The sequence below is a fragment of the Pseudomonas sp. NPDC088429 genome (assembly GCF_044753305.1).
GTDB lineage: Bacteria > Pseudomonadota > Gammaproteobacteria > Pseudomonadales > Pseudomonadaceae > Aquipseudomonas > Aquipseudomonas rustica.
Genome location: NZ_JBIVMX010000004.1, coordinates 1 through 57357, shown reverse-complemented (window position 1 = coordinate 57357; position 57357 = coordinate 1). Strand labels below are relative to the sequence as shown.

Below are 57357 nucleotides of genomic sequence, written 5' to 3'. Positions count from 1 at the left end.
GTTTGCGCAATACGCTTGATCATGTCGGCAGGTCTCAGTGGCACGGGAACGCGGCGCTGTGGCGGGTATCGTGGGCGGCGTTGTGTACCGCTTCGATGTGCGAGAAACCGGCGAAGTAGACCAGGCCGGCGCCGAGGATCGACGCGAAGATCGCGGCGGTCAGGCGTTGGCTCAGTGTGGCGGTGCTGGCGATTTTGTCCGTGTTGCTGCCGGTGCTGCTGATGATCGACATGGCGCTTCCCTCTGGAGTGTCAGTGGGTGATTTGAGCGCATGAAAACCCCTGCGGGTCGGGCTCGCAGAGGTTCGAACAGCGCCCGCCCACCGCGGGTTTGTTATGTTCAGCTGCGCACGAGGTGCGCGCTGTGTGTTAAGGGCCGGTCTCCGGGCTCACGAGGGGTTGGCGTCAGGCCGACCTGCAAGCGTCTCCTTCCCATGCTTTTGGGCACAGTGGTTTTGACGCTTCGCTCGCTTACCGTTGCGGGGGCAGCACCGGACTGACATGGCTTGAGTAAAGCACATGATTCACCGGTTTCCCGTTTCACCCTGTGAAGGGCACCCGTAACAAGTTGTGTAGGAGAGCATGAGGGGGGATTTGAGTCAATTGGATGGGGGGCATATCCGTTGCTGCGGTAACGGCGGCTTAGGGTTTCGCCCTTACGGCGAGTCACCTTTTCCAAACGCCGAAAAGGTAACCGAAAAGGCTTTGCCCTGACGTTCGGCCCTCGCTAGGGCTCGGGTTCCTTCGCTGCGGGATTGATCCGGGGGGCAGCGCCTACGGTTTGCTTCGCTGCACCTCCTCTCGCTGTGTTTGGCTGCGCCAAACGGTCGCTGCGCTCCCACCCCCGGATCAATCCCTCCACTCAGCCTGCCGACGGGCTCTAAGATCAAGAGCAGGCGAGCTGACACTCGGCCTATTGAGTGGTGAGGAGCGGGGCGTGCACGGCTTTTGATTTGTGTTGTTGCTGCCCCTCACCCCAGCCCTCTCCCGAGGGAGAGGGAGCCGATTGGTGGGCTTTTCAAAATGTGTGTTCGACTTGGTATTCCACGTCGGCGTACCTCTCCCAATCCACGCAATCAGTCCCCTCTCCCTCCGGGAGAGGGCTAGGGTGAGGGGCCTTTGATCTTGATCTGGCTGTTGATTTTGATCTGGCTTTTGATTTTCAGCCCCTTCGGCAGGCCGAGCGTAGGTGTCCATCCGGGGATCAGGCGCGTAGCGCCGTGCGGCGCAGCCGCACACATCGAGAGGAGGTGCAGCGAAGCAAACCGTAGGCGATGTCCCCGGATGGACACCGTAGCGAGGGAACACTGAGCCTCAGCGAAGTGCCGTACGCCGGGGCCAAGCCTTTTGCTTACTTTTCGGCGTCTGGAAAAGTGAGTCGCTGTAAGAGCGAAACCGCCAGCAGCCATCACCGAAGCAATGGATAGGCTCACATAACCAAAACCCAACCCCATTGACCGGTCACCACCCGATGCGTAGCCTTGCGCATTCGAGGTTCTTCGGCCCACGCCGAAGCTAAGAAGGGAACGCGGTCAATGCCGCGGCTGCCCCCGCAACTGTGAACGGCGCTGTTCGCTGCCACGCCACTGCCAGCTCAACCCATGAGCCAGCGGGAAGGCGCAGCCAACGCCAGGCCCCGCGCCTGAACGCCGTCAGCCAGGAGACCTGCCTCGTCACAGATTCTCAATTTCAACCGGGCGGGGTGATCCGGTGGCGAACTCTCCGGGCACGCACGCGCGTTGCCGGTTCTCGTCCCGTATGCCCGCCGCTTGCCAAAGGGCATACCGATGAAAACACTGGCCAAACTCCCCGTCACCATCGTCACCGGCTTCCTCGGCTCGGGCAAAACCACGCTGCTGCGGCACATGCTCGACAACGCGCAGGGCCGTCGCATCGCGGTGATCGTCAACGAGTTTGGCGAGTTGGGCATCGACGGTGAAATCCTCAAACAATGCACCATCGGCTGCAGCGAAGAAGAAGCGGTTGGCCGCGTTTACGAACTGGCCAACGGCTGCCTGTGCTGCACCGTTCAGGAAGAGTTCTTCCCGGTGATGCGCGAACTGGTTGCCCGTCGCGGCGACCTCGACCATATCCTCATCGAAACCTCGGGCCTGGCCCTGCCGAAACCACTGGTGCAAGCCTTCCAGTGGCCGGAAATCCGCAGCGCCTGCACCGTTGATGCGGTGATCACCGTGGTCGACAGCCCGGCTGTGGCCGCTGGCACCTTCGCCGCGTTCCCGGATCAGGTCGATGCGCAGCGCAAACTCGACCCGAACCTCGACCACGAGTCGCCGCTGCACGAATTGTTCGCCGACCAACTGGCCAGCGCCGACCTGGTGATCCTCAACAAGGCCGACCAGACCAGCCCGGAAGACCTCGCTCGCGTTCGCGCTGAAGTCGCCGAAGAATTGCCGCCCGCCGTCAAAATCATCGAAGCCAGTAACGGCCGTGTGCCGCTCGACGTGTTGATCGGCCTCGGCGCCAGTTCCGAAGAACACATCGACAGCCGCCACAGCCATCACGACCACCATCACGGTGAAGGCGATGACGACCACGATGACCACGATCACGACGCTTTCGATTCGATCTCCATCGAACTGCCGCAAGCCGACGAAAGCCTGCTGCTCGACGCCCTGACGCAACTGGTGGTGAAGCACGGCATCCTCCGTGTCAAAGGTTTCGCCGCCATTCCGAACAAGCCAATGCGTCTGTTAATTCAGGGCGTGGGCACGCGTTTCGACAAGCATTTCGACCGTCAGTGGGGCGCCGATGAAGCGCGCGTCACGCGTCTGGTGTTGATCGGTCAGGAACTCGACGCCACCCAACTCGAAGCGCAACTGCGCGCCGCGCTCAGCGTTTAAACCATGCACCTGCTCAGGACTCAGCCCGGCGGTTTCGTCTCGGATGACAACATTGCCGACCTTGGCCAAACCCCCGCCGAGCTGGTGATCCTGTGCAGCGGCGACTCCAGTCTGGCGCTGCTCGCCGAAGCGGCGCAGCAGTTGCCTGAGGATTATCCGAGCCTGCGGCTGGCCAATCCGATGCAGGTGCAGAATCACGCGTCGGTCGATTTGTACGTCGATGAAGTGTTGCGCCACGCCAAGGTGATCCTGATTTCGCTGCACGGCGGCATCGCCTATTGGCGGTATGGCGTCGAGCGTCTGGTTGAGTTGGCCGAACGCGGCGTGCAGGTGATTCTGGTGCCGGGCGATGACCGGCCCGATCCAGAACTCAGCGACTTGAGCACCGTCAACGCCGAGGATCGCGACCGCCTCTGGCAATTCCTGCGTCAGGGCGGCATGGGCAATGCACTGGATTTCTTTCGTTGCATGGCCAACCGTTGGCTGGCCCGCGATTACGCATGGGATGAGCCGCAAACCCTGCCGCGCACGGCGATTTACCACCCGACTAAAAACACCGCTGCACTGAGTGACTGGCAAGCCGAATGGCTGCCTGAGGAACCGGTCGCGACAGTGCTGTTTTACCGCTCGCATTTGCAAGCGGCGAACACCGCGTTCATCGATGTGTTCTGCCAGCGCTTGCAGGCAGCGGGGCTTAATCCGCTGCCGATTGCGGTGGCCAGTTTGAAAGAGCCCGGCTGCCTCGCGGTGGTCGAGGATTGGCTGGATGAAGTCGAGGCCGGGGTGATTTTGAACACCACCGGTTTCGCCCAGTCCAGCCCCGAAGCGCCGCATTTACGGCCGTTTCGCCGCAACATTCCGGTGATTCAGGCGATCTGCGCGCAGGACAACGAGCCCGGTTGGCGCGACAGCGAGCAAGGCCTCGGCCCGCGTGATCTGGCGATGCACATTGCCTTGCCGGAACTCGACGGGCGCATCATCAGCCGGCCGATCAGCTTCAAGGATCTGGCGTGGCGCAGCGAGCGCAGTCAGTCCGATGTGGTCTGCTATCGCGCGCAACCTGAGCGCATGGATTTTGTCGCTGAACTGGCGCGGCGCTGGATCGATCTGGCGCGGGTGCCGAACGCTGAAAAACGCATCGCGTTGATTCTCGCCAACTACCCGACGCGCGATGGCCGCATCGGCAATGGCGTCGGCCTCGACACCCCGGCGGCGGCGCTGAATATTCTTCGCGCGTTGCAGGCCGAGGGTTATCCGATCTCGTCAGAATTGCCGGGCAGCGGCACCGAGTTGATCCAGCAATTGCTCGGTGGCGTCAGCAACGATCTCGACACCATTGACCTGCGTCCGTGCCAGCAAAGTCTGGCGATGGACGCTTATTTAGCGATGTTCAACGCACTGCCGGATGCCAATCGCGCGGCGGTAATTCAGCGTTGGGGATCGCCGCAAAACGATCCGATGTGCCGTGACGGCCGCATGATGATCGCCGGCATTCGCTTCGGTCTGACCTTCGTCGGCATTCAACCGGCGCGCGGTTATCAGGTTGATCCGAGCGCGGTTTATCACGATCCGGATCTGGTGCCGCCGCACGGCTATCTGGCGTTCTATTTCTGGCTGCGCAACACCTACGGCGCGCACGGCGTGATCCACGTCGGCAAGCACGGCAACCTCGAATGGCTGCCGGGCAAAGGCGTCGGGCTCTCGGAGAACTGCTGGCCGGACGCGCTGCTGGGGCCGCTGCCGAATATCTACCCGTTTATCGTCAACGACCCGGGCGAGGGCGCCCAAGCCAAGCGGCGCACGCAAGCGGTGATCATCGACCACCTGATGCCGCCGCTGACCCGCGCCGAAACCTACGGGCCGCTGCGCAATCTGGAACTGTTGGCCGACGAATATTACGAGGCACAACTGCTCGATCCGCGCCGCGCGCGTGAGTTGCAGCGCGACATTCTGCAACTGGTGCGCGACACGCAGATTGATCGTGAGTTGCAGCTTGATGCCGGGCTGAACAGCGATGCCGATGCGGCGATCTGGTTGCCGCGTCTGGACACGTATTTGTGTGATCTGAAGGAATCGCAGATTCGCGATGGCTTGCATATTTTCGGCGAGTCGCCGACGGGGCGCTTGCGCATTGATACCTTGTTGGCGTTGCTGCGGATTCCACGAGGCGACGGCAAAGGCGCGCAATCGAGCCTATTGCGAGCACTCGCCAAGGCATTCGAACTGGGTTTCGATCCACTCGATTGTGCGTTGGCCGAGCCATGGACAGGCCCACGTCCTGAAGCGCTGCAATCACAAAGCGACGAATCCTGGCGCACCTCCGGCGACACCCGCGAACGCCTGGAAATCTTCGCCACAACCCTAATCTCCGAAACACTACAACCCCCCTGTAGGAGTGAGCCTGCTCGCGATAGCGGAGTGTCAGCCAACATTGATTTTACTGACACACCGCTATCGCGAGCAGGCTCACTCCTACAGGAACCGCGTTGGGCGGAGGTCTGCGCAATCATCGAGAATCTGCGAGAAGTCGTCGCCCCACGCCTCGACGCCTGCGGCCCCGCCGAAATGCGTGGCCTGCTCGACGCCCTCAGCGGCCGCTTCGTGCCCGCCGGCCCCAGCGGCGCACCCAGCCGTGGTCGTCTCGACGTCCTGCCCACCGGGCGCAATTTCTATTCGGTCGACGTGCGCAACCTGCCCACCACCACCGCTTGGCGCATCGGTTTCCAGTCGGCCACGCTGATCCTCGAACGCCACCTGCAAGACCACGGCGATCACTTGCGCCAACTCGGCCTCTCCGTGTGGGGCACCGCGACCATGCGCACCGGCGGTGACGACATCGCTCAAGCCATGGCGCTGATGGGCGTGCGTCCGGTGTGGGCGACGGGCAGTCAGCGTGTCGACGATTTCGAAATTCTGCCGCTGAGCCTGCTCGACCGCCCGCGTGTCGACGTCACGCTGCGCGTCTCCGGATTCTTCCGCGATGCCTTCGCCAATCTGATTCGCCTGTTCGACGCCGCCGTGCAAGCCGTTGCCGCGCTGGATGAGCCGGATGACCTCAACCCATTGGCGGCGAAAGTCCGCGCAGAACGCGAGGCGCTGCTGCAATCGGGCGTCGACGAAGACACCGCAAGACGTCAGGCCGGTTGGCGGATTTTCGGCGCCAAACCCGGTGCCTACGGCGCGGGCGTGCAGGGCGCCATCGACGGTCGCTTGTGGCAGAGCCGCGACGATCTCGCCGAGGTTTATCTGAACTGGGGCGCTTACGCTTACGGCGGTTCCGACGAAGGCACCGCCGCCCGCGAACAATTCGTCCAGCGCCTGAGCCAGGTGCAAGCGGTGCTGCAGAATCAGGACAATCGCGAGCACGACTTGCTCGATTCCAACGACTATTACCAATTCCAGGGCGGCATGCTCGCCGCCGTCGAAACCTTGCGCGGCGAAGCGGCGGCCAGTTATCACGGCGATCACAGCCAGCCGGATCTGCCGAAGATCCGTACGTTGAAGGAAGAGCTGAACCGGGTGATTCGCTCGCGGGCGGCCAATCCGAAATGGATCGACGGGGTCAAGCGGCACGGCTACAAAGGCGCGTTTGAATTGGCGGCGACGGTCGACAATCTGTTCGCGTTTGATGCGACGACGCAGTTGATCGATGATCACCAGTACGCGTTGCTGGCGGATGCGTATTTGCTCGATCCGGCGACGCGGGATTTTGTCCGCGAGCATAATCCGCATGCGCTGCGTGATATGACCGAACGGATGCTAGAGGCGCAGCAGCGCGGGATGTGGCAGGAGCCGGGGGCTTATAAAGAGGCACTGGAGAATCTGTTGTTGGACATAGAAGAAAATATCTAGTGCGATTCCTTGTAGGAGTGAGCCTGCTCGCGATAGCAGTGTGTCAGTTAACTCGTTGTAGGCTGACACACCGCCATCGCGAGCAGGCTCACTCCCACAATTAAAAGCATTTCACCGACCATGACCGAGTAATGATGATGACCGACACCCCGCATTTCCCCCTCTCCGCCGTGGTCGGCGCCGATGACTTGAAACTCGCCCTGTGCCTCACCGCCATCGACCCGAAAATCGGCGGCGTGCTCATCGAAGGCCCGCGCGGTATGGCCAAGTCGACCCTGGCCCGTGGCCTCGCCGATCTGCTCGCCAGCGGCCAGTTCGTCACCTTGCCGCTGGGCGCCACCGAGGAACGTCTGGTCGGCACCCTCGACCTCGACGCGGCCCTCAGCGATGGCCGCGCGCAATTTTCTCCCGGCGTTTTGGCCAAGGCCGACGGCGGTGTGCTTTACGTCGATGAGGTCAATCTGCTGCCCGATCACCTCGTCGATCTGCTGCTCGACGTCGCCGCCAGCGGCACCAACCTGATCGAGCGCGACGGCATCTCCCATCGCCACTCGGCGCGGTTTGTGCTGATTGGCACGATGAACCCGGAAGAGGGTGAGTTGCGTCCACAATTGCTCGACCGTTTCGGTTTGAACGTCGCCCTCAGCGGCCACACCGCGCCGACCGAGCGCGGGCAAATCATTCGGCGTCGGCTGGATTTCGACAGCGATCCGCAAGGGTTTTGCGCGCAGTGGGAAACCCAGCAACAAGCCCTGCGCGAGCGTTGCGAACATGCGCGAAGTGCATTGGCCAACATCCCGCTGGACGACGCCGCACTGGCGCAGATCACTGAGCGTTGCTTCGCTGCCGGTGTCGACGGTTTGCGCGCGGATCTGGTGTGGCTGCGCGCCGCTCGGGCGCATGCAGCATGGCGCGGTGCAGAGGCGATCAGCGAAGCGGATATCGACGCCGTTGCTGAATTCGCACTGCGCCATCGCCGTCGTGAGCAGTCCGCGTCGAGTCCGCAACAACCACCGCAATCGCCGAGCAATGCTCAATCCGAACCAAGCGAAGGGCAGGGGCAGTGGGGCGATATGCCGGCGCCGGCCCTCGCCACCGGTGCCCGCCGCGAAGTGCCGAGCTGGCCAAAAAAGCCCTAGGCATTCGCCCCCGATCCGACGCGGGGGCGAATGCCAGACCCCGCGCTGGTCGGCTGGACAACGGACGCCAAGGCAAACGCCACGCCGCTCGCAGCGTGTCGGTGAACTGGCCGGCGACGCTGCTCAACGGCCGCCCGCAAACTCGCGCCGATTTGCTCTTTCAACTGCGCACCCGTACGCCGCATGAGTTGTGGCTGGTGATCGTCGATGCCTCGGCGTCTACCCGCCGGCATCAGGCCTTGAGCGATGCCAAAGGTCTGCTCGCGCAACTGTTCGATGATGCTTATCGCCAACGCGCGCGGTTGGCGTTGCTGACGGCCAGCGGCTCGGCGCCGAAGTGGCAGGTGCAGGGGTTGAAAGCGTCCAGTGGCTTGCGCGTTTGGCTTGATGCTTTGGGCGCCGGCGGTGGCACGCCGTTGGTGGCAGCGTTGGCAGAGGCAAAGGAATGGCTGGTGGTGCGGCGCAAGCGTTTTCCGGCCGAGCAGCAGCGCTTGCTGGTGGTGACGGATGGGCGGTTGAAGGCGTGGACGGGATTACCGGCGCTGGCGTGTCCGGGGCTGTTGATCGATATCGAGCGAGGGCCGATTCGATTGGGGCGGGCGCGGGAATTGGCGGCGGGCCTGGCGGCTGAGTATCGGCATATTGATGAGCTGCTGTCGGTCTGACATTTGTGCGCTTTCAGAATCGAATCGCGAGCAGGCTCACTCCTACATTTGAAATGCGTTCCCCTGTAGGAGTGAGCCTGCTCGCGATGGCGTCAACTCGGTCTTAAGAAATCAACGACGACCGAGCAGCAACCCCACCACCAGACCAAAACCGGCCGAGATGGCCACGGTCTGCCATGGATGGCCGCCGATGTAGCTTTCGGTGGCGTCTACCGCAGGCTTGGTACGGTCGCGCACGCTCGACACCGATTCCAGTGCCTGCTGCAATTTCTGGGCGATTTGCCCGCGCAGGGTTTCCGCTTCCTCGCCAACCAGTGAAGCGCTGTTCTTCAGCAGTTTGTCGGATTCTTCGATCAACGCCTGAAGCTCACTGAAGGCTTGATCCTTGATTTGATCCTGGGCGGCTTGCACGGCGGATTTCCGGGCCATTGGGTGACTCCTTGCAGTTGAATGGACGTGATCAATGGAGTGCGACGGTGCGCGAAAAGTTGCACTGAATGTAGATCAACAGGCAAAACCTGCGCAGGAGATTTCCGCCGAGCGTGTAAGATGTCGCCATTTTACGCAGCAGGATAAATCCCCATGAGTTTCAATCTGGCCGACAAATCCCTCGCTGAGCGCGCGGCGCTCGAGGACGAGAAATCCCGTCTGTTCGAACTCTGGCAGAACAATCTGGGCAAAGCCAAAGGCGAAGCCGCTCGTTTGTTCGGCGAGCGCGGCAAGCGCAAAGGCAAATGGGCGGAATGGGTACGCTCGGAACTGGACACGATGTCGCCGCCGGAATTCGCCAACATGGTGCGCAGTGAAGTCAATCGCCTGATGGCGGCGAACAAGTAACGCCTCAGCCCGGTGTGAACGTGGCGGCAATCGCCTCGCGAACCTTCACCACCACTGGATCGATCTGTGTGCTGGTGCGCCAGCCGAGTTCGATCGGATAACGCGGCAACGACAGCGGGCAGGGCAGCAACATCAGCCCGCTGATCGCCGCGATACTCTCGGCGGAGTGCGTCGGGATGGTCGCCACTGCCTGGCTGCCCTTGAGCAGATAAGGCAGCGCGGCAAAATGCGTGGTCGAGGCGCAGACCCGACGACTCAAACCCAGCGCCGCCAACCCCTCATCGGTAATCCCGATAAATCCCCCGGACGACACCAGCAAGTGCTCGCGGGCGACGAATTCCTGCAGATCGATCTGCTGCTGACCGGGCGCCAGGCTCGCGGGATCGACCAAGCACGCATAACCGCCTTCGCCTAACACCTGACGACTGAGCAGGCGCTCGGCAAAACCGCCGGCGGTGATTGCCAGATCGATGCTGCGCTCCATCAGATCGCGGGCGACGATCTGGCTGTGGGTCTGGCGGAAGATCAGGCGCAACTTCGGCGCGCTGCGGGCAATTTCCTCGATCAGGCGCCGGCCGTAAGCGATCTCGAAATCATCCGACAGCCCCACCGTCACCGAGCGCCCCTCGTACTGCTGCGTGGTCGGGTCGACCATCGCCAGACTCTGCCGACACTTGTTCAGCGCCTCGCTGACCACCGGTTTCAACTGATTGGCTTTTAGTGTTGGCGCCAGACCGCGCCCGGTACGCACGAATAATTGATCGCCATACACATCGCGCAAACGCCGTAACGCTGCACTGACAGCCGATTGCGTCACGCCCAGACGCAGTGCCGCGCGGCTGGCGCTGGACTCTTCATGCAGGGCTTCGAAGACTTTCAGCAGATTGAGGTCGACGGTGGCGATATTCATAGGGCTCATATCATTCAGCAGTGAATCGGGCTTTATTCATGATCCCGTGCGGCCGGAGAATCAGCAACACCTGATCTTATGGAGTGAACCGAGATGGCCAAATCAATTGTTGCTGCGCTGCAAATCGGCTCCTTGCCGGGTGGTAAAGGCGAAACCCTCGAACAGATTATTAGTTATGAAGCGGCCATCGTTGAATCCGGCGCTGCGTTGGTGGTGATGCCGGAAGCGCTGCTCGGTGGATATCCGAAAGGCGAGGGTTTTGGTACGCAATTGGGTTATCGCTTGCCGGAAGGGCGCGAGGCGTACGCGCGGTATTTCGCCAATGCCATTGATGTGCCGGGTGTCGAGACTGAGGCGCTGGCCGGTTTGTCGGCGCGCACTGGCGCCAATCTGGTGATCGGCGTGATTGAGCGCGCGGGCAGCACGCTTTATTGCACGGTGCTGTATGTCGATCCGCAGGAGGGTTTGGTCGCCAAGCACCGCAAACTGATGCCGACCGGTACTGAACGGCTGATCTGGGGCAAGGGTGATGGCTCGACGCTGCCGGTGCTCGACACGCAGGTGGGCAAGCTCGGCGCGGTGGTCTGCTGGGAAAACATGATGCCGCTGCTGCGCACCGCGATGTACGCCAAGGGCGTAGAAGTGTGGTGCGCGCCGACGGTGGATGAGCGTGAAATGTGGCAGGTCAGCATGCGCCACATTGCTCATGAAGGGCGCTGTTTTGTGGTCAGTGCGTGCCAGGTGCAGGCGTCGCCGCGCGAGTTGGGTGTGGACGTTGCCAACTGGCCCGCCGAGCGCCCATTGATCGCCGGCGGCAGCGTGATCATCGGGCCGATGGGCGACGTTCTGGCCGGGCCGCTGCGCAATGAAGCCGGCCTGATCAGCGCAGAAATCGACACGGATGATTTGATCCGCGCGCGTTACGACTACGACGTCGTCGGCCACTACGCCCGCCCGGACATCTTCGAACTCAGCGTTGACGAACGCGCCAAACCGGGCGTGCGGTTCACCCAATAACCCCAAACCACCGCGGACTTTGTAGGAGTCGAGCCTGCTCGCGAAAGCGGCGTGACAGCCAGCATCACCGTCACTGACCCACCGCCTTCGCGAGCAAGCCCGCTCCCACAGGTTTCAGCGGTGTTCATAAACCGGCAGACACATACTGTCCATGTAGGAGTGAGCCTGCTCGCGATCGCACTCGATCAGTCGCCCCTTGAATATCTGAACCACCGCGATCGCGAGCAGGCTCACTCCTACACAAACCACCTGCAAACCACATAACCTCTGGGGGAACGCAGTTCAATTGTGGGAGCGGGCTTGCTCGCGAAAGCGGTATCCCAGCCAACAACCAACCCAACTGACACCCCAAAATTCAATCCCCCACAGCCCAATCACGCACCAGACGGCCCAATCGCGCAGCCATTTCGCGACAAACCGAAACTGTCATATTCAGTATCACTTCGCTCCGCATAGTCAGCAGCCCAACGCTTAAACAATGAGGCTGCACCGTGTTTCAACGTCTTGTGTGTTCGCTGTCCGTACTGAGCCTGTCCATCACCGCTGCTCACGCTGCCGAGTCCGTGCCCCTCGACACGCCGCGCTTGAAAAGCATCGACAACTTCCGCGATGTCGCCGGCATCACCACTGCCTATTCCACCGCCCACGACGGCACCATGCGCGCGGGCGTGTTCTATCGCTCCAACGCGATCACGCCGTCGGCGGCAGACTTGGCGACGCTCAACAGCCTCGGCATCAAAGCCGTCTACGACCTGCGCACCCCGAGCGAAATCGCCGGCACGCCTGACACCATGCTCAACGGCGCCACTTACCAAAACATCGACATCATCGGCGCCACCACCTCCGGCTCGAACATCACCAACATCAGTTTCAACAGCGCCGCCGACGCCGTGGCCATGATGGAACAGACCAACCGCGCCTTCGTCAACGACGCCGGCATGCGCAGCCAGTTCGGCACGCTGTTCAACGCGCTGGCCAGCGTCGACGCCGCGCAACTGTTCCACTGCACTGCCGGTAAAGACCGCACCGGCTGGACCGCCGCCGTGTTGCAAAGCATCGCCGGTGTCGACAACGCAACAATCATGGCCAACTACCTCGCGACCAACGACTACACCGCCGCCCGCGTCGCCGCCACGCTGAAAGCGATGCCGCCAAGCATGGCCGCCGTCTACGGGCCGCTGCTCGGCGTGCAAGCCAGCTACTTGCAGGCCGGTCTCGATGAAGTCACCGCGCAATACGGCACGATGGACAACTACCTCAAACAAGGCCTCGGCCTGTCGCAGGAAACCATCTACGTCCTGCGCGGCAAACTCGTCGAATACAACAGCCTGCCGGGTCAGGCCGGACTGATCGGCAACGCCGCTGCCGGCGCCGAACTGCTCCGCGAATTGCAGAACACCAATCTGTCCGGCACCTACAGCGCCTACAACTATTACCTGCAATCGGCCATCGACGCCGGCACCCTCGGCGGTGTCGAATCCCAGGTCGGCGGCCAGGTGCACGCCGACGCCGCCAGCTACTTGCTGCGCCAAAACGCGATGATCGAACAAGCCGCCGCACCGTTCGCCAGCGGCACCGACCTCAAAGTCGGCCAATACCGCTTGTGGACGACCGCGCTCGCCGGCTACCTCGGCACCGACGGCTCGTCCCACGCCGAAAGCAGCAACGAACACAGCCAAGGCCTGATGGTCGGGGTCACCCAACGCTTCAGCGAACAACTCAGCGCACGCGGCGGTTTCGGCTACAGCAAAGGCACCGTCGGCGGTGCGGGTGGCGAAGCCGACACCGACTTCACTTTCCTCAACGTCGGCGCCCGCTACGGCTTCACCAGCCTGGAACAAGGCCTGTTCCTCGACGCCAACGCCAGCGCCGGCTACATCGACTACGACAGCAAACGCGACCTCGGCGGCGGCCTCGGCTCAGCGAATGGCGACACCCACGGCAACCTCACCGGCGCAACCCTGGCCCTCGGCTACCGCGCCCCGGTCAACGGCATGGTTTTCGAGCCAAGCCTGGGCTTCCGCGTCAGCCACCTCGACCTCAACGGCTTCACAGAGAAGGGCAGCGAACTGGCCCTCGACGTCGACGACAACACCGCCACCCGCCGCAGCGCCGTCGCCAACCTCAACGTCGGTTTCGCCCCGGTGGCGATGGGCGCATGGCAACTGGTGCCGGGCGTACAAGTGGGCTACGAACGCACACTGGGGGATAACGAAGTCGACAGCCAAAGCCACTTGCTGGGGCTGGATATCGAACAACGCGCCGCCTTCGACAACCGCGACCAGTTCAGCGGCGGGGTAAACGTCATGGCCAGCCTCGGCGCCCTGAGCCTGGGCGCAGAAATCGGCGCCAACGGCGGCGGCGACAGCCACGGCTTCAACGGCGGCTTAAAAGCCAGCTACGCCTTCTAATGGAGTCCGGTTTCGGCTGCGCTGCTAGCGGTCGGGCCGGGCCCACGAGATTGAGAGAATTATTCCCTAAGCATTGAAGTAATTTGGTGCGCTGGTGCTTTGCATCGTTTTATTGAGTCCGGAACCATACATCAGCGGTGGCGAGTAGCAATCAGATACGACTACCATAGCGCCGTTCAAAACCGAAAAAGAGGTAATTGAACAGTCGTGACCCTTGAGTTGCGCGATACTCAAAGGCGTCGATACGGAAGATATGTCAATGTTAATGGACACGATATGAGTAGATTTAAAACGCTCGTACACGAATACAAATCAAGCCACGATGTCGCTGAAATGTTTGGCGTTTTTTTATACATGGATGAGCATCCAAATATCATAAAAGTCTTGCGTGATGCCGATTGTTGGAGGGCATTCAATAAAATCACCGGGAAAGATTTTGCTGTTTTTTCAATCCGCCCGGCGCAGGGTGAGCATAGTTCCCCTAAATTTCCTGGGGGATCTATGAGCATGATGGTGCCCATTTGGGTTGAGCCAGAGGAAAATCGCGAAATTATCGAGCTCTTTGAGTTGGAAAGTACTCAGAATCTACCTATGGTGCTGCTTTTTACCGAGGTCAACGGTGCATATCTTTCCATTCAATTACCCATCAAAGATTCAACTTTCGATATCGCTTACAATAGCGTTCGGGAACAGCTTGAATTCTCCGTTGGTGCTATATCAGGGGTCAAGCGGGAGAATCTGAATAGTCCGGAAGGGTTGTACGCTGCTTTATCTTTGCGTCAGGATGATCGATTGAAGTGGAAATTTTTCAGGCAGGGTGTTGGGCTGTATAAATTCCTCAAGGATTTAAAACCATAATTTTCTGTGGTTTTAGCAGTGTTGAACCACTATTTAGCTTATCGCTTACATTAAAATAGACCTTCGCGAAGGTCTATTTTAAGTAGCTGTTTACACTGAGCAGCACTTTTTATATTTCAACCCCGATCCACAATAGCAGGGATCATTCCTGCCGGGTGCGCTTTTGTCTTTTGTAATAGAGGCCCAAAGCAAATGCGTAGCCTCATCAATCAAAATCCCGTGGTGGCTGGCTAGGTCTCGTTGCACAGTTGGTATTTCTAGTTCGCCTATTGCGAAGTCGATAGATTTTTTTCTGTTTTCATTAGATGGGTGGGTTTCGCTCTCTTTGCTAGTAAATTTTCTGTTTGGCCCATTGGTAATATAGTCGGCATAGCGGTTGATCAGGTCGAGAGACGAGAAGAATAGCTTAATAGAAGAATTGATCTGCCAAAAATCCCACTGTTCGTGTTCTAAGGAATGGGTAGTGAAAATCAAGGCTGCGTAATCGGCTTCATATTCTTTTCTATGTGAGCTTGAGATCTCGGTAAGAACCTCAGACATGTGCAGTTTCGAATTCGCGGTATCGAGATGGCCGGCATACACATGGCCGAACTCATGGGCGACTATAAAAAGTTCCATACCTCTGCAGAGATCATGTGCCAGCCTTACACTTCTAGGATCGACAGGGAAAGGTTTTGATGTACCGGGTTTTCCATTTCTTACAAGGGCGTCCAGCAAACCGGTCAACCGTATAACGATGGCCGGATCGTTAGCGATCGTTTGTTTTATAGTGTCTGTGCTAACGACGTATGTACCCGCAACGGGGAAGAGGCATTGTGCATATATTTTTGCGATTAAATTGCAAAAAGTGAATAGTTGTGAGTCAAAAAGCAGAAAAGATTTCGATGAGCAGGGTAGATCAACGACCATGGCGTTAATCATGCCCGTTGGTACAGTCGCATGAAGCGGAAAGTTTTCTGTTTCGATATCCAATCGTTCCAGGGTAGTTCTTAGGGTTGTAACTAAAGAGTCGAGTAAGTGAAAGCTGGTCGGTGCGTCGTAACGAGTTGGCAGTATGTGAGCATCCAGAAGGTCGTCAATGCCGTTCAGTACCTCGTTGTTGGAGTCTAAAGATACGAACTTGGGATTCATTTGTCTGACAAATTCTAAAATCGTCGCATTGTTTAAACTATCATGCTGCAAAGTGTGGGAATCTTTATCCGGCAACTCGCCGAATTCGCCATTAGATAGGTAATCTTCAAGGCATTTATAGTCAGCGTTAGTGTCTGATAGATAAGTCCGTTGCATAATATCTCCTTGTATGCCGCGAGAATCCCGGTAGAGACGTCTCGATGAGTGCCGCTGCAGTGTAGTCAATTCGCCATCATTGCAGTAGGGGCTAATGGTTTCCTTGAGCATTTCGGCGTTTGGGTAAGTCGATGTACAGCAACGCGCGGCTAGATCGTGAAGAAAGCGGCTTGGGCGCGCTGCGCCTTCAAAAAGATGGAAAGGCTCAGCGAGAGCATCGCGAACTCTTCAGTACGGGGAGCGAAAACCATGCCTGAACTCCGCCGGACTCACCCCATAAGCCCCCTGAAAATACTGACAAAACCGCCCCACATTACTAAACCCAAACCTCAACGCCACCTCCGTCACCGACCCCGACTCCCGCCGCGCCAGCACCTCATAAGCCCGCTCCAGCCGCACCTGCCGCTGATACGCCACAATCGACGTCCCGACAAACCGCCGAAACCCTTCCTGCAACGCCCGCTGACTCACATTACTCAACCGCGCCAGATCCACACCACTCACCAACTGCTCCGGATGCGCCTGAATAAACTCCACCGCCAACTTCACATGCCGTGGCGCGAGCATCGGCGCCGGCCGCCGCAGCGCCTCGGTGAAGTTGTGCGGCCACGCCTCCAGCACCGCATCAATCAACATCTCGCGCAACCGCGACGGCATCAACGTCCCGCTGTTGATCAACGCATCAAACTCTGCGCCCGTCGCCAGATCAATCAACGCCTTGATCCCCTGAAACGCCGCCGAATCCAGATTCACACTCGGCTCAAACACAATCCTCCCCAGAATCGGTTTACCCAACAGCGCCGACAAACGCTCCGTCAACTGATGCCGATTCACCGAAATCCCATGATGCGCATGATCATCAAAAAACCGCATTGAGCGAATCTCAGCCTTATCAATCGCCAGCCCAACCTGCGTGACGCCCACAGACTCCGTCGCATGATTAAAAACAATCTTGCCTGCCGTAGGAATGACAAACGTAATCTCATCCTGCTGATCCGGAAAAGACACCGTGAAATCGCCGTGATAATGCATCCGCCGAAAACTCACACCATCGTGCCGCCCGTAAACCCCACCAATAATGATGTTCGACGGTAGCGGCGGATTATCGGCATAGCGATTACCAAACAACTTCGAAAAAAGTGCACCGAAATCGTCCGAACGGAGGTTGTCGGAGCGCAGGATAATTTGCTGGCGGACGGGAGTCGGAAACACCGTGGCGGCACCTTCGTGTGGGGGCTCTAGGACAGGGGTGTAGGGGTAGGGCGCCGAGGAGATTAGCAGAGGAAATATGACCAGTTTGTGACAGCCGGAAACATGTCGTTACAGCGCCACAGCACGTTTCGGAAAAGTACACTCGGCAGGCCATTGCCGACATGGCAACCTGCTCGCCACTGAACTTAGCGCACAAACAGCGGCACCGCGCCGAGCGCCCGGCCCTGTTTGACGTGACCTGAAAGACTTGAAGAATATTGGAGCGGCAATGCAAGCCAACACGCAAACACTCCCCATCACCCAGACCCCGGAACTCGACTTCGACCAAAACGCCGCCAGCGCTTTCGGCGAATCGCTGACCAGCGAATACACCCAAGCCACGCCATTCCCGCACATCGTCATCGACAACTTCCTGCAAGCCGACGTCATCGCCAGCATCCGCGAACACTTCCCGGTCGAACCGACCAACAACGAACAAATCTACGAGCGCGGCTACAAAGGCCAACTCAAACGCCAGATCAGCCCCAACGCCTGCAGCCCGTACCTGAAGAACGTGTTCAACACCTTCAACTCCGCACCGATGCTGGAATTCCTCGAAAAGCTCACCGGCATACAAGGACTAATTCCAGATCCTTATTTCGCCGGCGGCGGTTTACACGAAACCAAAACCGGCGGCTTCCTGGGCGTGCACTCGGATTTTCGGCTGAACAAAAAGCTCAACGTAGAGCGACGGTTGAACGTGATTATTTACCTGACCGAGGACTGGCAGGAAGCGTACGGCGGCAACCTGGAGCTTTGGGATGTGGGGATGAAGAAATGCCTGAAGAAGGTGCTGCCGGTTTATAACCGGTGTGTGATTTTTAATACGGATAAGGATAGTAACCACGGGCATCCGGAGCCGTTGACTACGCCGGAGCACATCACTCGGCGGTCGATTGCGCTGTATTACTACACGGCGAGTGGGGTGGGTGGGGAGCCGGGGCAGAGGAATAAAACTCACTATAAGCCGCGGCCGAAGGATCGGTGGAGCGTGACGTACTACGTGGAAAAACTGTTTAGGAAGAAGGGGTGAGAGGCCGCTAGTTCAAGGACGCGGCCATATTTATTTATGCGGGGGAGTAGCCCCCGCTAGGTCTCGTTTCGGCCAATAGCAGTCATTCGTGAGCGGCCGTTTTCGATCCATAGCCGGCGGTGGCGACAGGCAGAAATCGGCCAGAAGCGGTCCTCGATCCATGGTCATCTCCTTTAAGATGGTGATGCATGTTTTCCTCGTCAGCTCTCAGCGTCAATATGTGTCGTTATGATCTATTTGAGCTTTACCTGCTATACCACTTCCAGTCTCGTCAGATTTTAGGCTCCTAACCATGGCAGTTCGCAAACATATACCTACAGAAACGAAACTGCGGCTGTTTTCGGCGGCTGCCGGTCACTGTCAGCGCTCCGAGTGCCTCCAGCCTCTATTCCCTGCAGAAATAGGCGGAGATAAGCATATAGCCGAGATGGCTCATGTTATTCCGCACGGAGAATCGGGACCGCGTTATGAAGAAAGGCCCTCGGGAGAGTTCGAAGCTGACTCCTTTGAAAACCTTATCCTGTTGTGCCCGACATGCCATACGATCATCGACAAGGATCCCGACGGATATAGCCGGGGTACATTGTTAGGTTGGAAAAGTAACCACCTAGCCGCCTTGGCAAACAAGCAAGGAATTCGTGCATACGATGAGCGCGGCCAAGTTAGAGACGCTGTGGTCGCCGCTATGGCCGAAAACAAGGCCGTATGGAAGGAATTCGCGCCCTCTGATGGATCGAGCTTCGAATATGATCCGGAATCTGAAGCGTCTAAGACGTGGGTGCAGAGGATGCGAGGTGTCATACTGCCTAATCATTTCCGCATCCAAGCCATTATCAAGGCGAACCTGCATCACATGACGGAAACTGAGCGGCAGACATTCGCTCGATATCAAGAACATGTTCGAGGTCTCTCAGAACGTCACGTTTGTGGTGTCGCCGGCGGAGCTATCCGCTATCCCACAGAAATGGATGGAATCTTCGAATGAGCTGGCAGGTGAATTACGCACTTAAGTTTATTTGGGCTAATCACGGTGCAGCATCAGCGCAGCATATCCGCGATGACGCTATCAGGATCACGATCCCTGACCGGCCCGACGTAGTTGCGGTTATCTCGGCCGACTACGCGATCAACGCCGAATTAGCAATGAGATACCATGCAGATTACCCCGACATGGATTTCCTATGCGGATATCGAAAGGAGTGTATCTGGGAAGGCGAGGCGATTAGATATTTAGAAAGCAACACAGTAGGCTGGGGAAATTCCGGCACACTTGGCTCCGCCATTCGCACAGGCGACGTAAAGACTGCGGCCCAGAAGGACTACTTCTTCGCGTATCGGCTTATACGGCAAATGAGATCCGTTACGAACCTCGATAGGGAGTTTGATCGTGTCTTCACGATGACGCTCGCCAGTGGGCGCACCTTCCGGGTAGGCATGATCATGGAGTACGAGCCGACAGCCGATGCCATTCGCACCTTCTGGGATAGGTTTGGCCCCATCGATATTGCCTGGAACATCAATCCCAACGGGCATCCCACTAACAATGCCATCGAAGCAGCGCGAAGTCTCGGATGCCAGGTAATGGAATGGGACGAGTTAAAAGAACTGTTGCGGAACCGCTAATGACGGCGTGTGAAGTCGCGAAATACCTACTTAAATCCTGCAAGTCTATGCAGGAGTTCGAGTCCTTCATGTTTGGCTCTTCGCTGTCCGGTGTGGGCAGCGATTATGACATTCTGATCGTCGGCCCATCTGGCCAGCCTCTGTCCCGGCTGAAGGCGGAATTGAGTGTTGCAGGAAAGGAGTTACCGCTCGACGTTCTATATATGCTGCCGGCGGAGGCGGAGGCGACAGGGTTTGTAACGAGCGAAGGATGCATCCCTCTCGCGCGATTGGCCGCCTCCGAAAAACGCTAACTTCTTTCATGGCCTTGGTCCGGACAGTGCTTCCTGGACCACCGGCTCGAGCGTCTCGGCAAAGGAGGAGAAGGAGCAGCCAGCGATAATGTGTGCACTGCGATGCCAAGCGCTCTGTAAGCGCACGTTATGTTGGCTAGGCAACACCATCGACACAAGAATCTACCCGCAGACCGCACGCATGTAGATATAGTGATCGATAAATAATTGTCGTGGGGGACTGCATCCGACTTGAAGCGGCCTGCCGAGCCCTGACTCCTTCGATCGTAGGAGCGTGCGAAGCCCACGACCGCCGATGACCGCGCCGTTTTCGGTCTGCGCTCGCTCCTACAATGCCTGCTTAATATTCGGCGCACACCGCTATCGGCCAAAAGCGGATGACCGATGACAGGCTTGAATCGGTGGGCGGCTCTCTTAAATATTCGAAAACCTAATAAGATTGGAATAACCGCCCTGTTATTCACTTAAGGTATAAAGAGCTAATTGAACAAAAAATATGAATGCGGTAATGTCAATTTGGCATGAGCGTTTCGCTCATATGTTGCACTTGAGCAGAAAATCCCGAGATACCTTGCTGTGTCCTTATATGGAAACGGCGGTGGTGCCTGATTTTAGGTATTACCAAGTGGGCTGGCGGCGGCAAGGAACCAATCCGCACCGACGATACCATCTCAATGATTAGCTCCGCTCGTAGGGTAGAGGCAAGCCAGTTTCGGGTTGCTCAAACGTACGCATCTCTGCTCTTTTCCTTCGCGAGAAGGCAGCGGACTAATACATCAAAGGATCATCAAGCAGCATGGATGAATACGCCCCCAGGAAAACCACTAATGAATCAATTTTTTCAATAGATAATTTGCTTGCGGCACTAGGTCTTAGTGAGGCCGAGTATGAGAGTTTTCAAGATTTAGAAGAAAAAAATCGATACACGCCAATACATCTCAAAAAAAAGAATGGAGATGATAGGATCGTTTTCGACCCTCATCCACTCGTAAGAAAATTCCAGCGCAGAATAAAAAATAGGCTGTTCAATCAAATCAGATATCCTACGTACCTTTACGGTTCAATTTCTGATCTAGAACACCCTCGGGACTATATATCCTGCGCACAACGACATTGCAAAGCCAAGACGATATTAAAAATTGATATAACTTCATTTTTTGACTTTATAGATTATGATTTAGTGTACAAAATCTTCAATGAGTTGTTTTTTTATTCCGACGAAGTATCTGAAGCATTAGCAGATATTTGCACTAGAGAAGGAGTTGTACCACAAGGAGCACCGACATCTAGCTTTATAGCAAACTTGTGTTTTTTTGACGTTGAGGGACAGATCGTTAAAGGGCTAGAGCGGCAAAAACTAACTTACACTCGATTAACTGATGACATCACTGTCTCATCAGAGATACAGGATAAAGATCTAAATAAAGCAAAATCCACTATCGTATCAATGATCGAGCATGCAGGGTTCAAAGTAAACGAAGCGAAAACAAGTATAGAGTCAATTTCAACAACCGCTTTCAAAATTCATGGGCTGAGAGTTAACAAGGAAACCCCCCAGCTTCCGCGAGATGAGATCAGGGCGATCCGGGCTGCGGTGAACAACCTCAAAATTCTTTCGCGAGAACCCAATGCGAGGACAAGCTTTGACTATAGAAAACGTTATGAAAGCATATCTGGTCGAGTTAATAAACTGGCGCGCACAGGACATCCAAGATATAAAAAACATCGACTAGAACTAAAATCCATATTACCCCTTCCGTCCCAAAAAGATATTCGGCGCTGTCTCACTATGCTTTCTACTTTGATGAGGGACTACGACGTTTTTTGCAGTACCCCACTTTACATGAAACGATATCATCGCCTTCGGCACAGGTTGATACTGTTGCAGAGAGTTTATAAGCATGAAGCAAAAAAAATATGGACGGAGTTGAAAGTGCTAACTCCGACAAAAAGCAAAGCTGAACATGAATTATAAAAAGTACATTTTTTCAATAGCCGTTTTTTCTGCAGCGGTTTTGTGCGCAATCACACTCACATCTATATTTCTGACTCTATTAATAGCTCATAATAATTCTTTAGAATTCTGTTTCTCACCTGGATGTTTTGATTTCGCTGCAAAGGCTTTTCAAGAACCTATAAAAATCTTCAAAATCGGCGTTGAGTTTGGAGCTTACGCATTCACTGCAATCGGAGCGGCAACCGCCATACTGACTTATGTAAATTCAGTAAAGGCAGAAAAAAACAACCGACATTTTCAAAAGCACTCTGAATTCAAAACTTTTACTTCGGGGCTGGTAGCGCGACCAAACTCTGGTATAAGGCAAGAAAATTTCAATGCTAACAAATACTATGGTTTTTTATTTCCCCTATCGGCTGAGGCATATTTCATCCCCTCCGAGCCGTACAATATTATTATCAACAGTATTGAACGGCAGGTCGCAGAGACTCAAGCAAACTTTATCCCCGGTGATATACGATCAATTGAACAACATTGCAGGAATATGTTGGCGTATTTCCATTCTTTGGGGATAGCTGTAGAAGAGCCAACAGAGGAAATGTTGATGATGCTTGAGCCCAAAATATTTTCTTTTATAGACAGTATAAATCAACAGTTTACAGATATTGAGATCAGCCTCAGAAGTAAGTCAAGGGATTACATACGCAGTATACAATAGTGTCATTTGTCGAACGCTGATTGGCTGTTCGTGCTGGAAACGTAAAAAATACTATCGGATAAAATGAATAGTTAAATATTACTATCTGCAGATAATGCTGAAGAGCCAACCGTCCGCTGTCGAGAGCGGCAGGCACTGGCCATATTTAGGCGTTCAAATTTGCAAGCACGGGAATGACCTACAGCATTAATTTTTTCGATTGCAAGAGGGTGTATGATACTTAGCCAAGATAGATATTGCTTAACGATTAATGTTCTTGGTCGAAATCCTGAAGTCGATATATCGAAGGAGGAGTTTGAGAACATTAAGCAATGCAATGCAGCGTTGAATGCCGCTTTAGCTGTCGAAGAAAAATACGAGCTAATCACTTGCAATTATTTAGAATATGAGCAAGACCTTTTGAACTGCGCTCTAGCTCATCAGCTGCGGTTCTCAGCTGACTATACTGACATGTTTGATGAGATCACAAAATTTAATAGGCGGATCACAAATATTTTAACGTCGACTCGTATGTACATGGATCATATGCCGAGACATTTAAAAAGATGCCTGCCAGCCGAAGATAAAACTGAAGTTGAGTCTTTTTTTGAGATGCTCACACATGGCGAATACGACGCATACTTTGAATATGCTTTTCTCGAAGCCTTGAGAAATCATCTTCAGCACGCCGGTCTATGCGTTAGTCAGGTAACTTTAGATAATAGGAATTATCCGGTAAGCGATGGGGGGCGTCTATGGGAAAATCGCACTCTAGTCTTCACCGAAAAGAAACTTCTTGATGGAAATCCAGATTTTAAAAAATCTGTAATTAATAGAATGCCTGATAAGATTGAACTGACAACCGCAATACGGGTTTACATCGGCTGTATTTCTCGAATACACGATAAAGTTCGCGATAAAATTCAAATATCAGTTGATGCTGCTCGCGCCTCGCTTGAGGAAATACTCAAAAAATATAGCGACCTGTGCGCATCGCCCACAAAGATGGTGCACGCTAATCGTTATTCATCTGCTCAAGACAGCCCGGAAGAGGTCGTGCTGATTTTTTTCGAGTGGGACGACATTAGAATCAAGTTGCAAAATAAGAACATGACGAATTCAAATCGTGCACGGCATTATGTCAGTAACCGTACGAATACAACAACGATCCTACCTGAGGCGAGTGACCCTGCCTGATTCAGCGCGGCCATGTTAGCGGCATATTGACGTGGAGGGGGGGCGGGAGTTTCGCCATAGGTTTTCCACGTCTCACATTTTTTGCAAGTGTGAGCGTTCATAGTGGTGGTTGTTTGCTGCGTATGCCGTTCTGGAATGGCTGCTTCTGGCCGAATGCAGTCGTTCGATGTATGGGTAGGAGGCACATCCGGTTAAACGTGAACTGAACCGTGTAGCAATTACAGCCTTAATATGTTCGACGCACCATGGGAGATGAGTGTTTCGCTCTGATTAAACGTAACGCCGCAGGCGCGTTTAAATTACACAAACCGTTACGCCATAAAGGCTACATCGCCTTGCGCCGTTGCCTACGCGCACCTCAGAATCTGCTGGCATACGCGACTAAGGAGCGGGCTATATCGTTTACCTGTCACTGCAAAAAACAGTGATCGGGTTTGGTAGCCCGTATCTTGACGAACGTTCGGCTTCACCTTAGGCAGTCTCTTTTTTGAGGCTCTGCCTTTATGGTGGCCATGCGTGGGGCTCCTCCGGGAGCGCCGGGTTTTCTCTGTCTTGACCGGTCTACCAACCCACGTATGGCCGCCACCCTTCGTTTGGTAGCGAAAGTGACGGCTCTTCATTCTTTCAAGAAAGAGGTGCTGTTATGTTCAAAGTTACCCCAAACCCACCGGACGCCGATCCGATCCCGTACGACCCAACGCTCGAACCTCAAAAGATAAAAGAGGCGACCGAACGCGCCATCAATTTCTACCTCAACCCCGACGCACTGAAACTCTCAATCCCTTCCCGCAAAACCAGCCAGATCTTTCTGGTCGATCCCGCCGTGGACGAAGAAACCCTGCTCGTCGAAGCGTGCGAATCGTTAGCCGCCGCGAGTGACATGGCGCGTGATATCGGCAATGGCGTCGACAACTCGCAGCGCCGGGCGCTGTTGATGCTGCATCAGGTGATCATGCTGAGTGAACTCATGGTCAATCGAGTCCTGGATGGCCGTCGCTTGCCGCACTAGCGATTCCGCCGCGATCGCCCTGTAGGAGCTGCCGCAGGCTGCGATCTTTTGATTTTGCGTTTGGTTGTAAGAAGAAGATCAAGAGATCGCAGCCTGCGGCAGCTCCTACAGGGGTTTATTTGATGTTTGCTGATTGGAGTTTTAGTTGATGAGCACTACACCACCGAAGGCGCCGGTGACGGATCCGGCGTCGCCTTATGAATCGTTTGATTCGAGGAAGCTTCATGATGCGGCAGAGCGGGCGCTTGATCATTATCTGGCGCCTGAGAAGATCATGGCCACGCCGTATAGCCCCAGCACTTTGTTTATGGTTAATCCGCAATCTGATACTGAGACGTTGCTGGTCAATGCGTGCGAGTCGTTGGCCTCGGCGACGGTGATGCTGGGGGATTTTGCCGGGATGCTGGAGGGGCCGAATCGCAATACGTTGTTGGGGATTGCGCAGGTTGTGATGTTGGGGGAGTTGGCGGTGAATAAGGCGCTGGATAATGTTGAGCTGAAGGCTTCGGCTTAGGGCAGTCATTTGTGGTGAGGGGCTTGCTTTCGGCGGGGCGTGGGGTGGGTTTTGCTTTTCAAAGCGGGGCCTGCTGCGCAGTCCAGCGGGAGCAAGCTCCCTCGCCACCTATGGCTTCATCCGCCGGAGGTTAGTGGGTTTTAGATGCATTCTGCGGCTTCAGGTCGCCAGCGAAATGATGAAGTCGATCACGCTCAGAGGCACGTAGATCAGGGTGATGGTCGTATAGCCTTTACGCGATCGCGCGAAGAACGCGCAGATTGGCAGCACAATCATGATCACGTCCAGCAGGCCCCACAGTGCTAAAGGCGAGGCGTCGAACAACATGACGTTAACGACCATTCCCAGGCACAGGTACGTGGACAGCGACAGCAATGCGTATCGCCCATCCTGTTCGAAGTAGACGCGCAGGCCGTTCTGCTCATCTTCGCTACGGCTCGGCAGCAACAACGCCGCCGTGACAAACAGCGACAGTGTCAGCATCACCAGCAATAGAAATTCGAGAAACGAGAAGGTCTGTTTGACCGTCGACAGTGCGTTGACGGCCCACCAGAATTCCAGCTGTGTGGTGAAGAGCATCACCGCCCAGACCAGCGGCACCCAGTCTGGCGCGGCCACGCGGCGGATGCGGAATACCGTGAGAGCGCCGAGCAGCAGGCGAGTGACGGAGAGGCCGAGGATCATCGAGAGCACGGTGGCGACGATCGGGAAGTTGTTCATCAAGCCTCCCGTGGATTCGTACTGGGCGAGGGCGGGGTCGTTGTTGTCACTGACCTTAAACTTAGCGTGGAACAGCGTTTGGGCAAGTTGCCTTTGCACCCGGCGATCATGATTTTTGAACTCCGCCGGGTCACACCTGAACAGAGTCAGCGGTGGTCTCATTCAATTCTATTTTTATGCCGTACTTCTTTTTCAGCTTTTCGTCATGGGTGACGATGATCAAGTTGCGTGTATGCAGGGCGAGCCATTCAACGATTTTGTGCGCGGTTCGTTCATCAAGCGCGGCAGTAGGTTCATCCAGTATTAGCGTGGGCTTGTCTCTTAATATCGCCCGGCCGATGGCGATTCGCTGTCTCTCACCACCACTCAATCCGCTGCCGGCGACGTCTATTACTGTTGCCAGCAAAGCGTCAGCGTCAGTGCCTTGCCGTGTAAATCCGAGCAGTTCGACAATTTCCTTCAGTCTGTTTTGGCATACGTCATCAGCGCCATACAGCAGGTTATCTTCGAGCGTACCGGACACCAGAACCGGTTTTTGCGGCGCGACGGAAACCTCTGACAGTATGTGTTCGGTGAGTGCCTCACTGATCCGGTGTCCTCTGTAGAGGGCCGTTCCTGTATGGGATTCTTCGAGACCCAAAAGAATGTTTATCAGCGTTGTTTTTCCCGCGCCGGATTTTCCTGAAATGATATTTACGCCAGACATCAACTGACCGTTGATGTTGTTCAGGATGGTTCTGTTGTCCTTTGCCAGTGTTACGCCTGTGAGCGTAAAGCCTTCGACGTCTGCGTGATGCTTCGGGTGGTACTGCTCTTTAATGTCTTCCTCGATGTATTTGATGCCGTCGTTCAAAGAAATGAGGTGGGCTTGAAGGTTGAACAGAGTGCCCGCCAATAGATGGAGTTGCAGGGTGAACAGGGTGATGTATCCAACGATCATGATGAAATCGCCAGCCGTAAAATTCGTGCGGTAGTACAGGCCGGATAACAGTATGAAAAATGTCAGTACGGCGCCAATGGCCAAGCCTTGGCAGGCAATCCGAATGCCCATGCGAAGGTTGGCGTCTCTGATGGTTTTGACGTAGTTGTCGAAGAAGGTTCGGCCAAGAGCGAGTTCCTTGGGCAGGCTGTTGTTGATCTTGATGTCGTAAACCCTGCCAAGCCTTTCGACGGTATAGCTTGAAAGGTTGTTGTCGGCTTCAAACAAGGCGCGATGAATGCTTGAACTGGACTTGGCAACGTAGATGGCCAGGGATGTCAGTGCGACGCAGGCGACGAGAAACAGCATCGCGTAAGCCGCACCCATAATGGTGTAAAGCACGCTGATGGCGACGATGATTTCAACCGCGATAGGAACGATTGTCCAGAAAACGCCCACGGTGACCAGGCTGAAACTGCTGGCCGATCGATTGATGTCAGCCGCTACATAGCCAGGGTCGAGCGTTCGCTGTTTGCTGTGAGCGTACTGAAAAATTCGGGTGAGGATGGTTTCGTAAAGGGTCGCGTCGCACTTGGCGAGTATCCAAGCTGAAAAGACTCCGCGAACGCTGGAAAGCACTTGTGAGACTGTCCAGAGTAAGGCGTAGCAACCTGCGAATAAGAGGAATTGAGTGCTTGCGTTCGGAGCGCCGTCAAAGGTGTTTGCGGCATTTCTCAGTAGTACTGGAAGCAAGGAATTAAGGGCGCTGCAGAGTATGAACAGTGCGGATACTGCGATGAAGCTGGCGGTAAACCATCGATAGTTGTTCGAGATTATTTTGAAGCTTTTCAGGTAATGGCTGACCCAGTTCATATGAATCCGTTCTTGATGGGGTTAAAGCGAGTTGCTTGGGTTGCGGCAAGCGTTCAACGATAGGGTTTGACCTGAGGACAAACAAGTCGGTGAGATCCGAGGTGGCTGTAGGCGATTGCCTGCGATGTTGTAGTTTTTGCGCTTGAGTAGCGGGCACTTTCCAATGATGGTCGGACGTTGGGTTAGGATGATCGGCAACCGGAACGGAAACTCTGAACACAAGGACGCAGCCTTTATGGAATCTGCTTTTTCACAAATCACCGAGCGTTTGCACGACCGTCGATTTGCCGTAGCGAACAACGCGCAAGGGTTGTCGGGGGCTGATACGGTGTTTCATTACCGTGTCGAGGGCTCGGGCATTTTGAGTACTTATCAGGGCGGTCGGATTCGCGCGGGGCATCAGGTTGGCCGGGTGACTGGGGCCGATACGATTGAGCTGCTTTTCCATTGTTTGACGACGGGAGGCGAGTTGCTTTCCGGTTGGTCGCGGGGGACGGTGGGGGTTGATGAGGCGGGGCGGACGACGTTGAGTTTTGTGTGGGGCTGGCTGTCGGGGGCGAGTGGGGGCGGGGAGTCGAATTATGTTGAGGTTGTTGGGGAATAGTTGAGCGGGATTGATGGCTGTTGGATTTGGGTTGGATGGGCTGACGTCTTCGCGGGCAAGCCCGCTCCCACAGTCGGTGGCGGGTTTGGGGGCTGGGTAAGCAGGCAAAATCCTTGTAGGAGTGAGCCTGCTCGCGATGGCGGTGGGTCATTCAATGTTGATGTTGGCTGGATGAGCGCTATCGCGAGCAGGCTCACTCCTACAGGGGTTGGCGATTAGTTATAGCCCGCCGAAGCCTGCGAACCATGGGAATACCACGTTGCCTTTATGCCCTTTGTAGTGGGCTTTTTGGCTGAGCTGTTGGCGGCAGAGGATCCAGCTGATGACGGCGGGGAGGAAGATCAGGTTGATCAGCCACTGGAAGGGGTTGGTTGATTGGTAAAGGATGGTGGCCAGGATGTTGATCAGGACGAGGCCCATGATGATGAGGTTGTAGTGGATGTGCCTGCGTTTGATGGCGGCAAAGCTTTCCCAGTCATCGATGAGCCAGTCGTGGGAGAAGTGGCCGCAGTCGGGGCATTTGTGGGTGGGCGGGATGTGGCTGACGAGATGGTTGCAGTCAGGACATCGGAAGTTCATCGAGGTATCCAGTGGTGGGGGATGCTTAGCGGGGTTGGGGTGAGGTTAGCAGGGTGGGGGTGGTTTGCCATTGTTGCGACTGGGCAGGGTGGGTCCGTTGTTTAGGTGTTGAATGTGCTGGCTTCTTCGCGAGCAAGCCCGCTCCCACAGGTTTCTCGGCCATACACAAAATCCGCCACAACCACAAATCCCCTGTAGGAGCCGAGCTTGCTCGCGAAAGCGGTGTGTCAGGCACATTGATATTGAAGGTGCCGACGTCTTCGCGAGCAGGCTCGCTCCCACGGGTTTTGCTTCGGTCTTTCGGCTGGTGGGTCTTGTTCGAGACCTTAAGGTTCCCCCGTGTCGATTTCAGACCAAACCATGACGCCATCAGGCTACTGAGCCCTCCACCAAGCCAGATAAGGTGAAGTGTCTTTTCATTAAAGAACCACATCGGTTTGATAAGAACTGCGGCGGTTGGACGGGGTTTCTTGTACGGCAACAACGGTGATCCGTTGCCCCTGTCCAGTCGCTTGAATGTCGATCAGCAGAGAATAAAAAAACCAATGATTAGCCCGTCCAAGGATTCGAATGGCCAATTGGCGCAGGGCTTTAAGCCTCGTCACGTAACAATGCTGTCTATCGCCGGGATCATCGGCGCCGGTTTGTTCGTGGGCTCGGGGCATGCCATTGCGGCGGCGGGGCCGGCGGTGTTGTTGGCGTATTTGTTTTCGGGTTTGCTCGTGGTGCTGGTCATGCGCATGCTCGGTGAAATGGCGGTGGCCAATCCGGACACCGGCTCGTTTTCCACCTACGCCGATCAGGCCATCGGGCGCTGGGCGGGGTTTACCATCGGTTGGCTTTACTGGTGGTTCTGGGTGTTGGTGATTCCCATTGAAGCGCTGGCGGCCGGCCATGTGCTCCATCAATGGTTTCCGCAGATCGATGCGTGGCTGTTCGCGTTGGTGTCGATCGTTGTGCTGGCCGTGACCAACCTGTTCAGCGTGTCCAAATACGGTGAATTCGAGTTCTGGTTCGCCATGGCCAAAGTCGTGGCGATCATCGGGTTTATCGGCGTCGGTTTTGCCGTGTTGATGGGCTGGGTGCCGGATCGCGAAGTCAGTGGCCTGAGCGGCTTGATGGCGACCCACGGCGGGTTTGCGCCCAACGGCCTGTCGGCGGTGGTCGGCGCTTTCATCACCATCATGTTCAGTTTTATCGGCACCGAAGCGGTGACCATCGCCGCCGCCGAATCCAACAACCCGGCGCAGAACATCGCTAAAGCCACGCGCTCGGTGATCTGGCGCATCGGCGTGTTTTATCTGCTGTCGATCTTCGTGGTGATTTCCGTGGTGCCCTGGAATGATCCGCTGTTGGCCTCGGTCGGCTCGTATCAACGGGCGCTGGAAATCATGAATATTCCTCACGCCAAATTCATGGTCGACGTCGTCGTGTTGATCGCCGTCGCCAGTTGCATGAACTCTTCGATCTACATTGCTTCGCGCATGTTGTTTTCGCTGGGACGCCGTGGCGATGCGCCGAAGGCGTTGAAGGTGACATCGGCCGCCGGCGTGCCACGGGCGGCTGTTTTCGCCAGCACCGTGTTGGGCGCGGCGATCACCGTGTGGAGCTATTTCATGCCTGCCGGGTTGTTTGAATTCCTGCTCGCCAGTTCTGGTGCGATTGCCTTGTTGGTGTACCTGACCATCGCTGTGTCGCAGTTGCGCATGCGGCGGATCTTGCGCCAGCGCAACGTCGAGCTGACCTTCCGCATGTGGCTGTTCCCGTGGCTGACCTGGCTGGTGATCGTGTTCATTTGCGCGGCGTTGACGGTGATGATGATCACCCCGCAACACCGCACCGAAGTGAGCACGACCATTGGCCTCGCGTTGCTGATTTCCTTCCTCGGCCTGGTGACCTCGCGTGATCCTGCGCAGGCGGCCCGGGTGACGTCAGCGGGTTAACGCCGAACCACAAACGCTTTTGTAAGGACACGAATCCGATGTCATCGAACGCTGCCGCACCCGACGGTGCGACTCAATCCGTTGGCTTTCTGCTGTTGGACAAATTCACCCTGATGTCGCTGGCGTCCGCCGTCGAACCGTTGCGCATGGCCAATCAATTGTCCGGGCGTGAGCTGTATCGCTGGCAGACGTTCAGCGTTGGCGGCGCGCCGGTCTGGGCCAGCGACGGCGTGCCGATCACGCCGGATGGGTCGTGGAGTAATCCTTGCGTGGATACGGTGATTGTCTGCGGCGGCGTCGGCATTCAGAGCGTGATTACGCGGGAGCACATCACTTGGCTGCAGGCCCAGGCGCGTCAATCGAAGCGCTTGGGCGGCGTGTGCACCGGCAGTTGGGCGCTGGCGAAAGCCGGGTTGCTCGACGGTTTTGAGTGCAGCGTGCATTGGGAGTTTCTCGCGGCGATGCAGGAAGCGTTTCCGCGTGTCAGCGTCAGCACCAGCCTGTTTAGCCTCGATCGTAATCGCGTCACCAGCTCCGGCGGTACCGCGCCGCTGGACATGATGCTGCACTTGATCAGCCGCGATCATGGCCGCGATTTGTCCGCCGCCATCTCTGAGATGTTTGTCTACGAGCGCGTCCGCAACCAGCAGGATCATCAGCGCGTACCGCTCAAGCACGTGCTCGGCACGCATCAGCCGAAGCTGCAAGAAATTGTGGCGCTGATGGAGGCCAATCTTGAGGAACCGATTGAGCTCGATCACCTGGCGGCGTACGTTGATTTGTCGCGTCGACAGCTGGAGCGGTTGTTCCAGAAATACCTCAACTGTTCGCCGTCGCGTTATTACTTGAAACTGCGCCTGATTCGCGCGCGGCAACTGCTCAAGCAAACGTCGTTGTCGATCGTTGAGTTGACGCATGTTTGCGGCTTTGTTTCGACGCCGCATTTTTCCAAATGCTATCGCGAACACTTTGGCGTCCCGCCGAGCGACGAGCGCGGTGGGTCGGAGATGAGCCGCAAACCGGCGCTGAAGGCGGTGTCGACGCAACCGCTGACGGTGCTGGAGCAGGCACGGAATGAGTCGACGTTTGCCAGTGTTCGGATGGTTGAACACGCCGATTTGGCGCAGATAAGTTGATCGACACCAGTCAGTGTGGGAGCGAGCTTGCTCGCGAAAGCGGTGTATCAGCCAGATTGATGTTGAATGTGCCGCCGCCTTCGCGAGCAAGCCCGCTCCCACATGTTTCTCGGCCATACACAAAATCCGGGGGAACACCACAAATCCCCTGTAGGAGTGAGCCTGCTCGCGAAAGCGATTTATCAGCCACATTGATGTTGAATGTGCCGCCGCCTTCGCGAGCAGGCTCACTCCTACAGGGTGCTATGCCGTACACAAAATCGCCGCCACACACCACAAATCCCTGTGGGAGCGAGCTTGCTCGCGAAAGCGGTGTATCAGCCACATTGATGTTGAATGTGCCGCCGCCTTCGCGAGCAAGCTCAGCTCCTACAGATTTTCTGTCGTACACAAAATCTGAGTCAGAACACAAATCCCCTGTAGGAGTGAGCCTGCTCGCGAAAGCGGTGTGTCAGACAAGGAGATGTGGGATGTGCCGCCGTCTTCGCGAGCAAGCTCTGCTTCTACAAAGGTGTGGGGTTAGAGCAAACTCCACGAAACCCCGACGTAAACCCCCATGCCTTCCCCCGGCGTCGACCGCGCGGCATCCTGACCTTTGTCGTCATAACCCGGCGTGACCGTGGCGGCGTAGTGTTTGTTGGTCAGATTGCGCATGTCGACCCAACCCTGCCAGTCACCCTTCGGCGCGTTGTAGCCGAGCGTTGCGCCGAACAGTGCGTACGGATCGGCGTAGTAGCTGTCCGCGTAATCCACGGCAACTTTCGACACCAGTTGCGTGTTCACCGCCGCGAAGAACCCCTGCGGCCAGTCGTAACGCAATTCGCCTTGGTAGTAATGCATCGGCAGGCCCGGCAAGCGGTTGTCGCTGAAGCGGTCATCATCGCGATAGTGGAAATCGCTGAAGGTATACGCCTGACGCAGACTCAACTGGCGACCATCGGCAGCCGACCAGAGTTTGCTGTTGAGGCTCGCTTCAACGCCTTGGTGCACGGTCGGGCTGGCGTTCAACTCATACGGCGTGACGGCGTTGGCATCCGGCAGCACTGAAAGCAGTTCATGCCGCACCTGCGCGTAGTACCACGCCAGGCTCCAATCGCCGATGGCGCTGTCGCCACGCCCGCCGAGCTCCAGCGTGGTCGCGGTCTGGTTTTGCAGTTTGATCGGGTCTTTCTGCGTCCCCGTCGCGGCGCCGTTACCGGCAGCGAAGCGCACGTTGGAGCTGTAGATCAGCGACCACGGGTGCGGCGCTTCGACGGAGCGGCTGAGGTTGCCGAACACTTGCAGATCCGGGTTGATCTGGTAGCGCAGGCCGAGGCGCGGCGCGTAGTCCCAGTCGTTCATGCTGGTTTTGCCACCGCTTTGCGGATAGGTCACGTCGCTTTCGCGGCGGGTGTAGATCGCGGCGAGGCCGGTGGTCAGCCAAAGATCGTTGGCGATTTCGAGGTCGTTGCCGAAGTGCAGTACGGTGTCCGAACCCTGATAGGTGAAATCGCGCATTTTTGTACCCGGCGCATAACCGGCGGTGTTGCCGGTGGGAATGCGCACGAATTCGCTGGCGCCGTCATTGGGCAGGTGTTTGGTCACGCGCAGGCCGACGTTGCTGCGGCTTTCCATGCCGAAGATCGTGTCGCGACGTTTGTAGTCGAAGGTGCCGCTGACATCGGTGTAAGCGACTTTTAAACGGTTCGGGCCTTCGCGCAGATCCATCGGGTAGTCGTGGTAGACGAGGCCGGTCTGGATGCTCGAATCGTCGTCGATGTAGAAGGTGGTTTTGTTGCCGATGAAGGTGCTGCCCGGTTGCTTGCGGCTGTCGTCGCGCGCCACGTAAGACGGGTTGGCCGCGCGCGGATCGTGCTCGATGGAGTGCTTGGTCACGCGGCCGGCGAGGTCGTTGTCGGTTTCGCGGTAGCGGATGTAGAAACGCGTTTCCAGGTTCGGGTTGAAGCGATAACCGAAGTTGGCGATCACGCCTTTGCTTTCGCTGGCGGTGTGATCCTGATAGCCGTCGGCGTTGGAATCGGTCAGCGACACGTAGTAGTCGAAGTCGCCAAGCACTTGCCCGGAACTGACCTGACGCTGCTGATAGCCGTGGCTGCCGGTGGCGTAGCGCACTTGCAGTTTCGGCGCGTTGTAGCCGGTGTGGCTGACGTAATCGATGGCGCCGCCGAGGGCCAGTGAGCCACGGTCGAAACCGTTGGCGCCGCGCAGCACTTCAACGTGATCGACCCACAGCGGTTCGAGCAATTCGTACGGCGTACCGCCGGGGCCGGTCAGCGGCAGGCCGTCGAGCATGGTGTAAAGGCCCGAGGCGTGGGCGCCCGGCGCGCGATTAATGCCCGAACCACGCACGGAAATCTTCACGCCTTCGTTGCCCGCCGACTGCGCGTAAACGCCCGGTTGATAGGCCAGCACATCCTGATTACTCGAGACGCGGCCCTGCAACGGTTGGCGCATATCGACCACGTTGGTGCCGCCGGGCACTTGCTCGAGGCGCTCTTTGGCTTCTTCAACCGACGCATCCGAACCGCGCTGCTCATCGGCCGAAATCAGCACTTGCCCCAGTTCCAGACCTTGAGTCTCGGCCATCGCCGGGCAGGCAAGGGCCAGGCCCAGCAGGGCAGTGGGCAGGGATTTTGGCGACGGCATCGAAAAACTCCAGACAGGCAAGGGCGGGCAATGAATGAACAGTGCGACGCAGGAAAGAACGAAGGAAACACATGGCAATTTTGCTTTTTACCCGGCGATGGCAAACAGCAGGTCATGAACTAACCTCACGTGTCTGGTGTGTGTCGTCAATAAACATTCTGTTTCTGCATTCATTCGAGAGGGCCGGGGTCATGGCAAAAGACAAAAAGAAGGACGCCAAGGCGCCTGAAAGTCCGAAGCTGAAAAACAAGGATTACCTGGAGCAACTGCGCAAACTGCACGTTGAGCTGGTCAAGTTGCAGGAATGGGTGATCGCCGAGGGCGTAAAGGTTTGTATTGTTTTTGAAGGCCGTGATGGCGCGGGGAAGGGCGGTACGATCAAGGCGCTGACTGAGCGTGTGAGCCCGCGGGTTTTCCGCGTGGTGGCGCTGCCGGCGCCAACGGATCGCGAGAAGAGCCAGATGCATGTGCAGCGTTATTTGCCTTATCTGCCGGCGGCGGGGGAAGTGGTGATCTTCGACCGCAGTTGGTACAACCGCGCCGGTGTCGAGCGGGTGATGGGCTTTTGCACGGATGAGCAGGCGGACAAGTTTCTCAAGTCGATCCCGTGGGTTGAGCATGCGATCGTGCAGTCCGGGGTGATTTTGCTGAAATATTGGCTGGAAGTGAGCCCGGAAGAGCAGACGCGGCGGCTGGAAGCGCGGATCAATGACGGTCGCAAGATCTGGAAACTGACGCCGATGGATCTGAAATCCTACAGCCGATGGTACGACTACTCGCGGGCGCGGGATGAGATGTTCAAACATTCCGATACCGAGCATGCGCCGTGGCTGGTGGCGGATTCGAATGACAAGCGTCGGGCTCGGCTGAACATCATCACTGATGTGCTCAGCCGTATCCCGTATGAAGATGTGAAGCGCGAGAAGGTCGAACTGCCGAAGCGGCAGAAGGCGGGCAAGTACAAGGATCCGAATTATCCGTATCGGCGTGTGGCGGAAAAATTCTGATAGTGAGCCGGGTGCGATGTTGAACCCACCGCCGCCTTCGCGGGCAAGCCCGGCTCCCACAGGGGGCTCGGTCGTATGCAAATCCCCGAACACCCCACAAATCATTGTAGGAGCTGAGCTTGCTCGCGAAAGTGGTGGGTCAGTCACCATCTCCGGTACAGATCCACCGCTTTCGCGAGCAAGCTCAGCTCCTACATGGGGCTCGGTCGTACCGAAGATCCCGAACACCCCACAAATCCCTGTGGGAGCTAGCCTGCTGGCGATTGCTTTGGGTCAGGCAACATCTTCGGCACAGACACTCCGCTTTCGCGAGCAGGCTCACTCCTACAGGGTTCTTGGCCGTACACAAATCCCCGAACACCCCACAAATCTTTGTAGGAGCTGAGCTTGCTCGCGAAGGCGGTGGGTCAGGCAACATCTTCGGCACAGGCACTCCGCTTTCGCGAGCAGGGTCGCTCCTACAGGGGTGGTGTTGTCTGTTTGATTACTTCGACAAACGCCTGCACCCGCGCACTGCGTTCATGCTTGCGCGTCAGCAGCAACAGCGGCGCTACGGCACCTGGCTCGGCTAGCGGCCGATAAACCACGCCACGCTTAACCAGCGCCTGCGCACATTCAGGCACCACCGCAACCCCTCGACCAGCCGCCACTAGCGCAACAATCGAGGTGATCTGTTTGCCCGTCGGGCCAGCGATTGGCGTCAGCCCATGCAGGCGAAAAAGCGCTTCAACGATGTCATTCAACCCCGAACCATAATCCTGCGGAAACGCAATCAACGGATAAGCGCTCAGTTCAGCCAACGTCACTCGATTCTGCAAGGCCAGCGCGCTATCGCTTGCAACCGCCGCCACCAACGGCTCATTGCCCAAACAGATCGCCTGCACCCGCGCATCCTCGCCAACTGGCAACAAACGACTCAAGCCAATATCCAGCCGCCCCTCAATCAACTGCGCACACTGATGATTCGAAGCGCCTTCATCCACCGTTACCTGAACATCCGGATACAACAAACAAAACCGCTTAAGCGTCTCGCTAAACACATCCGACAACGCAATCGAGCTCGCATACCCCACCGCCAAATGCCCGGCAGAGCCCGTCGCCAGCTTGCGCGTAATGCCTTCCGTCATTTCCACCTGCTCCAGCAGCGCTCGCGCATGTGGTAAAAAATGCCGCCCCTCTGCAGTGAGCGTGACATTGCGGCTACTGCGATCAAACAGCTGAAACCCCAGCTCTTTTTCCAATGCCGAAATCTGCCGGGTCAGCGGTGGCTGGGCGATGTGCAGACGTGCGGCGGCGCGGCCGAAGTGCAATTCGTCGCTGACGATCAGGAAGTAACGCAGGCGGCGCAGATCGAGCATGTTCATCCTTGGGTATCAATCGGTCGGAAATCGGTATTGGATCCGTGCAGCGTTCATCTTATAAAAATGTTTAAAAATATTTCTGAAAATTCCTGCGGCTTCTCAACATCGCCTTCAGAACAACATGGATATTCAATGAAGACTCTGCTCGAAAGCCTCATCCCGATCCCTGTAGCGGCGCTGGGCGCATGGCTCGGTTATCTGACCGGCCTGCCGCTGGGCGAGCTGATCGGTGCGATCTGCCTGGTCACCGCGTTAAGCAAAATCGGCGTGCGCATGCGTATGCCTTATCCGTTCGTGGCCGCCGTGCAGTTATTGCTCGGCGTCAGCGTAGGCTCGATTGTCACCGCTTCAATGCTCGGCGAGCTCAGCGACTTCAGCATCTTGGTAGGCTTGCTGATCTGCATGACCGCGCAAATCGTCGTCGGCTACAACTGGCTGCGGCGCATGGAACGCTGGGGTCATGTGGAAAGTCTGCTCGGTTCGATACCAGGCGCAATGGCGGCGGTGATGACCGTCACCAGCGATCAAGGCCCGGCCTCGGGGCGCATAGCCTTTGTACACATCGTGCGGTTGCTCGCGTTGTTGCTGGTGGTGACGCTCATCGCGGGCGGTCATGCAGACAACACGGCACCGACTCTGGGCGCGCTGGACGATTACCTGCGGGTGATTCCGCCCGCGCTGCCGGCAGTAATCGCCGGGTATCTGCTGGAACGCTTCGACGTCCCCGCGCCGTACATGCTCACCGGTTTGCTCTGCACAGCGGCGGCCAATGTCGGTTTTCACGCCGATTTGCAGGTGCCCGAGCCACTGGCGATTGTCGCGCTGATCCTGCTCGGCGGCCTGATCGGTATTCGTCTCAAAGACATCACCCTCAAGGATTTCGTCCGCTACATCCGCGCCGGGCTGGTGGTCACCGCGCTGACGTTCTGCTCGACGCTGGCGATTGCCTTCGCGTTCAGCCAGTTCACCGGCAAGCCGTTTTTGGCATTGTTCATGTCGTGGGTACCGGGCGGCGTCGAGGTGATGACGGCAGCGGCGTTGCTGCTCAAACTCGACCCGGCGTTCGTGATGCTCAATCACGTGGTGCGCATGTCGATCATCCATCTGTGCCCGGCAGTGTTGCCCAAGCGATTCTTTCAGGAGAATCCGCAACCGGCATAAACACTCTCCATCCGTCGCCCGCGCTGAACGACGCAGGAAGGACTTATCTCTATCGATCAAGCCCTCGATGAGAAATCCCTATGTTCGATCAGCGGAAGAAAGAATCACTGGCGGCATGGCGCAAACTGGCGACGCAATCGCAAATGCGCCTGGATCCGGAAGAACAATATGACGAGTTGCTAAAAGCCGCCGATGACATGGAGGAGCAAGGGCTGATCACCAGCGCCGAATGGCGTCAGTTGGTGCGCGATGCGGGCAGCGTGTTCACGCATCCCGATCAAGCGCGCAGATAAAACCGGCAACGGTTGAGTGATGCCATGGACTCGCTCGACTCAGCGCTGATGGCGGCGCGCAGCCAGTTTGCGATCACCATCAGTTTTCACATCGTGCTGGCCGCGTTCACCATCGGCCTGGCCAATTTTCTGTTGGTGCTCGAGGCGCTTTGGCTAAAGAGCGGACGGCAGATTTATCTCGATGTTTACCGCTATTGGCTGAAAGTATTTGCGCTGAATGTCGCGGTGGGCACGGCTTCTGGGCTGATTCTGGAGTATCAGTTCGGCCTCAACTGGTCGCGACTGGCGGTTCAGGCGGGCGATATTCTCGGCCCGCTGATGTTTTACGAAGTGTTGGCGGCGTTTTTTCTCGAAGCGGGTTTCCTCGGCATCATGCTGTTCGGCATGAAGAAGGTCGGCCCGCGCCTGCATTTTTTCGCCACCTGCGCGGTGGCGGTGGGCTCGCTGATCAGCGCGTTCTGGATTCTCTCGGCGAATTCCTGGATGCATACGCCGGCGGGGTATTCGATTGCCGCCGACGGCCGTTTTATCGCCGAAGACTGGTGGGCGATCATTTTCAATCCATCGTTTCCCTATCGGCTGGTGCATATGACGCTGGCAGCGTTGCTCGGCACCGCGACGCTGGTGGCCGGCATCAGTGCCTGGCAGTTGCTCAAACGCGCGGACAATCCACGGGCGCGGCTGGGGTTTTCCATGGCGCTGTGGCTGCTCGTCGTGGTGATGCCGGTGCAGATCGTGGTCGGCGATCTGCATGGCCAGCACAGTTTGAAAGTGCAGCCGCAGAAAGTCGCCGCCATTGAAGGTTCGTGGACGCGTCCAGCCGAGGGCGCGGGCGAACCGTTGCGGCTGTTCGCGTGGCCCGACATGGCGCAGCGGCACAATCACTGGGAAGTGGCGATTCCGCGAGTGGCTTCGTTGTACCTGACCCATGATCTCAGCGGCACCATCGCCGCCCTCGATGAATTTCCCGCGCAGGACATTCCTCCCGTAGCGCCGGTGTTCTTTGCATTTCGGCTGATGGTCGGACTGGGCGTTTTGATGCTGGGGCAGGGCGTGGTCAGCCTGTTTTTCCGTCGTCGTCAGCGCCTGTACACGTCGCGCGGCTGGTTATGGGCCAGCGTGTGCATGGCGCCGGCGGGTTTTGTCGCGATGCTCAGTGGCTGGGTTGTCACCGAGGTGGGTCGCCAGCCGTTTACCGTCTACGGCTTGGTGCGTACGGCCGACAGCCTGTCCTCGGTGTCCCGCGCGCAAGTGCTGGCTTCGACCTGGCTGATTCTGCTGTTTTATCTGCTGATTTTTGGCATCGGCCTGTGGGTGTTGCTGCGTTTATTGCGCGAGCCGCCAAAGCAGGACGAGTCCGGGCCGCAGCCGACGCTGGCCGATGAAACGGGGCATTCCTGATGGACACCGACTGGATCACGCTGCTGTGCGCGGGCGCTCTGGCCTTCTCGGTGATGAATTACGTGCTGCTCGATGGCACGGATCTGGGCGTCGGTGTGCTGCTCGGCTTGACCGAAAACAGCCAGCACCGCCGCGCCATGGCGGTAACCATTCTGCCGATCTGGGATGCCAATGAAACCTGGCTGGTGCTGGGCGGCGGCGGGCTGCTCGCGCTGTTTCCGCTGGCCTACGCGATTTTGCTGCCGGCGCTTTATCTGCCTTTTATCCTGATGTTCCTCGCGCTGATTCTGCGCGCGGTGGCGCTGGAATTTCGCGACCACTCGCCCAACGAAGCGATCAAGCGTTGGGTCGATGGCGCGCTGTTGTGCGGTTCTTTGCTGGCGGGCGCGATTCAGGGCGTGGTGTTGGGAACGCTGGTGCAAGGCGTGCCGCATCAGGGCAGTCACTACACCGGCAGCGGTGTGGAATGGCTGGGGGCGTTTCCGCTGTTCTGCGGCGTGGTGTTGGTGCTCGGTTACACGTGGCTCGGCGCTTGCTGGCTGTATTGGCGAACCGTCGACGACTTGCAGCGGCGCTGCGCACGCCAGGCGCGGGTGTTGGCGCTGATCACTGTGATGCTGTTGATTGTGCTGGTGATATGGACGGCAACGTTGCAGGCCCAATACATGCAACGTCTGACCGATATTCGCGTCTGGGCGCCGACGCTGACCGTGCTCGCCATTCTTTCAGCGGTGTTCTGGTCGGGGTTTCGCAGCCGCTTCGATGGCGTACCGCTGTTCGCTGCGCTGGGCGTGTTTGTGCTGGCATTCGCGCTGATGCTGGTTGCGTTGTTTCCGCTGATCGTACCGCCGGATCTGACCTTGAAAGCCGCCACGTCCAGCCCGAAAAGCCAATTGTTCATGTTGATTGGTTTCGCCGTGCTGATCCCGGTGACCCTGGTTTACAACACCTTTGGCTTCAAAGTCTTCAGCGGCAAAGTGCGGCCGATCAAGTCTTCTTGAGAGCGTATTGGCTGGCCAGATACTGGCAGATGCGACCTGTCTGTTCTGAAAACGTCAGTCCCGAGAACTTTCATCCCCTCCATCGAGTCGACCAGACAACCACAAAACCGGCCATACGACGGGTCGGTTGAAAACTATAAAAAGGTGTCTGTCATGAGTTGTCTGATTTGTGCGGGGGGCGCTGAGCGCATTCATTGCCAAGGCCCATGGGAAGAACGCGATTGCCCTGACTGCGGGCGTTATCGCGTGGCCGATGAACTCTTGCTGACCCTGATTGAGCAGGGGCAAATCTTCGATGTCGGCAAAACCCGAGGCTGGCTCGACAGTCGCCGCGCCGAGGTGGCGATCCCGTCGATTGAGGTGCATGAGGCGCTGCTCGTCGGATGATGGCGACGCGCCAGCACGTCGCATCCCTTAATCTGACGTTAGCTGGTAATCTGCCGCCCGATTATCTGCAGCTCTCGGGAGCCTCTCATGACTGGCCTTTACGCCGCTTTTCCTCCAGACCTGGCTCCTGGCAATGTTTCGGCGGCGCAAACCGCGCTGTCGGACATCGAACTGCTGCACAGCATCAGCGTCAGCCTGATCGGCGAGCAGGATCGCGAAGCGCTCTACGGCAAAATCGTCGATGCGGCGGTGTTCATCACCGGTTCACAGTTCGGCACAATGCAATTGCTTTGTACGCCGGAACACGGCGCCGGCCATGGTGGCGAGCTGCAATTGTTGTACGCCCATGGCCTGCCGGCCGAGGCGGTCGGTTTTTGGCATTACGTCAGCCCGGCGGCCTATAGCAGTTGCACCTTGGCGCTGAAACTCGGCCAGCGCGCGATCATTCCCGATTTCGAACAGTGGGCCGACATTGCCGGCACCGAAGACCTGCTCGCATTCCGCCGCACCGGTATCCGTTCGGCGCAGACCACGCCGTTGATGTCGCGCGATGGCCATCTGCTCGGCATGATCTCGACGCACTGGAACAAACCGCACCATCCCTCCGAACGCGATTTGCGCCTGCTGGACATTCTCGCGCGCCAGGCCGCTGATTTGCTCGAACGCACCATCGCCGAAGAGGCGTTGCGCGAAGTCGAAGAGCAGCAACGGCAGACTGCCGCGCGTTTGCGCGAACTCAACGAGACCCTCGAACAGCGTGTCGCCGAGCGCACCGCCGAATTGATGCAGGCTGAAGAGAAACTGCGCCAGTCGCAGAAAATGGAAGCGGTGGGGCAACTGACCGGGGGCCTCGCCCACGATTTCAACAACCTGCTGACCAGTATTTCCGGTGCGCTTGAGCTGATGAACCGGCGCATCGGCCAAGGGCGCCTGAGCGAAGTCGACAGGTACATGGTCGCCGCCCAAAGCGCGGCAAAACGTGCGGCATCGCTGACCCATCGCCTGCTGGCATTCTCGCGCCGGCAAACCCTCGAACCGCACGCCACCAACGTCAACACGCTGATGTACGGCATGGCCGAGCTGATCCAGCGTACCGCCGGGCCGGGCATTGTCGTCGAGACGCTCGGCAGCTCGGAGCTGTGGCCGGCGTTTGTCGACAAGAGTCAGCTGGAAAACGCGCTGCTCAACCTCTGCCTGAACGCCCGCGACGCCATGCCCGATGGCGGTCGCATCACCCTGGAAACCGCCAATCAGTGGATGAATCGCGAGGCAGCGCGCGGCATCGATCTGCCCGAAGGCGATTACCTGTGTGTCAGCGTTCGTGACACCGGCACCGGCATGTCGCCGGACGTCATGGCGCATGTGTTCGAACCGTTTTTCACCACCAAACCGATCGGTCAGGGCACTGGCCTCGGGCTGTCGATGATCTACGGATTTGCCCAGCAATCCGGCGGGCAAGTGCAGATTCAATCGACGGTGGGTGAGGGCACGCAGGTGTCGATTTACCTGCCGCGCCATCATGTCGAGGCCAGCCAGGACGAACATGACGCTGCCGATGAGTCCGTCGCGGCCTCACAACTGGGCGAGACCGTGTTGCTGGTCGACGACGAGCCGACCGTGCGCATGCTGTTGGCGGACGTGCTGGGCGAACTCGGTTACACGGTGATCGAAGCCGCCGACAGCGTCGCCGGGCTGAAGCTGTTGCGCTCCGATGTGCACATCGATTTGCTGGTCACCGACGTCGGCCTGCCGGGCGGCATGAACGGCCGGCAACTGGCCGAAGCGGGGCTGCAATTGCGCCCGCAGCTGAAGACCCTGTTTATCACCGGTTATGCCGAGAGCGCAGTGTTTGGCGGCGGTCAGCTCGAGGACGGCATGCACGTGCTGACCAAGCCGTTTGCCGTCGATGCGCTGGGTGGGCGGGTGCGCGAGCTGTTGGCGAAATAACGGCGGCCCCCGTCATCGGCCGTTCCCGAAACCGCAAGACTTCCCGCGCAAAAACCGGATAATGGCGGCCATTCGTTTAGCCGTATTCTGGTAATCCCGCATGGAAATCAAGGTCAACTTTCTCGACAACCTTCGACTTGAAGCCAAGTTCGACGACTTCACGGTGATCGCCGATCAGCCGATTCGCTACAAAGGCGATGGCTCGGCACCGGGACCGTTCGACTACTTTCTGGCTTCGTCGGCGTTGTGTGCGGCTTACTTTGTGAAGTTGTACTGCGACACCCGCAACATCCCCACGGAAAATATTCGCCTGTCGCAGAACAACATCGTCGACCCGGAAAACCGCTACAACCAGATCTTCAAGATTCAGGTCGAGCTGCCAGCGGACATCTCCGACAAGGATCGCTTGGGCATCCTCCGTTCGATCGATCGCTGCACGGTGAAGAAGGTCGTGCAGACCGGCCCTGAGTTCATCATCGAAGAAGTCGATAACCTCGACGCCGATGCGCAAGCCTTGTTGATGCCGGTTTCCACGTCCGAGGCAGGCACCTACATCGCTGGCAAGGATCTGCCGCTGGAGCAGACTATCGCCAACATGTCCGGCATTCTCGCCGACCTCGGCATGAAGATCGAAATCGCTTCGTGGCGCAATATCGTTCCGAACGTCTGGTCGCTGCACATCCGCGACGCGCATTCGCCGATGTGTTTCACCAACGGCAAAGGCGCGACCAAAGAAGGCGCGCTGGCGTCGGCGCTGGGCGAGTTCATCGAGCGGCTGAACTGCAACTTCTTCTACAACGACCAGTTCTGGGGCGAAGAAATCGCCAACGCTGAGTTCGTGCACTTCCCGGACGAACAATGGTTCAAGCCCGGCGCGAAAGACGAACTGCCGCCGGAAATCCTCGACGAGTACACCCTCGGCATTTACAACCGCGACGGCGAGCTGTGCGGTTCGCACCTGTACGACACCAACTCCGGCAACACCCAGCGCGGCATCTGCTCGCTGCCGTTTGTGCGCCAGTCGGATGACGAAGTGGTGTACTTCCCGTCGAACCTGATCGAAAACCTCTACCTCAGCAACGGCATGAGCGCTGGCAACACGCTGGCCGAAGCGCAGGTGCAGTGCCTGTCGGAAATCTTCGAGCGCGCGGTGAAACGCGAAATCCTCGAAGGCGAAATGGCCTTGCCGGATGTGCCACAGGAAGTGCTGGAGAAATACCCGAGCATCCTCGCCGGCATCAAAGGCCTGGAAGAGCAGGGCTTCCCGGTGCTGGTCAAGGACGCGTCGCTGGGCGGTGAATTCCCGGTGATGTGCGTGACCCTGATGAACCCGCGCACCGGCGGCGTGTTCGCCTCGTTCGGCGCGCACCCGAGCCTGGAAGTGGCGCTGGAACGCAGCCTGACTGAATTGCTCCAGGGCCGCAGTTTTGAAGGCTTGAACGACTTGCCGCAGCCGACCTTCTCCGGGCAAGCGGTGACCGAGCCGAACAACTTCGTTGAACACTTCATCGACTCCAGCGGTGTGGTGTCGTGGCGCTTCTTCAGTGCCAAGCCGGACTTCGAATTCGTCGAGTGGGACTTCTCCGGACAAGGCGAAAATTCCAACGCCGAAGAGGCCGCGACGCTGTTCGGCATCCTCGAAGACATGGGCAAAGAAGTCTACATGGCGGTCTACGAGCACATCGGCGCCAAGGCGTGCCGCATCCTCGTGCCGGACTACTCGGAGATCTACCCGATCGAAGACCTGATCTGGGACAACACCAACAAAGCCCTGCAATTCCGCGCCGACATACTTAACCTGCACAGCCTGAGCAAAGTCGGACTGCGCAACCTCGCCCAAGGCCTGGAAAACAGCGAGCAGGACGGTTACACCGAAATCACCACGCTGATCGGCATCGAATTCGACGACAACACGCCGTGGGGCAAGTTGACGATTCTGGAACTGCGTTTGCTGATTTATCTGGCGTTGCAGAAATTTGAACAGGCCAAGGATCTGGTTGAAGCGTTCCTGCAATACAACGACAACACGGTTGAGCGCGGCTTGTTTTATCAAGCGGTGAACGTGGTGTTGGAGATGGAATTGGATGAAGACCTGCTGCTGGAAGACTACGAAGCCAACTTCCGTCGGATGTTCGGTGACGAGCGGATGGATGCGGCGATTGGGTCGGTCAACGGTAGCGTGCGGTTTTACGGTTTGACGCCGACGAGCATGAAGCTGGAAGGCCTGGATCGGCATTTGCGATTGATTGAGAGCTATAAGAAATTGCATTCGGCTCGGGCTGATTTTCAGTAGCTTGAATTGTTACCCTCACCCCAGCCCTCTCCCGGAGGGAGAGGGGGCCGACCGAGGTGTCTTGCGTGTTACATCGACCTGAACGACCGGGTCGATTCTGGATTCGGCAAAGCACTTTCAGGTCGGCGTACCTCACCAGCATCCCCCAATCAGTCCCCTCTACCTCTGGGAGAGGGCTAGGGTGAGGGGCTCCAGCATCTGCGCAATCCTCATCCGCAGTTCCCCATGCACTTCCTCCGCATAAGGCTCCGCCGTCTTCCAGTCATAAAACCACGCAGGCATTTTGCGTTTGTCGTCCGGTTCCGTGGCGTAACGGGGAAACAAATGGCAATGCAGCTCTGGCTCTGAATTACCCAGAATTTCATAATTCATGCGCAGCGCACCGGTCACCGCCAAAACCACATCCCCAAGGCGCGCCATGTCGAGCAGGTAAACCGCCCGGGCCTCCGCGTCCAGATCATTCAAACTCGGCACCACCGGGTCGGGCAGCAGCAGGCAATAACCCGGCAGAAACTGCACATCGCCCATGACTGCCCAGCCCGAAGCCATGCGGCAGATGACTTTATCGTTGCTGCCATTGCGGGCCATTTCGACGCGTTGCGAGATAAGCGACATTCACAATCCTTGATGAAAGTTTTGAGTTCAAATTACCTTAACGTCCGTGCGCAGCATCCGCCAATGATCCCGTATCAACGCGCACAAACACCGAATCACCCACCGCTGTCAGCACATCGCCGGCAAACACCTCGCAGATCACCCGCGACTTGCGCCCGACTTCGCCTTCAACCCTGGCCTTCAACGTCAGCGGCACACCCATCGGCGTCGGCTTGATGAATTTGATGCCCAGATTGCCCGTGACGCAATCGATACGCGGCAGGCTGCCCGGCTCGCGATTTTCGGCGCGGTAGTGGTAGGCCATCGCCGTCCAGTTGGAGTGGCAGTCGACCAGCATCGCGATCAAGCCGCCGTAGACCAGATCCGGCCAGCCGCAGTATTTGGCGTCCGGCACGTGGTCGGCGAGGACGTGCACGCCGTCTTCATGCCAGTAGCTTTTGATGTGCAGACCGTGCGGATTGCTACCGCCGCAGCCGTAGCAAACGCCTTCTGGTGCGGCGCTGTCTTGCAAAGCAGTGTCGAGGCTGGTCATGTTGATTTCATCCTGAAAGTGGGAGCCCGGTGAGGCGAATGCGGTTGCGGCCACCGCGTTTGGATTCGTAGAGCGCGGCGTCGCCTTGTTCGATCAGCGCCGCCAGACTGGCCGGCGGCGCCTCGAACAGAGTGGCGCCGAGGCTCAAGGTGACGGGTTCGGTGGTGGGGAATGTCTGCGCAGTGGTGCCGAGAAACTGCTCGCGCAGCACGTTGCCGAGTTCGACGATACGTTCGCTTGTGGCGCCGTTGAGCAGGATGACGAACTCGTCGCCACCCAATCGAGCTGTCAGCGCATTACGCGGCAGCAGCGAACGAATCATCTCGCTCAAGGCGATCAGCAAGCGGTCGCCAGCGATATGGCCGTACTGATCGTTGACCAGTTTGAAGTTGTCGATATCGATCAGCAGCAGGGCGCCGGGACGTTCAGCCGAGACATCGGCGAGCAAGCGCGGCGCTCGTTTTTCGAGCGCGCGGCGGTTGTAGAGGGCGGTCAGCGGATCGCGTTCGGCGAGGCGGGCGATCTCTTTTTCGCGACGGTAGCGCTCGGTGCCGGTCATCGACAGCGCAATCAACATGATCGCCATCGCGCCTTCGACCAGTGAAATCTGGATGATCTCGCCACGGAATGCCGCCAGATCAATCAACGTGCCGGGGATGACCACGGTCAGCGCCTTGGCGATATAAAAAGCCCCGTGCACCAGTAAAACGTAGCGCAATTGCACGGCGCCGACGCTCAGGGATTTACCGTGCGGGCGCAGCAGAAAACTGCCTTTGAGCGTCGCCAGCGCCACCAGCAAAGAGTTGGCTGCGAGCATGACTTTCGACCACAGCGGCCCGTCCGGCAGCAGCAGCATCACCAGCCAGGTGACGAAAATCAGGTACCAGGCACTCGAAAGACGCGTCTGGGTGAAGCGCGCGACACCGAGCAGGAACAGAAAGTGTGCGGTCACCAGCAGACCGTTGGCGAACCAGATGCCGATCAGCAAAAAGCCGCTGCTGCGTAGCAAGGCGAGGGTGGAACCGACGGTGATCGTGGCGAAACCGGCGCTCCAGAACAGCAGGGAAGGCTCGCGAATGCTGCGCCACTCGATCGCCAGGTACAGCGCCGCGGCGGCTGCAAGCGCGATCGAGATGGTCAGCATTGTAATAGGGTCGAGCGGCATTTCTGAGCGAGCCTGTCTATTGGGTATTAAGACCGGCGATTGTAAGCGTTTGCGGGTGTTTTGGCAGGAGGGCGGCGCGCACGGCAATCGCCGCCGCGCCGAACGGTTACTGACTGGCGTCGAGCACCACGCGATAGCGCGCCTTGCCGCTGCGCAGATGGTCGACGGCCTCGTTGACCTTGCTCATGGGAAACATCTCGACCTGCGGCAGAATCTGATGCCGCGCGCAGAATTCGAGCATGGTCGCCATGGTGCCCGGCGAGCCAACCGGTGAGGCCGACAACGATTTTTGTTGAGGAATCAGATCGAACACATGCACCGGAATCGCGCTGGGTACGATGCCAACGAAGTGCAACCGGCCGTTGCCGCGCAGGGTCGCGAGCATGGCTGGCCAGTCGAGGTCGGCGTTGGCGCTGATCAGCAGAAAGTCGAGGGTGCCGGCAATCGCTTTCAACGCGCTGCTGTCGGTGGAGGCGACGACGTTGTGCGCGCCCAGACGCTTGGCTTCGTCCTGTTTGTTCAGCGATGAGGTGAACGCGGTGACTTCGCAGCCCCACGCATTGAGAAAGCGCAGCGCCAGATGGCCGAGGCCGCCGATGCCGACCACGCCGACGCGGTCGGTCGGTTTGACGCCGAATTGCAGCAGCGGATTGAATACCGTTGAACCGGCGCAGAACAGTGGCCCGACCAGCGCCGGATCAAGCTGTTCCGGCACTGGAATCGCCCACGCCCAGTGCGAGCGCAAGCGATCAGCGAAACCGCCGTTGCTGCCGATGATGGTCGGTTGCGCGGTGCCGCACAGTTGTTGCGAGCCGCTGATGCAGGACGAGCAGTGCATGCAACTGCCCTTGTACCAGCCGATCCCCACGCGTTGACCCATTTTCAGGCCGCGCACTTGCGGGCCCATGCGCACGATTTTGCCGACCACTTCATGGCCCGGCACAAACGGATAGCGGCTGATGCCCCAGTCGTTGTCGATCAGCGACTGATCGGAGTGGCAGACGCCACAATATTCAACGGCGACTTCAACGTCTTCTTCGCCCAACGCGCCGGGGTCGTAGCTATAGCGCTCCAGCGGTGCGCCGGCAGCGGTGGCGGCCCAGCCGTTGAATGGGGTGGTTTCGGTGTTGCTCATGGGGCACCTCCGATAGGACTCACAGGGACTGTGACAGCCCGAGGAGTCTAGCCGGTCATTGCGCCGGCGCGAGCCAGGTTTCCACCACCCGTCGATCCAGTTCTTCCCAATAGGCCATGCCTAACACCCGCGTGGTGTTCAGCCCACGCAGGTAGCCGCGCAGTTGATTGGCGGTGTCGAGAATGAGCTGTGGGTCGTGGATGTCTTTGTCGAGTAGGACGCTTTCGTACTGGACAAGGTATTCGGCCACCCGATCACGGAAGTCGGGCAGTACGGCGTCGCGGATCAGATCAAACGTTCTCAAGGAAAGATCCTCAGTGATTATTTTCGTTGGAATTGAGTGTGTATCAATCTACACGGCGCGCAACTATCGCTGGAAGTAATAGTGATCATCACGAAACGGAAGTTCTGCTTTAGCGGCGTTAGGCGGAAAATTGCCTCCATCGAACACGCTGCTCAAGGAATTTGCGCGATGAACACATTGACTCGACTGGCCATGGTCGCCCTGCTGATGGGCGGGGCGGTTGCCGCAGCACCGACCTACGCAGACGACGCCCGGTCGTGTCACTTGCAACCCATTACGGCCAGCAGTGCGGCGTTGAAACACACGCAAACGGTCGGTGTGTTGTACAGCGAAAACACCTTGGAAAATCTGCAATACCTGGCGCGTTACCACGCCATGGCGGCGAACGGCGCAAAAGACGCGCTGGACTCGCGGATTCGTGAAGCGTTTGTCGCCAGTTCCGATCCGGAGTTGGCGGTCGACTGGTTGATCAGTTCGTTGCAGCAGCAGTTTTTGTCGGTAACCGTTTACGACAATCTCGATGCCTTGATTCAGGCGCATCCGGACGTGGTGGTCAAGCTCGACACGTTCAATCGCTTGCTGACCCAGCGTAACAGCCTGGTTGAAGCGCGTTTCACCGCGAAGTTCTACGACGCGAATCTGCAATACATCGGCAAGGCCGAAGGCGCGGTGGAGAAAAACTTGCCATCGGTCTGGGTGCATAACCTGGCAGCGCCTGCTGTTGCTGCACAGATCGACAAGCAGCGTGACCTGCAACTGAATGCGTTGAAGCAGTTCGACGCTTCGCTCAAGGCCCTGGTGGCCGCGAGTTGAACCCAACACAAAAATGGCGACGGCGGCTCCGTGAGGCTGAACCGTTGCCGGTTGAACCGAACCTTTTATTTTCAGGATTGAACCCGATGCGTCCTTTATTTGTGCCTGTTCTGGCGGTTGCTTCCTTGTTGCTCGGCGGCTGTGCTTCCGCCCCTAACACGCCGAGCCTGACCTTGCAGACCAGTAAGACCCCGGCGCAATACGCCGATTGCGTGGTGCCGAAGTTACAGGGCGACGCGCTCAGCCCGACTGTTTCGCAAACCCAGCGCAGCTACCGGATCGTGGTGCCGAGCAAGATTTCCGCCGACAACGTGCTGGAGGCTTACAAGGCCGGCACTGGCGGCAAGGTGTTTATCTATGAACGACACTTGCTCGCCTCGAACTTGCTGCCCTCCAGTTTTGAACGTGCTGCACAGGATTGCATCTGAAGACTGTGCGAACACGTATCTGAAAGAGCTCCTTTGGTTGGCCGCAACCAACCAATTCTTTGCCCCGCGCCTTTATTGGGTTGCGGGGTTTTTTTTTGCCTTGTGATTGGGATGAGTGCATTCATTGTGGCGAGGGGATTTATCCCCGTTGGGCTGCGAAGCAGCCCCTCTTTAGATTGAAAAGGAAGGGCCGCTGCGCGCCCCAGCGGGGATAAATCCCCTCGCCACAGGTTCTATGATTGGCCTGAGGTTGTGTGGCGGATTGGCTGCTGTAACATGCCGACACCAACCTGTCACGAGCACTGAAAATGGATTCTCACTCGATTCTGACCTTCACCCTGGTCGGCGCCATCGCAATCGCCAGCCCCGGCCCGGCGACGTTGATGGCCATCAACAACAGCCTGGCCCACGGACAGCGCAGCACCATCTGGTCATCGTTGGGTAATGCCAGCGGCCTGTTCTGCCTGTCCGCCGCAGCGATGCTGGGCCTCGGCGCCTTGCTCGCCAGTTCTGAGATGCTCTTCAACGCAGTGAAGATTCTCGGCGCCGGCTATCTGTTCTACCTCGGGGTCAAGCAACTGCTGAAAAAGGGCCCAATGCTCGCAGTTGGCAGTGACAGCGATACCAGCAAAAACCGCCCGAGTCGCGGCAAGCTGTTCAAATCGGCATTCCTCACCGCAGTGACCAACCCGAAAGCGACGATGTTTTTCACCGCACTGTTCCCGCAGTTCATCGATCAGGACGCGGCGCTGCTGCCGCAGTTTTTCATCCTGACCTCGATCTTCATGGCGCTTTCGGTGTCATCGCTCAGCGTTTACGCGGCGTTGGCGTCACGCGCCAAAGGCGTACTGACCCGGCCCGCGCTGTCGCGGTGGGTTAGCCGGGTGGTGGGGACGACGTTCATCGGTTTCGGGGCGGCGATTCTGACGATGCGTCGGTAGACGGTTTTTTTTGATGTGCTGGGTTCCAACTGTGGGAGCGGGCTTGCTCGCGAAGGCGTCAGTTGGGCGGCTGGATTTTTGTTGATGGGTACATATCCATTGCTGCGGTAACGGCGGCTTAGGGTTCCGCCCTTACGGCGGGTCACCTTTTCCAGACGTCGAAAAGGTAACCCAAGGCTTTGCCCCAGCGTTCGGCCCGCTCGCTGGGGCTCGGGGTTCCTTCCCTCCGGAATTGATCCGGGCGCATCGCCTACGGTTTGCTGCGCTGCACCTCCTCTCGATGTGTTTGGCTGCGCCAAACGGTCGCTGCGCTCCCATCCCCGGATCAATCCCTCCATTCAGCCTTCCGACGGGGCGGGTAGCGCAAAATCAAAAGCTGAAACCGAGCTTGCGCTCATCCTGTGTAGGAGCTGCCGAAGGCTGCGATCTTTTGATGTTGCTTTCGCTTTTATAGGAGCCGAGCTTGCTCGCGAAAGCGGTGTACCTACAACGAAGAAGCTGAATCAGCCGCCGCCTTCGCGAGCAAGCCCGCTCCCACAGGTTTCTGGGGTGTTTCCAAAATCCCGGTCACACCAAAAAACACTGTGGAAGCTGGCTTGCCAGCGATGGCGGCCTGACAGCCGACCAATCTCTGGCAGAAGTACCCGGTTTCAACTGTGGGAGCGGGTTTGCTCGCGAAAGCGGTGTACCTGCAACGAGGATACTGAACCTGCCGCCGCCTTCGCGAGCAAGCCCGCTCCCACAGGTTTCTGGGGTGTTTCCAAAATCCCGGTCACACCAAAAACACTATGGAAGCTGGCTTGCCAGCAATGGCGGCCTGACAGCCGACCAGTCTTAAGCAGCCATCGCCTCAAACCCACTTGAACTGAGCCGGGAACCGCGCCACAAAGCGTGTTCCCGACTCGGCGTCTGAAGTCACGCTCAACGTGCCGTTGTGCGCCGTGGCAATCTGCGCCGCGATATACAGCCCCAACCCCAAACCTTCTTTGCGATGGCCGGCTTCCGAACGGGAAAACGGTTCGAACAGCAGCGGCATCAATTGCGCCGAAATCGGCGTGCCCTGGTTGGTCAGCGAGATCACGATTTCATCGTTTTCCGCGTAGGCGTTCAAGACAATCGGCGCGTGAACCGAACCGTGAGTGGCCGCATTACCCAGAAGATTGGACAGTAACTGGCTGATGCGCAGCGCATCGCAATACACGCCGCTCGGCACGTTCAGCGTGTGCGTGAACGTCGCTCGCGGGTGTGACGCCTGCACTTCTTCAAGGGTCAACTGCAGCGTCTGTTGCAGGTCATCAACCAGTTTGCGCTGGATCGGAATCCCGCCACCCAATCGCCCACGGGCAAAGTCGAGGATGTTTTCAATCAGCACGCCCATGCGCAACGAGCTGTTGCGAATCGCCGAAATCAGATTCAGCGAACGTTTTTCCTCGGTCTTGGTTTCCAGCAGATCGGCACTCATGCGAATCGCGCTCAACGGCGTGCGCAAATCATGCCCAAGCACCGCGATGAACTGCTCGCGCAATCGGCCAAGTTCATTGGCGTCAGCCAGTTCAACTTTGGTGGCCGCCAGATGGCTTTGCGTGTCGAGGCTCATGGCGATCAACTGGGCGAACAGGGTCAGGGTTTTCGCGATGGCCGGTTCATCGAGATTGGCCGGCACCGAGTCGATGGCGCACAGCGTGCCGAAAAAATCGCCATTGGCTTTGACGATCGGAATGGAAATGTAGCTTTCCAGCCCATAGGTTCTCGGTGTGTGGTGCGTGGAAAAGATCGGGTGGGTGCTGGCGTGGCCGAAGATCACCGGTTGCTGGTGTTGGCGGATTTCATGACAGATGGTCGATTCCAGCACCAGTTCGCCGCCGGGTTTGAGGCCGAAATCGATCGAGTCATCGACAGCGCAGGCCACCCAGTTGTGATCAGTGACACGAGCGACCGCCGCAAAGCGCATGCCGGTGAGGTGTTTGACCATGCTCAAAATCACCGGCACGGCGTCTATGCTGCTGATCGCGTCGATGTCAGCTGAGAATTGCGGGTCGGTCATGGCGGGCGCTTCGAAAAGATATCTGTCAAAGACTATCTCTTATTAGCCGACATGACTAATTGCTCCAGAGCAACAAATGCAACGGCGCCGAGAAAATCCCGGCGCCGTTGGTCGTTTTAGAACTTGTATTTGGCGGTCAGCATGTAGCTGCGCGGATCGCCGTAGTTGTCGTTGGAGCCCCACGTGGTGTTGGAGCCGATGGCGGAGTAGTAGACGCGGTCGAAGATGTTGTTGGCGTTAACTTGCAGGTCGAGGTGCTGGTTGACTTCGTAACCGGCCATCAGGTCGGCGGTGGCATAGCTGCCCTGTTCGACGCGATAGGTGCCGTTGGCGACTGGCACGTCGTTGTACATGCGGCTCTGCCAGTAGACGCTGCCGCCGACGCGGAGTTTTTCCATCGGGCCTTGCAGGCGATACATCGTCGAAACCTTGAACAGGTGCTCCGGCGTGTCGGTGTCGAACTGCTGATTATCGTTGGCCGGGTTTTCGTCTTTGATGTAGTGCGCGCGGGTGTAGGTGTAGCCGGCGCCCACTTGCCAGTTTTCGGTCAGCGCACCTTGCAGTTCCATGTCGACGCCCTGGCTGCGAACCTTGCCCGAGGCCTGATAACAGGTCATGACCGGGCAACCCAACTGCGTTTCGGCGGTGGTGGCGCGGTTGGTCTGGTCGATCTGGAACACCGCCAGGCTGGCGTTGAGCGCACCGTTGAAGTATTCACCCTTGACGCCGACTTCGTAGTTTTCGCCAACAATTGGATCGAGCACTTTGCCGGACAAGTCTTTCGACGATTGCGGGCTGAAGATGTCGGTGTAGCTGGCGTACAGCGAGTGATGATCGTCGAGTTTGTAGATCAGGCCGGCGTAGCGCGTCAGGTTGCGGGTGACTTTAAAGTCGCCGTCGCCGCTGCGGTCGTCATAGTCATACCAGTCGAGGCGACTGCCGAGGATCAGTGTCAGCGGGTCGGCGAGGCTCAGGCGCGTGGTCAGGTAAACCGCGTCCTGCGTGGTGACGGTGCGGGTTTTGCTGTCGCGCACGAAATCAGGTTTCGGCGCGCCGATCGGCCAGGCCGTGGTGTATGGGGCGTATTCTTTGGAGGTCGCATCGTAGACGCGATTGCTCGCACCGACGACCAGTTCGTGGGTGCGGCCAAAGGCTTCAAACGGGCCGCTGGCAAACGCATCGATCGATCTTTGTTTGTCGGTGTTGTGCGACTGGTAGGCGGTGGTTTCCAGCGGGCCGCTGTAGCGCGACAGATAGGTGCCGGAGAATTCGCCGTTGAGTGTCGAGGCCGAACCCGCCACGTGCAGGCGCCAATCGTTGTTGAAGCGGTGCTCGATATCGCCGAAAACGGTGTCGATCTGCAGCTTCTTGTTTTCCCAGTCGGTGCCGGGATAGGTCGAGCGGGGCAGGTCGAGGTGGTGTCCGTCGGTGCCCAGCGGCAAGCCGCCCCAGAAGTAGTTGGTCTGCTCGTTCTGACGCGAGAAGCCCAGGGATGCTGTGGTGCTGTCGCTCAGGTCGGCTTCACCGATGGCGTAGAACAAGCCGTGATCGTTTTGTTCTTTGTCGCGGAAACTGTCGGCGCCCTGATAGGAACCCACCACGCGGCCGCGCAATGTGCCGCTCTCGTTCAACGGGCTGGAGGCGTCGATCTCGCCGCGATAATCATCCCAACTGCCAGCGGCGCCGGTGAGGGTGACTTGCTGCTCGGCCGTCGGGCGTTTGCGCACCATGTTGATCGCGGCCGAAGGGTTGCCGGCGCCGGTAACGAGACCGGTGGCGCCGCGAATGATTTCCACGCGGTCGAACATCGCCAGATTCGGTTGCACGGCCATCGAGAACGGCTGGTACGAACTCGGCAGGCCGTCGTACATGATGTTGTCGATGTCAAAACCGCGCGAGCTGTAAGTCTGCCGGCGCGGGCCGCTGGATTGACTGAGGAACAACCCCGGCGTCGCTTTGACCACGTCGTTGACGCTGGTCATGGCCTGATCGTCCATGCGCTGGCGGGTGATGACGGTTACCGCTTGCGGTGTTTCGCGCATTGTCAGTGGCAATTTGGTCGCGGTCTGCATCGGGCCGGTGGTGTAGGAGCCCGAACCTTCGGTGGTGCTGCTCATTTGCGTGGCGCCGATTTCGGTGGCGCCGAGCTCCAGAACGGTGGCTGGGGCGTCATCTTTCGGCTTGGTTTCAGGCGTTTCATCCGCTGAAACGCTGGTGATGCTGGCCATGCAGATGGCGAGTGCCAACAGGTTAGGTGAACGGTTTGCACGACGGCTTTTGGTGTGAAACGACATCAATCTGCTTCCCCAAGTAATACAAAAACGAATCTGTTGCTACTGCGTGTAAGAATTATTCGCATTAGTCTGGCAGATCGAATCGCTCGAAGAAACCCGTACGAGTCAGTTAGTTAATGAAATTTTCACATTTGGCGCGTTTGAGAACACGGGGGGCTAAGCGGGGAGTCGCTGCCAATCAACGAACATTGTGATCGGCAGCGAGGGGGAGAGGGGGTCAGCTTAAATCTTCGGCTTGATGGCGCTCAGGCACCTGAGTTGCCTCATCGCCCCATGTGCGATTGACCCGCAGGCCACGAATCACCGCAGGACGATTGGCGATCTCTTCGGCCCAGCGCTGCACGTGGGTGTATTCCTGCGCCGCGAGAAACTCCGCCGCCGAATAGACGTTGTTGCGCACCAGTTGGCCGTACCACGGCCACACTGCGATGTCGGCGATGGTGTAACTGTCGCCGGCCAGATACGGACTTTCCGCCAGACGCCGATCGAGCACGTCGAGCTGACGCTTGGCTTCCATGGTGAAGCGGTTGATCGGGTATTCGAGCTTCTCCGGCGCATAGGCGTAGAAATGGCCGAAGCCGCCGCCGAGATAGGGCGCTGCGCCCATTTGCCAGAACAGCCAGTTGAGGGTTTCGGTGCGCCCAGCCGGGTCTTTGGGCAGGAAGGCGCCGAATTTCTCCGCGAGGTAGAGCAGGATTGAACCGGATTCGAACACGCGAGTCGGCGGCTCGGTGCTGTGATCGAGCAGGGCGGGGATTTTCGAGTTGGGGTTGATCTCGACGAAACCGCTGGAGAACTGGTCGCCCTCGTTGATGCGGATTAGCCAGGCGTCGTATTCGGCAGCGGTGTGCCCCAATGCCAGCAGCTCTTCGAGCAGGATAGTGACCTTGACGCCGTTGGGCGTGGCCAGGGAATACAACTGCAAAGGATGCTTGCCGACCGGCAGGGTTTTGTCGTGAGTCGGCCCGGCGGTTGGTCGATTGATACTGGCGAACTGGCCGCCGGACGGTGCTTCGTGTTTCCAGACTTTGGGCGGAACGTAGGGCGACTTGCTCATGAAACAGACCTCGTCATCGATGAATGCACGACAAGGAATATACCCAATCAAGGGTGATCCATGTAAAACCGAACCGGCTCCGACACTGATGGTGACTTTGCCGACGCCTTCGCGAGCAGGCTCGCTCCCACAGGGTTCGCGGGCGCACACAAATCCCCGGTCACACCCCAAATCAATTGTGGGAGATTCTATGGTTGCGAACAACGTTTTTTAGGCAGTTTTGCTGACGTATGCTTTCTCGCTCTTCAGCAGCGCGTATGCAATACGCGCGAGTTTACGTGACAAAATCACCAGCGCTTCAGTGGTGGCTTTGCCCTTGTTTCGATGATGCTCATAGGTTTCCTTCCA

Annotated in this window: 50 protein-coding genes, 1 pseudogene and 2 riboswitches (1 of these 53 only partly in view); of the genes and pseudogenes, 31 read left to right on the top strand and 20 right to left on the bottom strand. The window is 57.7% G+C overall.

Annotated elements, in window-relative coordinates:
- Positions 1-23 carry the 5' portion of a CbtA family protein gene (locus ACIP66_RS04185; RefSeq protein WP_159814778.1) on the bottom strand. 679 nt of this gene lie to the left of the window's left edge, so the window shows 23 of its 702 coding nt (coding positions 1-23); its start codon is at positions 21-23; its stop codon lies beyond the left edge, outside the window.
- A gap of 11 nt (positions 24-34) precedes the next feature.
- Positions 35-232, bottom strand: a complete 198-nt coding sequence (locus ACIP66_RS04180; protein ID WP_053120833.1) for a CbtB domain-containing protein — start codon at positions 230-232, stop codon at positions 35-37.
- Positions 233-355: 123 nt separating this feature from the next.
- Positions 356-576, bottom strand: a riboswitch (cobalamin riboswitch).
- An 898-nt stretch (positions 577-1474) separates the two neighbouring features.
- Positions 1475-1687: riboswitch (cobalamin riboswitch) on the top strand.
- A gap of 99 nt (positions 1688-1786) precedes the next feature.
- On the opposite strand from ACIP66_RS04180, the gene cobW reads away from it, so the two are divergent.
- The 4 genes from cobW to ACIP66_RS04160 all read left to right on the top strand — a co-directional run bounded on the left by cobW (position 1787) and on the right by ACIP66_RS04160 (position 8516).
- Positions 1787-2860 (top strand): cobalamin biosynthesis protein CobW, encoded by a 1074-nt coding sequence (cobW, locus tag ACIP66_RS04175; RefSeq protein WP_400645706.1) that lies wholly within the window; start codon positions 1787-1789, stop codon positions 2858-2860.
- 3 nt (positions 2861-2863) lie between these two features.
- Positions 2864-6712, top strand: coding sequence for a cobaltochelatase subunit CobN (gene cobN / locus ACIP66_RS04170; RefSeq protein ID WP_400645704.1), 3849 nt, complete (start codon positions 2864-2866; stop codon positions 6710-6712).
- 137 nt (positions 6713-6849) lie between these two features.
- The gene (locus ACIP66_RS04165; protein WP_400645701.1) at positions 6850-7851 is read left to right on the top strand and encodes an ATP-binding protein; all 1002 of its coding nucleotides are present in this window, start codon (positions 6850-6852) and stop codon (positions 7849-7851) included.
- Positions 7833-8516: a VWA domain-containing protein gene (locus ACIP66_RS04160; protein ID WP_400645973.1), complete on the top strand. Its 684-nt coding sequence runs from the start codon at positions 7833-7835 to the stop codon at positions 8514-8516. The genes ACIP66_RS04165 and ACIP66_RS04160 overlap by 19 nt, the downstream gene beginning before the upstream one ends.
- 111 nt (positions 8517-8627) lie before the next feature.
- On the opposite strand, the gene ACIP66_RS04155 is transcribed toward ACIP66_RS04160, so the two are convergent.
- Positions 8628-8945: a YqjD family protein gene (locus tag ACIP66_RS04155; protein WP_008088645.1), complete on the bottom strand. Its 318-nt coding sequence runs from the start codon at positions 8943-8945 to the stop codon at positions 8628-8630.
- Between the two features lie 153 nt (positions 8946-9098).
- Here ACIP66_RS04155 and ACIP66_RS04150 point away from each other — a divergent pair, with 153 nt between their 5' ends.
- Entirely contained in the window at positions 9099-9353 is a 255-nt protein-coding gene (locus tag ACIP66_RS04150) for a hypothetical protein (protein WP_053120827.1), read from the top strand.
- Between the two features lie 4 nt (positions 9354-9357).
- Here the strand turns inward: ACIP66_RS04150 and ACIP66_RS04145 are convergent, their stop codons facing one another.
- Positions 9358-10272, bottom strand: coding sequence for a LysR family transcriptional regulator (locus ACIP66_RS04145; protein WP_400645698.1), 915 nt, complete (start codon positions 10270-10272; stop codon positions 9358-9360).
- 84 nt (positions 10273-10356) lie between these two features.
- Here ACIP66_RS04145 and ACIP66_RS04140 point away from each other — a divergent pair, with 84 nt between their 5' ends.
- The 3 genes from ACIP66_RS04140 to ACIP66_RS04130 all read left to right on the top strand — a co-directional run bounded on the left by ACIP66_RS04140 (position 10357) and on the right by ACIP66_RS04130 (position 14549).
- On the top strand, positions 10357-11280 hold the full coding sequence (locus ACIP66_RS04140) for a carbon-nitrogen hydrolase family protein (RefSeq protein ID WP_400645695.1): 924 nt from the start codon (positions 10357-10359) through the stop codon (positions 11278-11280).
- A gap of 491 nt (positions 11281-11771) precedes the next feature.
- The gene (locus ACIP66_RS04135) at positions 11772-13691 is read left to right on the top strand and encodes a tyrosine-protein phosphatase (protein WP_400645693.1); all 1920 of its coding nucleotides are present in this window, start codon (positions 11772-11774) and stop codon (positions 13689-13691) included.
- 276 nt (positions 13692-13967) lie between these two features.
- Complete coding sequence (locus ACIP66_RS04130; protein ID WP_400645690.1) at positions 13968-14549, top strand: hypothetical protein; 582 nt, start codon at positions 13968-13970, stop codon at positions 14547-14549.
- Positions 14550-14639: 90 nt separating this feature from the next.
- Here the strand turns inward: ACIP66_RS04130 and ACIP66_RS04125 are convergent, their stop codons facing one another.
- Both ACIP66_RS04125 and ACIP66_RS04120 read right to left on the bottom strand, forming a co-directional pair.
- On the bottom strand, positions 14640-15836 hold the full coding sequence (locus tag ACIP66_RS04125) for an SEC-C metal-binding domain-containing protein (RefSeq protein WP_400645687.1): 1197 nt from the start codon (positions 15834-15836) through the stop codon (positions 14640-14642).
- A 228-nt stretch (positions 15837-16064) separates the two neighbouring features.
- Positions 16065-17048, bottom strand: a complete 984-nt coding sequence (locus ACIP66_RS04120) for an AraC family transcriptional regulator (protein ID WP_400645685.1) — start codon at positions 17046-17048, stop codon at positions 16065-16067.
- A 268-nt stretch (positions 17049-17316) separates the two neighbouring features.
- On the opposite strand from ACIP66_RS04120, the gene ACIP66_RS04115 reads away from it, so the two are divergent.
- The 9 genes from ACIP66_RS04115 to ACIP66_RS04075 all read left to right on the top strand — a co-directional run bounded on the left by ACIP66_RS04115 (position 17317) and on the right by ACIP66_RS04075 (position 25410).
- A complete protein-coding gene (locus tag ACIP66_RS04115; RefSeq protein WP_400645683.1) occupies positions 17317-18120 on the top strand; it encodes a 2OG-Fe(II) oxygenase in 804 nt (267 codons plus the stop codon).
- A 292-nt stretch (positions 18121-18412) separates the two neighbouring features.
- A complete protein-coding gene (locus ACIP66_RS04110; protein ID WP_400645680.1) occupies positions 18413-19105 on the top strand; it encodes an HNH endonuclease in 693 nt (230 codons plus the stop codon).
- On the top strand, positions 19102-19743 hold the full coding sequence (locus tag ACIP66_RS04105) for a hypothetical protein (protein ID WP_400645678.1): 642 nt from the start codon (positions 19102-19104) through the stop codon (positions 19741-19743). The genes ACIP66_RS04110 and ACIP66_RS04105 overlap by 4 nt, the downstream gene beginning before the upstream one ends.
- On the top strand, positions 19743-20036 hold the full coding sequence (locus tag ACIP66_RS04100; protein ID WP_400645676.1) for a nucleotidyltransferase domain-containing protein: 294 nt from the start codon (positions 19743-19745) through the stop codon (positions 20034-20036). The genes ACIP66_RS04105 and ACIP66_RS04100 overlap by 1 nt, the downstream gene beginning before the upstream one ends.
- A gap of 796 nt (positions 20037-20832) precedes the next feature.
- Positions 20833-22011 (top strand): reverse transcriptase family protein, encoded by a 1179-nt coding sequence (locus ACIP66_RS04095; protein ID WP_400645673.1) that lies wholly within the window; start codon positions 20833-20835, stop codon positions 22009-22011.
- Positions 22001-22711 carry a retron Ec48 family effector membrane protein gene (locus ACIP66_RS04090; RefSeq protein ID WP_400645671.1) on the top strand — a complete coding sequence of 237 codons (711 nt, stop codon included), beginning with the start codon at positions 22001-22003 and terminating at the stop codon, positions 22709-22711. Before ACIP66_RS04095 ends, ACIP66_RS04090 begins: the two co-directional genes overlap by 11 nt.
- Positions 22712-22924: 213 nt before the next feature.
- Entirely contained in the window at positions 22925-23887 is a 963-nt protein-coding gene (locus tag ACIP66_RS04085; RefSeq protein WP_400645668.1) for a hypothetical protein, read from the top strand.
- 643 nt (positions 23888-24530) lie between these two features.
- A complete protein-coding gene (locus ACIP66_RS04080; RefSeq protein ID WP_400645666.1) occupies positions 24531-24896 on the top strand; it encodes a DUF6124 family protein in 366 nt (121 codons plus the stop codon).
- A gap of 148 nt (positions 24897-25044) precedes the next feature.
- Entirely contained in the window at positions 25045-25410 is a 366-nt protein-coding gene (locus tag ACIP66_RS04075; protein ID WP_212544492.1) for a DUF6124 family protein, read from the top strand.
- 159 nt (positions 25411-25569) lie between these two features.
- Here the strand turns inward: ACIP66_RS04075 and ACIP66_RS04070 are convergent, their stop codons facing one another.
- Entirely contained in the window at positions 25570-26130 is a 561-nt protein-coding gene (locus tag ACIP66_RS04070; protein WP_400645664.1) for a hypothetical protein, read from the bottom strand.
- A gap of 130 nt (positions 26131-26260) precedes the next feature.
- Complete coding sequence (locus tag ACIP66_RS04065; RefSeq protein WP_400645661.1) at positions 26261-27922, bottom strand: ATP-binding cassette domain-containing protein; 1662 nt, start codon at positions 27920-27922, stop codon at positions 26261-26263.
- Between the two features lie 235 nt (positions 27923-28157).
- Between ACIP66_RS04065 and ACIP66_RS04060 the strand changes: the two genes are divergently transcribed.
- Positions 28158-28526 carry a hypothetical protein gene (locus ACIP66_RS04060; protein ID WP_400645658.1) on the top strand — a complete coding sequence of 123 codons (369 nt, stop codon included), beginning with the start codon at positions 28158-28160 and terminating at the stop codon, positions 28524-28526.
- A gap of 219 nt (positions 28527-28745) precedes the next feature.
- Here the strand turns inward: ACIP66_RS04060 and ACIP66_RS04055 are convergent, their stop codons facing one another.
- On the bottom strand, positions 28746-29105 hold the full coding sequence (locus ACIP66_RS04055; protein WP_400645655.1) for a hypothetical protein: 360 nt from the start codon (positions 29103-29105) through the stop codon (positions 28746-28748).
- Between the two features lie 545 nt (positions 29106-29650).
- Here ACIP66_RS04055 and gabP point away from each other — a divergent pair.
- Both gabP and ACIP66_RS04045 read left to right on the top strand, forming a co-directional pair.
- Entirely contained in the window at positions 29651-31048 is a 1398-nt protein-coding gene (gene gabP / locus ACIP66_RS04050; protein WP_400645652.1) for a GABA permease, read from the top strand.
- A 38-nt stretch (positions 31049-31086) separates the two neighbouring features.
- Positions 31087-32184 carry a GlxA family transcriptional regulator gene (locus ACIP66_RS04045; RefSeq protein ID WP_400645650.1) on the top strand — a complete coding sequence of 366 codons (1098 nt, stop codon included), beginning with the start codon at positions 31087-31089 and terminating at the stop codon, positions 32182-32184.
- A 519-nt stretch (positions 32185-32703) separates the two neighbouring features.
- On the opposite strand, the gene ACIP66_RS04040 is transcribed toward ACIP66_RS04045, so the two are convergent.
- Positions 32704-34830 carry a TonB-dependent receptor family protein gene (locus ACIP66_RS04040; protein WP_400645648.1) on the bottom strand — a complete coding sequence of 709 codons (2127 nt, stop codon included), beginning with the start codon at positions 34828-34830 and terminating at the stop codon, positions 32704-32706.
- A gap of 191 nt (positions 34831-35021) precedes the next feature.
- Between ACIP66_RS04040 and ppk2 the strand changes: the two genes are divergently transcribed.
- Entirely contained in the window at positions 35022-35837 is an 816-nt protein-coding gene (gene ppk2 / locus ACIP66_RS04035) for a polyphosphate kinase 2 (RefSeq protein WP_159812131.1), read from the top strand.
- A gap of 458 nt (positions 35838-36295) precedes the next feature.
- On the opposite strand, the gene ACIP66_RS04030 is transcribed toward ppk2, so the two are convergent.
- The gene (locus ACIP66_RS04030) at positions 36296-37195 is read right to left on the bottom strand and encodes a LysR family transcriptional regulator (RefSeq protein ID WP_400645645.1); all 900 of its coding nucleotides are present in this window, start codon (positions 37193-37195) and stop codon (positions 36296-36298) included.
- Between the two features lie 135 nt (positions 37196-37330).
- On the opposite strand from ACIP66_RS04030, the gene ACIP66_RS04025 reads away from it, so the two are divergent.
- From ACIP66_RS04025 to ACIP66_RS03995, 7 genes are all read left to right on the top strand, one after another.
- Positions 37331-38359: an AbrB family transcriptional regulator gene (locus ACIP66_RS04025; RefSeq protein ID WP_400645643.1), complete on the top strand. Its 1029-nt coding sequence runs from the start codon at positions 37331-37333 to the stop codon at positions 38357-38359.
- A gap of 80 nt (positions 38360-38439) precedes the next feature.
- The gene (locus tag ACIP66_RS04020; RefSeq protein ID WP_159812128.1) at positions 38440-38652 is read left to right on the top strand and encodes a hypothetical protein; all 213 of its coding nucleotides are present in this window, start codon (positions 38440-38442) and stop codon (positions 38650-38652) included.
- A 24-nt stretch (positions 38653-38676) separates the two neighbouring features.
- A complete protein-coding gene (locus tag ACIP66_RS04015) occupies positions 38677-40053 on the top strand; it encodes a cytochrome ubiquinol oxidase subunit I (protein WP_400645640.1) in 1377 nt (458 codons plus the stop codon).
- On the top strand, positions 40053-41054 hold the full coding sequence (cydB, locus tag ACIP66_RS04010) for a cytochrome d ubiquinol oxidase subunit II (protein WP_400645637.1): 1002 nt from the start codon (positions 40053-40055) through the stop codon (positions 41052-41054). The genes ACIP66_RS04015 and cydB overlap by 1 nt, the downstream gene beginning before the upstream one ends.
- 153 nt (positions 41055-41207) lie before the next feature.
- A complete protein-coding gene (locus ACIP66_RS04005) occupies positions 41208-41441 on the top strand; it encodes a hypothetical protein (protein WP_212544476.1) in 234 nt (77 codons plus the stop codon).
- A gap of 87 nt (positions 41442-41528) precedes the next feature.
- Positions 41529-43388, top strand: coding sequence for an ATP-binding protein (locus ACIP66_RS04000; protein WP_400645635.1), 1860 nt, complete (start codon positions 41529-41531; stop codon positions 43386-43388).
- Positions 43389-43488: 100 nt separating this feature from the next.
- On the top strand, positions 43489-45681 hold the full coding sequence (locus tag ACIP66_RS03995) for an OsmC domain/YcaO domain-containing protein (protein WP_400645632.1): 2193 nt from the start codon (positions 43489-43491) through the stop codon (positions 45679-45681).
- Between the two features lie 159 nt (positions 45682-45840).
- On the opposite strand, the gene ACIP66_RS03990 is transcribed toward ACIP66_RS03995, so the two are convergent.
- The 5 genes from ACIP66_RS03990 to ACIP66_RS03970 all read right to left on the bottom strand — a co-directional run bounded on the left by ACIP66_RS03990 (position 45841) and on the right by ACIP66_RS03970 (position 49432).
- On the bottom strand, positions 45841-46296 hold the full coding sequence (locus tag ACIP66_RS03990) for an HIT family protein (protein WP_400645630.1): 456 nt from the start codon (positions 46294-46296) through the stop codon (positions 45841-45843).
- 37 nt (positions 46297-46333) lie between these two features.
- Complete coding sequence (locus tag ACIP66_RS03985; RefSeq protein WP_400645627.1) at positions 46334-46828, bottom strand: PaaI family thioesterase; 495 nt, start codon at positions 46826-46828, stop codon at positions 46334-46336.
- 7 nt (positions 46829-46835) lie between these two features.
- Positions 46836-47993 carry a GGDEF domain-containing protein gene (locus tag ACIP66_RS03980; RefSeq protein ID WP_400645626.1) on the bottom strand — a complete coding sequence of 386 codons (1158 nt, stop codon included), beginning with the start codon at positions 47991-47993 and terminating at the stop codon, positions 46836-46838.
- A 106-nt stretch (positions 47994-48099) separates the two neighbouring features.
- Complete coding sequence (locus ACIP66_RS03975; RefSeq protein WP_212544472.1) at positions 48100-49128, bottom strand: NAD(P)-dependent alcohol dehydrogenase; 1029 nt, start codon at positions 49126-49128, stop codon at positions 48100-48102.
- Between the two features lie 55 nt (positions 49129-49183).
- Complete coding sequence (locus ACIP66_RS03970) at positions 49184-49432, bottom strand: hypothetical protein (RefSeq protein ID WP_212544471.1); 249 nt, start codon at positions 49430-49432, stop codon at positions 49184-49186.
- 168 nt (positions 49433-49600) lie between these two features.
- On the opposite strand from ACIP66_RS03970, the gene ACIP66_RS03965 reads away from it, so the two are divergent.
- The 3 genes from ACIP66_RS03965 to ACIP66_RS03955 all read left to right on the top strand — a co-directional run bounded on the left by ACIP66_RS03965 (position 49601) and on the right by ACIP66_RS03955 (position 51614).
- Positions 49601-50245: an ATPase gene (locus ACIP66_RS03965; protein ID WP_212544470.1), complete on the top strand. Its 645-nt coding sequence runs from the start codon at positions 49601-49603 to the stop codon at positions 50243-50245.
- An 86-nt stretch (positions 50246-50331) separates the two neighbouring features.
- Positions 50332-50673 carry a hypothetical protein gene (locus ACIP66_RS03960; RefSeq protein WP_159812108.1) on the top strand — a complete coding sequence of 114 codons (342 nt, stop codon included), beginning with the start codon at positions 50332-50334 and terminating at the stop codon, positions 50671-50673.
- Between the two features lie 308 nt (positions 50674-50981).
- Complete coding sequence (locus tag ACIP66_RS03955; RefSeq protein WP_159812107.1) at positions 50982-51614, top strand: LysE family translocator; 633 nt, start codon at positions 50982-50984, stop codon at positions 51612-51614.
- A gap of 850 nt (positions 51615-52464) precedes the next feature.
- On the opposite strand, the gene ACIP66_RS03950 is transcribed toward ACIP66_RS03955, so the two are convergent.
- The 4 genes and pseudogenes from ACIP66_RS03950 to ACIP66_RS03935 all read right to left on the bottom strand — a co-directional run.
- Positions 52465-53658 (bottom strand): ATP-binding protein, encoded by a 1194-nt coding sequence (locus tag ACIP66_RS03950; protein WP_400645620.1) that lies wholly within the window; start codon positions 53656-53658, stop codon positions 52465-52467.
- 116 nt (positions 53659-53774) lie between these two features.
- Entirely contained in the window at positions 53775-55952 is a 2178-nt protein-coding gene (locus tag ACIP66_RS03945; RefSeq protein ID WP_400645618.1) for a TonB-dependent siderophore receptor, read from the bottom strand.
- Between the two features lie 217 nt (positions 55953-56169).
- Positions 56170-57009 carry a glutathione-dependent disulfide-bond oxidoreductase gene (gene yghU, locus ACIP66_RS03940; RefSeq protein WP_282357533.1) on the bottom strand — a complete coding sequence of 280 codons (840 nt, stop codon included), beginning with the start codon at positions 57007-57009 and terminating at the stop codon, positions 56170-56172.
- Positions 57010-57219: 210 nt separating this feature from the next.
- A pseudogene (locus ACIP66_RS03935) lies at positions 57220-57357 on the bottom strand (IS110 family transposase); the annotation flags it as partial.

What these genes read in the sequence shown, in the direction of transcription:
- ACIP66_RS04180 (WP_053120833.1), bottom strand. Translation starts at nt 232, where the DNA reads ATGTCGATCATCAGCAGCACCGGCAGCAACACGGACAAAATCGCCAGC.
- cobW (WP_400645706.1), top strand. Translation starts at nt 1,787, where the DNA reads ATGAAAACACTGGCCAAACTCCCCGTCACCATCGTCACCGGCTTCCTC.
- cobN (WP_400645704.1), top strand. Translation starts at nt 2,864, where the DNA reads ATGCACCTGCTCAGGACTCAGCCCGGCGGTTTCGTCTCGGATGACAAC.
- ACIP66_RS04165 (WP_400645701.1), top strand. Translation starts at nt 6,850, where the DNA reads ATGACCGACACCCCGCATTTCCCCCTCTCCGCCGTGGTCGGCGCCGAT.
- ACIP66_RS04155 (WP_008088645.1), bottom strand. Translation starts at nt 8,945, where the DNA reads ATGGCCCGGAAATCCGCCGTGCAAGCCGCCCAGGATCAAATCAAGGAT.
- ACIP66_RS04150 (WP_053120827.1), top strand. Translation starts at nt 9,099, where the DNA reads ATGAGTTTCAATCTGGCCGACAAATCCCTCGCTGAGCGCGCGGCGCTC.
- ACIP66_RS04145 (WP_400645698.1), bottom strand. Translation starts at nt 10,272, where the DNA reads ATGAGCCCTATGAATATCGCCACCGTCGACCTCAATCTGCTGAAAGTC.
- ACIP66_RS04140 (WP_400645695.1), top strand. Translation starts at nt 10,357, where the DNA reads ATGGCCAAATCAATTGTTGCTGCGCTGCAAATCGGCTCCTTGCCGGGT.
- ACIP66_RS04130 (WP_400645690.1), top strand. Translation starts at nt 13,968, where the DNA reads ATGAGTAGATTTAAAACGCTCGTACACGAATACAAATCAAGCCACGAT.
- ACIP66_RS04125 (WP_400645687.1), bottom strand. Translation starts at nt 15,836, where the DNA reads ATGCAACGGACTTATCTATCAGACACTAACGCTGACTATAAATGCCTT.
- ACIP66_RS04115 (WP_400645683.1), top strand. Translation starts at nt 17,317, where the DNA reads ATGCAAGCCAACACGCAAACACTCCCCATCACCCAGACCCCGGAACTC.
- ACIP66_RS04110 (WP_400645680.1), top strand. Translation starts at nt 18,413, where the DNA reads ATGGCAGTTCGCAAACATATACCTACAGAAACGAAACTGCGGCTGTTT.
- ACIP66_RS04105 (WP_400645678.1), top strand. Translation starts at nt 19,102, where the DNA reads ATGAGCTGGCAGGTGAATTACGCACTTAAGTTTATTTGGGCTAATCAC.
- ACIP66_RS04100 (WP_400645676.1), top strand. Translation starts at nt 19,743, where the DNA reads ATGACGGCGTGTGAAGTCGCGAAATACCTACTTAAATCCTGCAAGTCT.
- ACIP66_RS04095 (WP_400645673.1), top strand. Translation starts at nt 20,833, where the DNA reads ATGGATGAATACGCCCCCAGGAAAACCACTAATGAATCAATTTTTTCA.
- ACIP66_RS04090 (WP_400645671.1), top strand. Translation starts at nt 22,001, where the DNA reads ATGAATTATAAAAAGTACATTTTTTCAATAGCCGTTTTTTCTGCAGCG.
- ACIP66_RS04085 (WP_400645668.1), top strand. Translation starts at nt 22,925, where the DNA reads ATGATACTTAGCCAAGATAGATATTGCTTAACGATTAATGTTCTTGGT.
- ACIP66_RS04080 (WP_400645666.1), top strand. Translation starts at nt 24,531, where the DNA reads ATGTTCAAAGTTACCCCAAACCCACCGGACGCCGATCCGATCCCGTAC.
- ACIP66_RS04075 (WP_212544492.1), top strand. Translation starts at nt 25,045, where the DNA reads ATGAGCACTACACCACCGAAGGCGCCGGTGACGGATCCGGCGTCGCCT.
- ACIP66_RS04070 (WP_400645664.1), bottom strand. Translation starts at nt 26,130, where the DNA reads ATGAACAACTTCCCGATCGTCGCCACCGTGCTCTCGATGATCCTCGGC.
- ACIP66_RS04065 (WP_400645661.1), bottom strand. Translation starts at nt 27,922, where the DNA reads ATGAACTGGGTCAGCCATTACCTGAAAAGCTTCAAAATAATCTCGAAC.
- ACIP66_RS04060 (WP_400645658.1), top strand. Translation starts at nt 28,158, where the DNA reads ATGGAATCTGCTTTTTCACAAATCACCGAGCGTTTGCACGACCGTCGA.
- ACIP66_RS04055 (WP_400645655.1), bottom strand. Translation starts at nt 29,105, where the DNA reads ATGAACTTCCGATGTCCTGACTGCAACCATCTCGTCAGCCACATCCCG.
- gabP (WP_400645652.1), top strand. Translation starts at nt 29,651, where the DNA reads ATGATTAGCCCGTCCAAGGATTCGAATGGCCAATTGGCGCAGGGCTTT.
- ACIP66_RS04045 (WP_400645650.1), top strand. Translation starts at nt 31,087, where the DNA reads ATGTCATCGAACGCTGCCGCACCCGACGGTGCGACTCAATCCGTTGGC.
- ACIP66_RS04040 (WP_400645648.1), bottom strand. Translation starts at nt 34,830, where the DNA reads ATGCCGTCGCCAAAATCCCTGCCCACTGCCCTGCTGGGCCTGGCCCTT.
- ppk2 (WP_159812131.1), top strand. Translation starts at nt 35,022, where the DNA reads ATGGCAAAAGACAAAAAGAAGGACGCCAAGGCGCCTGAAAGTCCGAAG.
- ACIP66_RS04030 (WP_400645645.1), bottom strand. Translation starts at nt 37,195, where the DNA reads ATGCTCGATCTGCGCCGCCTGCGTTACTTCCTGATCGTCAGCGACGAA.
- ACIP66_RS04025 (WP_400645643.1), top strand. Translation starts at nt 37,331, where the DNA reads ATGAAGACTCTGCTCGAAAGCCTCATCCCGATCCCTGTAGCGGCGCTG.
- ACIP66_RS04020 (WP_159812128.1), top strand. Translation starts at nt 38,440, where the DNA reads ATGTTCGATCAGCGGAAGAAAGAATCACTGGCGGCATGGCGCAAACTG.
- ACIP66_RS04015 (WP_400645640.1), top strand. Translation starts at nt 38,677, where the DNA reads ATGGACTCGCTCGACTCAGCGCTGATGGCGGCGCGCAGCCAGTTTGCG.
- cydB (WP_400645637.1), top strand. Translation starts at nt 40,053, where the DNA reads ATGGACACCGACTGGATCACGCTGCTGTGCGCGGGCGCTCTGGCCTTC.
- ACIP66_RS04005 (WP_212544476.1), top strand. Translation starts at nt 41,208, where the DNA reads ATGAGTTGTCTGATTTGTGCGGGGGGCGCTGAGCGCATTCATTGCCAA.
- ACIP66_RS04000 (WP_400645635.1), top strand. Translation starts at nt 41,529, where the DNA reads ATGACTGGCCTTTACGCCGCTTTTCCTCCAGACCTGGCTCCTGGCAAT.
- ACIP66_RS03995 (WP_400645632.1), top strand. Translation starts at nt 43,489, where the DNA reads ATGGAAATCAAGGTCAACTTTCTCGACAACCTTCGACTTGAAGCCAAG.
- ACIP66_RS03990 (WP_400645630.1), bottom strand. Translation starts at nt 46,296, where the DNA reads ATGTCGCTTATCTCGCAACGCGTCGAAATGGCCCGCAATGGCAGCAAC.
- ACIP66_RS03985 (WP_400645627.1), bottom strand. Translation starts at nt 46,828, where the DNA reads ATGACCAGCCTCGACACTGCTTTGCAAGACAGCGCCGCACCAGAAGGC.
- ACIP66_RS03980 (WP_400645626.1), bottom strand. Translation starts at nt 47,993, where the DNA reads ATGCCGCTCGACCCTATTACAATGCTGACCATCTCGATCGCGCTTGCA.
- ACIP66_RS03975 (WP_212544472.1), bottom strand. Translation starts at nt 49,128, where the DNA reads ATGAGCAACACCGAAACCACCCCATTCAACGGCTGGGCCGCCACCGCT.
- ACIP66_RS03965 (WP_212544470.1), top strand. Translation starts at nt 49,601, where the DNA reads ATGAACACATTGACTCGACTGGCCATGGTCGCCCTGCTGATGGGCGGG.
- ACIP66_RS03960 (WP_159812108.1), top strand. Translation starts at nt 50,332, where the DNA reads ATGCGTCCTTTATTTGTGCCTGTTCTGGCGGTTGCTTCCTTGTTGCTC.
- ACIP66_RS03955 (WP_159812107.1), top strand. Translation starts at nt 50,982, where the DNA reads ATGGATTCTCACTCGATTCTGACCTTCACCCTGGTCGGCGCCATCGCA.
- ACIP66_RS03950 (WP_400645620.1), bottom strand. Translation starts at nt 53,658, where the DNA reads ATGACCGACCCGCAATTCTCAGCTGACATCGACGCGATCAGCAGCATA.
- ACIP66_RS03945 (WP_400645618.1), bottom strand. Translation starts at nt 55,952, where the DNA reads ATGTCGTTTCACACCAAAAGCCGTCGTGCAAACCGTTCACCTAACCTG.
- yghU (WP_282357533.1), bottom strand. Translation starts at nt 57,009, where the DNA reads ATGAGCAAGTCGCCCTACGTTCCGCCCAAAGTCTGGAAACACGAAGCA.